51 protein-coding genes and 2 pseudogenes are annotated in these 56,850 nt (G+C 70.0%); 42 read left to right on the top strand and 11 right to left on the bottom strand.

Annotation, left to right across the window (positions count from 1 at the left end; genetic code table 11):
* Positions 1-129: 129 nt before the first annotated feature.
* Positions 130-927: pseudogene (locus tag PK606_RS15920) on the top strand (MBL fold metallo-hydrolase); the annotation flags it as partial.
* 15 nt (positions 928-942) lie between these two features.
* Complete coding sequence (locus tag PK606_RS06605; protein ID WP_324561992.1) at positions 943-1,344, top strand: rhodanese-like domain-containing protein; 402 nt, start codon at positions 943-945, stop codon at positions 1,342-1,344.
* Positions 1,345-1,591: 247 nt separating this feature from the next.
* Here the strand turns inward: PK606_RS06605 and murA are convergent, their stop codons facing one another.
* From murA to lysM, 3 genes are all read right to left on the bottom strand, one after another.
* On the bottom strand, positions 1,592-2,869 hold the full coding sequence (gene murA, locus PK606_RS06600) for a UDP-N-acetylglucosamine 1-carboxyvinyltransferase (RefSeq protein WP_324561963.1): 1,278 nt from the start codon (positions 2,867-2,869) through the stop codon (positions 1,592-1,594).
* 30 nt (positions 2,870-2,899) lie between these two features.
* On the bottom strand, positions 2,900-4,354 hold the full coding sequence (locus PK606_RS06595; protein WP_324561961.1) for an amidase: 1,455 nt from the start codon (positions 4,352-4,354) through the stop codon (positions 2,900-2,902).
* A 186-nt stretch (positions 4,355-4,540) separates the two neighbouring features.
* On the bottom strand, positions 4,541-5,023 hold the full coding sequence (gene lysM, locus PK606_RS06590) for a peptidoglycan-binding protein LysM (RefSeq protein ID WP_324561959.1): 483 nt from the start codon (positions 5,021-5,023) through the stop codon (positions 4,541-4,543).
* A gap of 118 nt (positions 5,024-5,141) precedes the next feature.
* On the opposite strand from lysM, the gene PK606_RS06585 reads away from it, so the two are divergent.
* Positions 5,142-5,921, top strand: a complete 780-nt coding sequence (locus PK606_RS06585; RefSeq protein ID WP_324561956.1) for a type III pantothenate kinase — start codon at positions 5,142-5,144, stop codon at positions 5,919-5,921.
* Between the two features lie 133 nt (positions 5,922-6,054).
* Here the strand turns inward: PK606_RS06585 and PK606_RS06580 are convergent, their stop codons facing one another.
* Both PK606_RS06580 and PK606_RS06575 read right to left on the bottom strand, forming a co-directional pair.
* The gene (locus PK606_RS06580; protein WP_324561954.1) at positions 6,055-7,158 is read right to left on the bottom strand and encodes a M14 family metallopeptidase; all 1,104 of its coding nucleotides are present in this window, start codon (positions 7,156-7,158) and stop codon (positions 6,055-6,057) included.
* Positions 7,159-7,195: 37 nt separating this feature from the next.
* Positions 7,196-8,440: a M20 aminoacylase family protein gene (locus PK606_RS06575; protein ID WP_324561952.1), complete on the bottom strand. Its 1,245-nt coding sequence runs from the start codon at positions 8,438-8,440 to the stop codon at positions 7,196-7,198.
* Positions 8,441-8,659: 219 nt separating this feature from the next.
* Here PK606_RS06575 and PK606_RS06570 point away from each other — a divergent pair, with 219 nt between their 5' ends.
* Complete coding sequence (locus tag PK606_RS06570) at positions 8,660-9,766, top strand: aminopeptidase (RefSeq protein WP_324561950.1); 1,107 nt, start codon at positions 8,660-8,662, stop codon at positions 9,764-9,766.
* Between the two features lie 56 nt (positions 9,767-9,822).
* Entirely contained in the window at positions 9,823-11,001 is a 1,179-nt protein-coding gene (locus PK606_RS06565; RefSeq protein ID WP_324561949.1) for an acyltransferase family protein, read from the top strand.
* Between the two features lie 274 nt (positions 11,002-11,275).
* Here the strand turns inward: PK606_RS06565 and PK606_RS06560 are convergent, their stop codons facing one another.
* The 4 genes from PK606_RS06560 to PK606_RS06545 all read right to left on the bottom strand — a co-directional run bounded on the left by PK606_RS06560 (position 11,276) and on the right by PK606_RS06545 (position 14,401).
* Entirely contained in the window at positions 11,276-11,536 is a 261-nt protein-coding gene (locus PK606_RS06560; protein WP_324561946.1) for an acyl-CoA-binding protein, read from the bottom strand.
* Positions 11,537-11,926: 390 nt separating this feature from the next.
* On the bottom strand, positions 11,927-12,592 hold the full coding sequence (locus PK606_RS06555; RefSeq protein ID WP_324561944.1) for a TetR/AcrR family transcriptional regulator: 666 nt from the start codon (positions 12,590-12,592) through the stop codon (positions 11,927-11,929).
* 17 nt (positions 12,593-12,609) lie between these two features.
* Complete coding sequence (locus tag PK606_RS06550; protein ID WP_324561942.1) at positions 12,610-13,824, bottom strand: DUF3108 domain-containing protein; 1,215 nt, start codon at positions 13,822-13,824, stop codon at positions 12,610-12,612.
* A gap of 76 nt (positions 13,825-13,900) precedes the next feature.
* Positions 13,901-14,401, bottom strand: a complete 501-nt coding sequence (locus tag PK606_RS06545; protein WP_324561940.1) for a phasin family protein — start codon at positions 14,399-14,401, stop codon at positions 13,901-13,903.
* Between the two features lie 169 nt (positions 14,402-14,570).
* On the opposite strand from PK606_RS06545, the gene rfbB reads away from it, so the two are divergent.
* The 29 genes from rfbB (at position 14,571) to PK606_RS06400 (ending at position 43,866) form a co-directional block, all read left to right on the top strand.
* A complete protein-coding gene (gene rfbB, locus PK606_RS06540) occupies positions 14,571-15,650 on the top strand; it encodes a dTDP-glucose 4,6-dehydratase (RefSeq protein WP_324561938.1) in 1,080 nt (359 codons plus the stop codon).
* Positions 15,647-16,540, top strand: a complete 894-nt coding sequence (gene rfbD, locus PK606_RS06535; RefSeq protein WP_324561936.1) for a dTDP-4-dehydrorhamnose reductase — start codon at positions 15,647-15,649, stop codon at positions 16,538-16,540. The genes rfbB and rfbD overlap by 4 nt, the downstream gene beginning before the upstream one ends.
* A gap of 23 nt (positions 16,541-16,563) precedes the next feature.
* Entirely contained in the window at positions 16,564-17,463 is a 900-nt protein-coding gene (gene rfbA / locus PK606_RS06530) for a glucose-1-phosphate thymidylyltransferase RfbA (RefSeq protein ID WP_324561933.1), read from the top strand.
* Complete coding sequence (locus PK606_RS06525) at positions 17,463-18,584, top strand: DegT/DnrJ/EryC1/StrS family aminotransferase (RefSeq protein ID WP_324561930.1); 1,122 nt, start codon at positions 17,463-17,465, stop codon at positions 18,582-18,584. The genes rfbA and PK606_RS06525 overlap by 1 nt, the downstream gene beginning before the upstream one ends.
* Positions 18,581-19,537, top strand: coding sequence for a glycosyltransferase family 2 protein (locus PK606_RS06520; protein WP_324561928.1), 957 nt, complete (start codon positions 18,581-18,583; stop codon positions 19,535-19,537). Before PK606_RS06525 ends, PK606_RS06520 begins: the two co-directional genes overlap by 4 nt.
* Positions 19,530-20,288, top strand: a complete 759-nt coding sequence (locus tag PK606_RS06515) for a WxcM-like domain-containing protein (protein WP_324561926.1) — start codon at positions 19,530-19,532, stop codon at positions 20,286-20,288. Before PK606_RS06520 ends, PK606_RS06515 begins: the two co-directional genes overlap by 8 nt.
* On the top strand, positions 20,285-20,671 hold the full coding sequence (locus tag PK606_RS06510) for a GtrA family protein (RefSeq protein WP_324561923.1): 387 nt from the start codon (positions 20,285-20,287) through the stop codon (positions 20,669-20,671). Before PK606_RS06515 ends, PK606_RS06510 begins: the two co-directional genes overlap by 4 nt.
* Entirely contained in the window at positions 20,668-22,524 is a 1,857-nt protein-coding gene (locus PK606_RS06505; RefSeq protein WP_324561920.1) for a hypothetical protein, read from the top strand. Before PK606_RS06510 ends, PK606_RS06505 begins: the two co-directional genes overlap by 4 nt.
* Before the next feature lie 29 nt (positions 22,525-22,553).
* Complete coding sequence (locus PK606_RS06500; RefSeq protein WP_324561917.1) at positions 22,554-23,564, top strand: N-acetyltransferase; 1,011 nt, start codon at positions 22,554-22,556, stop codon at positions 23,562-23,564.
* A gap of 56 nt (positions 23,565-23,620) precedes the next feature.
* The gene (gene rfbC, locus PK606_RS06495; protein ID WP_324561915.1) at positions 23,621-24,178 is read left to right on the top strand and encodes a dTDP-4-dehydrorhamnose 3,5-epimerase; all 558 of its coding nucleotides are present in this window, start codon (positions 23,621-23,623) and stop codon (positions 24,176-24,178) included.
* A 49-nt stretch (positions 24,179-24,227) separates the two neighbouring features.
* Positions 24,228-24,971 (top strand): glycosyltransferase family protein, encoded by a 744-nt coding sequence (locus tag PK606_RS06490; RefSeq protein WP_324561912.1) that lies wholly within the window; start codon positions 24,228-24,230, stop codon positions 24,969-24,971.
* Between the two features lie 10 nt (positions 24,972-24,981).
* On the top strand, positions 24,982-26,148 hold the full coding sequence (locus PK606_RS06485; protein WP_324561910.1) for an acyltransferase family protein: 1,167 nt from the start codon (positions 24,982-24,984) through the stop codon (positions 26,146-26,148).
* Positions 26,149-26,323: 175 nt separating this feature from the next.
* Positions 26,324-28,066, top strand: a complete 1,743-nt coding sequence (gene gspE, locus PK606_RS06480) for a type II secretion system ATPase GspE (RefSeq protein ID WP_324561908.1) — start codon at positions 26,324-26,326, stop codon at positions 28,064-28,066.
* A complete protein-coding gene (locus PK606_RS06475; protein WP_324561907.1) occupies positions 28,059-29,294 on the top strand; it encodes a type II secretion system F family protein in 1,236 nt (411 codons plus the stop codon). Before gspE ends, PK606_RS06475 begins: the two co-directional genes overlap by 8 nt.
* A gap of 12 nt (positions 29,295-29,306) precedes the next feature.
* The gene (gene gspG / locus PK606_RS06470; protein WP_324561905.1) at positions 29,307-29,768 is read left to right on the top strand and encodes a type II secretion system major pseudopilin GspG; all 462 of its coding nucleotides are present in this window, start codon (positions 29,307-29,309) and stop codon (positions 29,766-29,768) included.
* Between the two features lie 44 nt (positions 29,769-29,812).
* Entirely contained in the window at positions 29,813-30,268 is a 456-nt protein-coding gene (locus PK606_RS06465; protein ID WP_324561901.1) for a pilus assembly FimT family protein, read from the top strand.
* Complete coding sequence (locus tag PK606_RS06460) at positions 30,265-30,666, top strand: type IV pilus modification PilV family protein (protein ID WP_324561899.1); 402 nt, start codon at positions 30,265-30,267, stop codon at positions 30,664-30,666. The genes PK606_RS06465 and PK606_RS06460 overlap by 4 nt, the downstream gene beginning before the upstream one ends.
* Positions 30,663-31,340: a prepilin-type N-terminal cleavage/methylation domain-containing protein gene (locus PK606_RS06455; protein ID WP_324561896.1), complete on the top strand. Its 678-nt coding sequence runs from the start codon at positions 30,663-30,665 to the stop codon at positions 31,338-31,340. Before PK606_RS06460 ends, PK606_RS06455 begins: the two co-directional genes overlap by 4 nt.
* Positions 31,337-32,194 carry a type II secretion system protein GspK gene (locus PK606_RS06450; RefSeq protein ID WP_324561894.1) on the top strand — a complete coding sequence of 286 codons (858 nt, stop codon included), beginning with the start codon at positions 31,337-31,339 and terminating at the stop codon, positions 32,192-32,194. Before PK606_RS06455 ends, PK606_RS06450 begins: the two co-directional genes overlap by 4 nt.
* Before the next feature lie 26 nt (positions 32,195-32,220).
* The gene (locus PK606_RS06445) at positions 32,221-33,306 is read left to right on the top strand and encodes a PilN domain-containing protein (RefSeq protein WP_324561892.1); all 1,086 of its coding nucleotides are present in this window, start codon (positions 32,221-32,223) and stop codon (positions 33,304-33,306) included.
* Positions 33,303-33,863 carry a type II secretion system protein GspM gene (gene gspM / locus PK606_RS06440; RefSeq protein WP_324561889.1) on the top strand — a complete coding sequence of 187 codons (561 nt, stop codon included), beginning with the start codon at positions 33,303-33,305 and terminating at the stop codon, positions 33,861-33,863. Before PK606_RS06445 ends, gspM begins: the two co-directional genes overlap by 4 nt.
* Positions 33,860-34,474, top strand: coding sequence for a hypothetical protein (locus PK606_RS06435; protein WP_324561887.1), 615 nt, complete (start codon positions 33,860-33,862; stop codon positions 34,472-34,474). The genes gspM and PK606_RS06435 overlap by 4 nt, the downstream gene beginning before the upstream one ends.
* A 36-nt stretch (positions 34,475-34,510) precedes the next feature.
* Positions 34,511-36,934, top strand: coding sequence for a type II secretion system secretin GspD (gspD, locus tag PK606_RS06430; RefSeq protein ID WP_324561885.1), 2,424 nt, complete (start codon positions 34,511-34,513; stop codon positions 36,932-36,934).
* Between the two features lie 98 nt (positions 36,935-37,032).
* The gene (locus PK606_RS06425) at positions 37,033-37,440 is read left to right on the top strand and encodes a hypothetical protein (protein ID WP_324561883.1); all 408 of its coding nucleotides are present in this window, start codon (positions 37,033-37,035) and stop codon (positions 37,438-37,440) included.
* Between the two features lie 245 nt (positions 37,441-37,685).
* The gene (locus tag PK606_RS06420; RefSeq protein ID WP_324561881.1) at positions 37,686-39,551 is read left to right on the top strand and encodes a hypothetical protein; all 1,866 of its coding nucleotides are present in this window, start codon (positions 37,686-37,688) and stop codon (positions 39,549-39,551) included.
* Positions 39,552-39,831: 280 nt separating this feature from the next.
* Entirely contained in the window at positions 39,832-40,803 is a 972-nt protein-coding gene (locus PK606_RS06415) for a peptidylprolyl isomerase (RefSeq protein WP_324561879.1), read from the top strand.
* Positions 40,804-40,841: 38 nt separating this feature from the next.
* Positions 40,842-41,642, top strand: a complete 801-nt coding sequence (locus PK606_RS06410; RefSeq protein ID WP_502920793.1) for an ABC transporter permease — start codon at positions 40,842-40,844, stop codon at positions 41,640-41,642.
* Complete coding sequence (locus PK606_RS06405; protein ID WP_324561876.1) at positions 41,639-42,928, top strand: ABC transporter ATP-binding protein; 1,290 nt, start codon at positions 41,639-41,641, stop codon at positions 42,926-42,928. The genes PK606_RS06410 and PK606_RS06405 overlap by 4 nt, the downstream gene beginning before the upstream one ends.
* On the top strand, positions 42,925-43,866 hold the full coding sequence (locus tag PK606_RS06400) for a hypothetical protein (RefSeq protein WP_324561873.1): 942 nt from the start codon (positions 42,925-42,927) through the stop codon (positions 43,864-43,866). The genes PK606_RS06405 and PK606_RS06400 overlap by 4 nt, the downstream gene beginning before the upstream one ends.
* A 46-nt stretch (positions 43,867-43,912) precedes the next feature.
* Here the strand turns inward: PK606_RS06400 and PK606_RS06395 are convergent, their stop codons facing one another.
* Positions 43,913-45,277, bottom strand: coding sequence for a methyltransferase (locus tag PK606_RS06395; RefSeq protein WP_324561870.1), 1,365 nt, complete (start codon positions 45,275-45,277; stop codon positions 43,913-43,915).
* Positions 45,278-45,291: 14 nt separating this feature from the next.
* Positions 45,292-49,350, bottom strand: a complete 4,059-nt coding sequence (locus PK606_RS06390; protein WP_324561868.1) for a methyltransferase domain-containing protein — start codon at positions 49,348-49,350, stop codon at positions 45,292-45,294.
* Between the two features lie 203 nt (positions 49,351-49,553).
* Between PK606_RS06390 and PK606_RS06385 the strand changes: the two genes are divergently transcribed.
* From PK606_RS06385 to PK606_RS06350, 8 genes and pseudogenes are all read left to right on the top strand, one after another.
* Positions 49,554-50,666 carry a glycosyltransferase family 4 protein gene (locus PK606_RS06385; protein WP_324561867.1) on the top strand — a complete coding sequence of 371 codons (1,113 nt, stop codon included), beginning with the start codon at positions 49,554-49,556 and terminating at the stop codon, positions 50,664-50,666.
* Between the two features lie 43 nt (positions 50,667-50,709).
* Positions 50,710-51,603: an acetylglutamate kinase gene (gene argB / locus PK606_RS06380; RefSeq protein WP_324561865.1), complete on the top strand. Its 894-nt coding sequence runs from the start codon at positions 50,710-50,712 to the stop codon at positions 51,601-51,603.
* 241 nt (positions 51,604-51,844) lie between these two features.
* Positions 51,845-52,492: a nucleoid occlusion factor SlmA gene (slmA, locus tag PK606_RS06375; RefSeq protein WP_324561863.1), complete on the top strand. Its 648-nt coding sequence runs from the start codon at positions 51,845-51,847 to the stop codon at positions 52,490-52,492.
* Positions 52,493-52,588: 96 nt separating this feature from the next.
* Complete coding sequence (locus tag PK606_RS06370) at positions 52,589-53,464, top strand: fumarylacetoacetate hydrolase family protein (RefSeq protein WP_324561861.1); 876 nt, start codon at positions 52,589-52,591, stop codon at positions 53,462-53,464.
* Between the two features lie 115 nt (positions 53,465-53,579).
* Positions 53,580-54,230: a TetR/AcrR family transcriptional regulator gene (locus tag PK606_RS06365; RefSeq protein WP_324561859.1), complete on the top strand. Its 651-nt coding sequence runs from the start codon at positions 53,580-53,582 to the stop codon at positions 54,228-54,230.
* Positions 54,231-54,283: 53 nt separating this feature from the next.
* The gene (locus tag PK606_RS06360; RefSeq protein WP_324561857.1) at positions 54,284-56,080 is read left to right on the top strand and encodes an acyl-CoA dehydrogenase C-terminal domain-containing protein; all 1,797 of its coding nucleotides are present in this window, start codon (positions 54,284-54,286) and stop codon (positions 56,078-56,080) included.
* Positions 56,077-56,523, top strand: a complete 447-nt coding sequence (locus PK606_RS06355; RefSeq protein ID WP_324561855.1) for a DUF2147 domain-containing protein — start codon at positions 56,077-56,079, stop codon at positions 56,521-56,523. Before PK606_RS06360 ends, PK606_RS06355 begins: the two co-directional genes overlap by 4 nt.
* 11 nt (positions 56,524-56,534) lie before the next feature.
* Positions 56,535-56,850 (top strand): annotated as a pseudogene (locus PK606_RS06350) (3-hydroxyacyl-CoA dehydrogenase NAD-binding domain-containing protein); the annotation flags it as partial.

The following is a 56,850-nucleotide window of genomic DNA, read 5'->3' as shown; positions in this document are numbered from 1 at the left end:
TACCAGTCTGGACGATACGGCGGCACCAACTGTCCGGTGCGCGACGCTGCCGGCGTCCTGGCGCCGATCCTTATGCAGTCCGATGCAGGCACACGGACGCAGATGCCGGGCCAGTAATAAACTGCGCCCATGAACCCGACGCAGCTCTTCGATCCCGCTTCCTGCACCTACACCTACATCGTGTACGACGAGCAGTCGCTCGAGGCGGTCATCATCGATCCGGTCGACGTGCAGCTCGAGCGCGACCTGGCCGCCCTGCAGCGCCTGGGCGTGACGCTGAAGTGGACCGTGGAGACCCACGCGCACGCCGACCACATCACCAGCGCGGCGCGCCTGGCCGAGTTGACCGGCGCCCACATGGCGGTGCCGGCCGGCTGCGAGATCGGTACCGCCGCGGTGCAGCTCGCCGACGGCGATGTGATCCGCTTCGGTCGCGAGCAGATCGTGGTGCTGCACACGCCCGGCCACACGGTAGGCAGCGCCTGCTTCTACTGGCAGCGCGCACCGCACGAGCACGAGGACCCGCCCACCGAGGCCACGCAGGCGCCACTCGGCCACCAGATGCGTCCCGACCAGCGCCACGACGAGCGCCACGTGTTCACCGGCGACACCTTGCTGATCCAGGGCTGCGGGCGCACCGACTTCCAGTCTGGCGACGCCGGCGCGCTGTACGACAGCATCACGCAGAAGCTGTTTACGTTGCCGGACACCGCCATCGTCTGGCCGGCGCACGACTACCACGAGCGCACCCAGTCCACCATCGGCGTCGAGAAGGCGACCAACCCGCGCCTGGCAGGCAAGTCGCGCGACGAGTTCATCGCGCTGATGAAGGCGCTCAACCTGCCCAAGCCGCGCCGCATCGACGAGGCGGTGCCGGCGAACCGGCGCTCCGGCCTGCGCCAGGATGCCGGTGCGCCGCCCGATGCGGGCGGCGCTGACGGCGTGCATGCCGCCGAAGGCTACGCCGGCGAACTGCCGCCCCAGACCGCGCACGAGTGGATGCAGAGCGGCGAGGCGGTGCTGGTCGACGTGCGCACCGACGCCGAGCGCGAATGGGTCGGTTTCGTGCCGGGCGCGCAGGTGGTGGCGTGGAAGCAGTGGCCCGGCATGGCGCTCAACCCCGATTTCGATGCCCGCATCCGCGCGCTGGCGCAGCAGCGCAAGCCGCTGATGCTACTGTGCCGCAGCGGCGTGCGTTCGATGGCCGCCGCCAGGCGTGCCACCGAGCTGGGTGTGACGGCCTACAACGTCATGGGCGGTTTCGAGGGCGATCTCGATGCGCAGGCCCAGCGCGGCCACAAGAACGGCTGGCGGAACGCCGGCCTGCCGTGGCGGCAAAATTAGCTCCCCCCTGAGTCGCCTGCGGCGCCTTCCCCCCTGAGGGGGACGCACCCGATGGACGGGGGAACCCCGTCCATGGGTGCACTGGCTTGGCCTGCTCCGCGGCCTTCCGGGGCCTGCTGCGCGGCCGGATCTGGAGTGCGCGCGTTCGTGCACACTGGGGTTTCAGGCTAGGGCTGCCGCGCAAGGGCCGCGCCGCCGCGCTGGCAGCGAGCACGTAGCGCCGTCAGGCGCTCAGGGGGATGCCCTCTTATTCCTCGCGCCGGATGCGCGCGCCGAGCGCGAGCAGCTTCTGCTCCACCTGCTCGTAGCCGCGCTCGATCATGTTGGCGTTCTGCACCCGCGACGTGCCGTGCGCGCACAGGGCTGCGCCGAGCAGGGCCATGCCGGCGCGGATGTCGGGCGAGGGCAGGGTGGTGCCGCGCAGGCGCGTCGGGCCGCTGATGACGACGCGGTGCGGATCGCACACCACCGCGTTGGCGCCCATGCCGATCAGGCGGTCGACGAAGTACAGGCGCGACTCGAACATCTTCTCGAAGAACAGCACGCTGCCCTCGACCTGCGTGGCCAGCGTGATCATGCAGCTCATCTGGTCGGAGGCGAACTGTGGCCACGGGCCGTCGGCGATCACCGGCAGCGCGTCGCCGAAGTCGCGCCGGACGCGGCGCTGCTGATCGGCCGCCAGGTGGATGCTGTCGTGGCGCAGTTCGATGCGGATGCCCAGCGTCTCGAACACGCGGTGGCACATCCACCAGGCCGACACGTCGGTGTGGGTGACGGTGATCTCGCCGCCGGTGGCCGCCGCCAGCGCCAGGTACGACGCCGCCTCCACGTGGTCGTGGCACACGGTGTGGGTGGCGCCGCGCAGCCGGGCCACGCCCTGCACCTGCAGCTGGTTGGTGCCGATGCCGCTGATGCGCGCGCCCATGGCGTTGAGCAGGTGCGCCAGGTCCTGCACGTGGGGCTCGCAGGCGGCGTTGCGGATCAGCGTCTCGCCCTCGGCCACGGCGGCGGCCATCAGGATGTGCTCGGTGGCGGTGACCGAGGGTTCATCGAAGAACATCTCGCAGCCGGTCAGCCGGCCCGGCAGCCGGAACGCGAAATGGCCGTTGGCCTCGATCTGGGCGCCGAGCTTGCGCAGGCCGTAGAAATGCGTATCGAGCCGGCGCCGGCCGATCACGTCGCCGCCCGGCGGGTACAGCGTGGCTTCCTTGATGCGGTAGAGCAGCGGCGCCACGCACAGGATCGAGGTGCGCACCTTGTTGCACAGCAGTTGGCTGATGGCGCCGGTGTTGACGCTGGCCACCTGCAGGCGCAGGCTGTCGCCGTCGCGCTCGGCGGTGCCGCCGATGTGCCGGATCACCTCCAGCATGTGGTGCACGTCGCGGATGTCGGGCACGTTGTGCAGCACCACCACCTCGTCGGTCAGGATGGCGGCGGCGATCATCGGCAGGATGGCGTTCTTGTTGCCCGAGGCGCGCACGCTGCCGCGCAGCGGCACGCCCCCCTCGATCACGAAAGTGCTCATGGTTGCTTCAGTTGAATTGGCTTGTTTGGTTCAGATGTCGGGCCGCCGTGCCAGCCAGTCGCCGATGGCGCCTTCGTAGGCCGCCGCCAGCCGCAGCAGGCCGGCATCGCCGCGTGGCCGGCCGATCAGCTGCATGCCCATCGGCAGGCCTTCGTCGTTGAAGCCCACCGGCACGCTGATGCAGGGCAGGCCGGCGAAGGTGGCGTAGATCACCACCTCCATCCAGCGGTGGTAGGTATCCATGGTGCGGTCGGCGATCTCGCGCGGCCAGCGCTCGCTGGCGTCGAAGGGCCAGACCTGCGTGGTCGGCAAGGCCAGGAAATCATGCTGCTGGAACAGCTCGAGCATCTTTTGGTGGAAGCTGGTGCGCGTGACGCTGGCGGCCAGGAACTGGTTGGCCGTGCAGCCCTGCGCCTGGTCGATCTCCCACAGCGCCTCGGGCTTGATGTGGGAGCGGTTGGCTTCCTTCAGCGTGAACGGCGCCAGGCGCGAGGCCACCAGCACCCGGCGCCAGATCAGCCAGGCGTCCCAGACACGCTCGGGCGCCATGCCCAGGCGTGCTGCCGGCTCGACGATGCAGCCCAGCTTTTCGAGGCGGCGCAGGCCGTGCTCGCAGGCGTCCAGGATGCCCGGCTCCATCGGCAGGTAGGCGTCCAGGTCGCCGAGCCAGCCGATGCGTTGCTGCCTTGGATCGAAAGCGGCGCCGATCTCCAGCGCACCGGCTTCATCGGCGATCGACAGTGGCGAGTCGGCGCTCCAGCCGGCCTGCGTCTGCAGCAGTCGCGCGACGTCGCGCACGCTGCGTCCCATCGGCCCTTCGGTGACCAGCTGGTTGATCCACACGTCCTGCGCCGGCCACAGCGGCACCCGGCCCTGGCTGGGCCGGAGGCCGAAGCAGTTGGCCCAGGCGGCCGGGTTGCGCAGGCTGCCCATGAAGTCCGAGCCATCGGCCACCGGCAGCAGGCGCAGCGCCAGCGCCACGGTGGCGCCGCCGCTGGAGCCGCCGGCGGACCTGCCCGGGTCGTAGGCGTTGCCGGTGGTGCCGAACACCTCGTTGAAGGTGTGCGAGCCGAGGCCGAACTCGGGTACGTTGGTCTTGCCGATGACGATGCAGCCGGCCGCCTTCATGCGCGCCGTCATCAGCCCGTCCTCGTCGGCGATGAAGTCGTGCATCAAGGGCGAGCCCAGCGTGGTCGGCAGGCCGGCGGCGTTGGCCAGATCCTTGATCGCCTGCGGCATGCCGTGCATCCAGCCGCGCGATTCGCCGCGCGCCAGCTCGGCGTCACAGGCTTCGGCCTCGGCCAGCAGTTCGTCGTCTGGCCGCAGCGACACCAGCGCATTGAAGGTCGGGTTGAGCCGCTGGCTGCGCGCCAGGTAGGCTTCCATCACCTCGCGGCAGGAAAACCGGCGCGCGTGGATGGCTTCCGAGAGCGCACTGGCGTCCAGGTCAGTGATCTCGTCATCCGTCGAGAGGGGCGTTGTCATGCGCGAACTGTACGACGTCACCGCCGCGGCCACGAAAAAGGCACCCAAAGGTGCCCTTGTGAAACGAATGGCCGCGGAGCAGGCCATCCCAGCGAACGCCGTGGAGCGGGCTTGGCCCGGCCACTGGCGTTGTCCCCCTCGCTTAGCAGAGGGGGAAGCCGCGTGAGCGGCTCTGGGGGTGGTGCCTTAGATCGCCGGAATGCGCAGTTTCTGCCCCGGATAGATCTTGTCCGGGTGGCTCAGCATCGGCTTGTTGGCCTCGAAGATCACCATGTACTTGTTGGCGTCGCCGTAGTACTTCTTGGCGATGGCGCTCAGCGTGTCGCCGCGCACCACGTCGTGGTACTGCGAAGCAGTGCCGGCCGGGTACTGCAGGTTGTTGTCGACATCGCTCACGCTGGCCACGTTGCCGGCTGCGAGACCCGCCTTCTCGGCGGCTTCCTGGCTCGGCGCGGAACCGCTCAGCGTCACCTTGCCGCTGGCGCCGTCGAAGCTCACGCCCAGGCCCGACAGGCCGAGGTTCTGCTGCTCGATGTAGGTCTTGATGGCGTCGCCGGCCTTCTGGTTCAACTCGGCCACGTTGGGCGCATTGGACGCCGCAGCCTGCTCGACTTCCTTGCCGCCGAACAGCTTTTCACCGGCTTCCTTGATGAAACTGAACAATCCCATGTGTTTTCTCCTTGGCTAGGGTGGAATGAGGAACCGCCACTCTACTGCCACTGCATGACGTTTTCGCGCCGGTCCGCCTGCATTCAATGTAGGATAAAAGCGCTTATATTGCGACTCCATGACTTTTTTGGCACTCGACGTCGGTAACACGCGGCTGAAGTGGACGCTGTACGACGGCCCCGAACCCGGTGCGCGCGTGTTGGCGCAGGGGGCCGAGTTCCTGGAGCAGATCGACAGCCTGGCCGAGAACGCCTGGGCCCGGCTGCCGGAACCGACGCGCATGCTGGGCTGCATCGTCGCCGGCCAGGCGGTCAAGCACCGGGTGCAGGAACAGATGGAGATCTGGGACGTCGAGCCGCGCTGGGTTGTGGCGTCCGAGGCCGAGGCCGGTCTCAGCAACGGCTACGACTTCCCGCCACGCCTGGGTGCCGACCGCTGGGTCGCGATGATCGGCGCGCGCCACCACATGCTGCGGCGCGGCCGCGAGCGCCCCTTGCTGCTGGTGATGGTCGGCACTGCGGTGACGGTGGAGGCGATCGACCACCACGGGCGCTTTCTCGGCGGCCTGATCCTGCCCGGTCACGGCATCATGCTGCGCGCGCTGGAGTCGGGCACCGCCGGCCTGCACGTGCCGACCGGCGACGTGGTGGAGTTTCCGACCAACACCAGCGATGCGCTGACCAGCGGCGGCACCTTCGCCATCGCAGGCGCCTGCGAGCGCATGTACCAGAACCTGTTCCGGCATTGCAACGCCCAGCCGCTGTGCCTGATGACCGGCGGCGCCGGCTGGAAGATGCTGCCGTCGATGACGCGGCCCTACGAGCTGATCGACAGCCTGATCTTCGACGGGCTGCTGGTGATTGCGCGCGAGCGGGAACTGTTGAACGGCACGGCTTGAGTGCGGCGCGCTCGCCGGCCGATCGCGTGTCGGGATGCGGCGCTTGCGCCGCCGGCCGCGACGTGCGCCCGGCGTGCCGGCTGCGCGGCTGGAGGGCGATGCCGTGCCGTACCCACCGTGAGGCGCGGCGCTTTCAGTCTGGCCGCGGCGCGCTGCCGAGCAGGCCGTCAATGGCCTGGAACTGCGCCTGCCGCGCCTGGCTGACGATCTGCCCCTTCCAGGCATCGGTGTCGGTATAGAAGGCCTTGAGCATGCGCGCCTGGATCTGCGCCGCCAGTTCGGGCGGTGCCATCGGGTGCTGCGCCAGCCAATGGTCGCCGCGCAGCGCGTCGAGCACTTCGGTGATCGGCTCGGTGCCGTATTCGAGCGCGATGCCGGTGTACTCGGCCTGCGGTGCGGCGTCGTGGATGGCACCCCACATCAGGCCGGTGAGCAGGGCGCTGCTCGATGAGCCGTCGTAGATCGAGGTCACCTGCTCGCCCCACCAGCGGCGCGCCCGTGCGATGGCGGCGGCGTCGTTGCCGCCGGCCCAGATGCGTTCGCCGACGCCGTTCGGCCCGAGGCCGGTGTGCAGGTCGATCCAGGCCACCTGGCTGGCCTGTGCCGCAAACTTGGCAAGCACGGTGCGCAGCGTCTGGTTGCTCCAGGTTGGCACGCGGCCGCCGTAGAACAGGCCGTCAGCGAATTCGTACTGGCCGCCCGAGATGGCGGCCTGCCAGGTGGCCAGGCCTTCGCGTTCGACGAAGCCCTGGACCGCGGCCTGGTTGGCGGCGTCCGGTGGCCATTGCTCGGGCAGCAGCAGGGGATGCACGCGTCGATAGCCTTCGTTGACGGGCAATGGGCGGCTGAAATCCTGGAAGTTGCGGTTCAGGTCGACGTTTTCCTGCGTCACGCGCCGCCCGTGCGAGAAGCCGTAGGGATTCAGCGCATGGATGTAGAGCACCGCCACGCCGGCCTCGCGCGCCCTGGCGCGCCACTCGGCGTCGTGCAGCGCGAACACCTGCACGCCGCTGCCGCAGAAGCCCTCGACGCCGTGGCAGGCGCTGCTCAGGATCAGCAGCCGCGGGCTGCGCTCGTCGCCGTCGAGTGCGGTGTCCATGGCGAGCTGCTCGCCGTCGCGGCCGGGCAGCGGGTGCCGGTGCGACTCGATGCGCGCCGAGGCGCTGGCCGCGGCTTCGAGGAACTTGATGCGTGCCTCGGCGTAGCTGGCCGAGAAGGCCTGGGGGATGGGGATCATCGGGGCGGCTGGTGCTGGATGGCGGGCGGCAAGCTGCTCAAGTCCTGACCGGCAGCGGCCGATCGGCCGGCGGCTGGTGGCCCAGCCAGGCTTCGGCCAGGCGCACCCAGTAGGTGGCGCCGAGCGGGATCAGCTCGTCGTTGAAATCGTAGTGCGGGTTGTGCAGGGTGCAGGGGCCGGCGTCGTGGCCGCCACCTGCGTAGCTGGCGCGGTGCGCGCCGTCGCCGTTGTCGATGAAGCAGTAGGCGCCGGGTTTTTCAAGCAGCATGTAGGAGAAATCCTCGGCGCCCAGCGTCGGCTCCTGCGCCACCGCGTTGCCTTCGCCGACGATGCCGGCCATCACCTGGCGGCAGAACTCGGCCTCGTAGGCGGTGTTGATGGTCGGCGGGTAGTTGCGCACGAACTCGAACGCGCACTGGGCGCCGAAGGCGGCGCTGACGCCTGCGGCGATTTCCCGCATGCGCTGCTCGACCAGGTCCAGCGTCTCGAAGCTGAAGCAGCGCACCGTGCCCTGGATCTCGCAGGCATCGGGGATCACGTTGGTCGCCTCGCCGGCGTGGATCATGGTGGCCGAGATCACCGCCGATTCGATCGGTTTCTTGTTGCGCGTCAGGATGGTCTGGAAACCCAGCACCACCTGGCAGGCGATCGGCACCGGATCGACGCCCATGTGCGGCAGCGCGGCGTGGCCGCCCTTGCCGGTGATGACGATCCGGAACTCGTTGCTCGAGGCCATCACCGGCCCGGCCGAGACGGCGAACTTGCCGACCGCCATGCCGGGCCAGTTGTGCATGCCGAACACCGCCTCCATCGGGAACTGCTCGAACAGCCCGTCCTTGATCATCTCGCGCGCGCCGCCGCCGCCCTCCTCGGCCGGCTGGAAGATCAGGTAGACGGTGCCGTCGAAGTCGCGGCTGGCGGCCAGGTGCTGCGCCGCCGCCAGCAGCATCGCGGTGTGGCCGTCGTGGCCGCAGGCGTGCATCTTGCCGTGGTACTTGCTGGCGTGCCTGAAGGTGTTGAACTCGGTCATCGGCAGCGCGTCCATGTCGGCGCGCAGGCCGATGGCCCGGCCCGACTTGCCACCATCGCGCCCCTGCACGATGCCGACCACGCCGGTGGTGCCCAGGCCGCGGTGCACCGGGATGCCCCATTCAGCCAGCCTGGCCGCCACCAGGTCGGCGGTGCGCACTTCCTCGAAGCACAGCTCGGGGTGCGCATGGATGTCGCGCCGCAGCGCGGTGATGGCGGCGGCCTGCGCCAGGATGGGTTCGATCAGGTTCATGTGCGCAGTCTAGCGCCAGCGGCACGGATTCGAGGCGGCTGCGGTCACCGGGATCCGCGTGCGTTTGCCAGCGTGGCGTGCGGTGGCGGGGCGGCTTGACCGCCGTGCAGCCGGTGCGTGCCCGCACCGTCGCTGTGGCGCTCGGGAGCGCCGGTATGCTGTGGTCCGCAGCGCACCATGGAACTGGCGCTGCACCCGCGTGATCGCACTGCACAACCCATGCCCGGATCGATCTGCCGACGTTTTCCTGCACGCGCGATGCGGCTGCTGGCCGCCGTTGTCGGCCTGACGGCGCTGGCCTCATGCAGCTCGGCCGGCTATTACTGGCAGTCGGTGCACGGCCACCTGGCGCTGATGAACGCGGCGCGGCCGATCGAGGAATTGCTGGCCGATCCGGCGCTGGCCGCCGACCTCAGGCCCAAGCTGGAGCAGGCGCGGCGCATCCGCGCCTTCGCGGTCAGCGAGCTGGCGCTGCCCGACAACGCCAGCTACCACCGCTACAGCGACCTGAAGCGCCGCGCGGCGGTGTGGAACGTGGCGGCGGCGCCGCCGGATTCGCTGACGCTCAGGCGCTGGTGCTTCCCGGTGGTGGGCTGTGTCGGCTACCGCGGCTACTACGACGAGGCCGAGGCGCGCGCACTGGCCGCGCAACTGGAGCGTGAGGAAGGCCTGGAGGTGCGCGTCTACGGCATACCGGCGTACTCGACCCTGGGCTGGCTCAACTGGGCCGGCGGCGACCCGCTGCTGTCGACCTTCATCCGCTACCCGGAAGGCGAACTGGCGCGCATGATCTTCCACGAGCTGTCGCACCAGGTGGTGTACGTGGGTGACGACACCATGTTCAACGAGTCCTACGCCGTGGCGGTGGAGCGGCTGGGCGTGCAGCGCTGGCTGGCGACGCAGGCTGATGCGCAGGCGCGGCGCGAGTACGAAGCCTTCGATGGCCGGCGCCGTGCCTTCCGCCGGCTCAGCCGCGACACGCGCCGCGAGCTGACCGAGCTGTACGCGCGCAAGGCCGAGCTGGCGCAGGATCCGGCGGCGCTGCCGGCGCAGAAGGCGGCCGTGATGGCGCGCTTTCGTGATCGCTATGCCGAGCTGAAGTCCGGGTGGGCGGCCGCCGGCACGCCATTCGACGGCTTCGACCGCTGGGTGGACGAGGCCAACAACGCGTTCTTCGGCATCCAGGCGGCCTACGACGAACTGGTGCCGGGCTTCGAGGCGCTGTTCGCGCAGCTCGGCGGCGACTGGCCGCGCTTTCATGCCGCGGTGCGCGAGCTGGCGCGGGCGCCCAGGGATGAACGTCGTGCGAGATTGAAGCAGCGGTAGCGATGGACGCGCCCGACGCGCCACCGACTTGACGTTTGGCATCATCGCGGCCTGTGGTGACCAAGAAAAACCTGGATCTCGAACTGCTGCGAGCGGTCGCAATCCTCATGACCGTGATCCAGCATGCCGAGGTTCTGGTGTTCTGGCCCGACAGCATGCACGAACGGGTCCGGCAATCACTGGGCTTGTGGACAGGAGTGGATCTGTTTTTCTGCATTTCGGGCTTCATCATCACCCGCACCTTGCTGCGGAGTCTTGAAAAGCAGCCTGATGGTTCGCGGAAACGGGTGGCCGTGGCGTTCTGGATCAAGCGCATGTGGCGACTATGGCCGATCGCCTGGGTGTGGTTGCTGATCTCTGTCGTCTGTGCTTACGTCTTCAACGCGTCAGGCATTTTCGGTGATCCTCGGCGTATGGTCAGTGACGCCTTGGCGGGTTTCCTGCATGTGGCCAACATTCGATGGGCCGGCTGCTACTCGGGGTGGCTGGAAACCTGCAATCTCGTCGACAGCGCCAGAATTGATCTTCTGTTCCCCACAGGATGGTCGCTGGTTGTGTACTGGTCGCTCTCTCTGGAGGAGCAGTTTTATCTGGTGGCGCCGTTGTTGATGCTGTTCCTGCCCCGGCGTGTGTTGCTGCCTTCGCTGCTTGTCCTTTGGTTTTGCATGGTGCCGCTGAGCCGCTCTCCCTTGAGCGTGCTATGGTTTTTCCGGCTGGATGCCCTGATCGTCGGGGTGCTGATTGCGTATTCGCAGACCGGTACTTCCTGGGTGCGGGTCGGCGACGATCGCCGTCGCCATGGTCGAGCAGCGCGTCGGATGATTTTTGGTGTGTTGTGCGGCGCTGCCTTGGTCAGCATGGCATGGGTGGGGGCGCCGGGACGTGCCGACATCGCCGGAGCGATCAGCCTGATCTCGCTTTTTGGGGGTGTCATGGTCTGGATTGCCGGCAAGGACGAGCGCTTGCTTATGCCAGACGGCTTAGTGGGGCGGGCCTTGACTTGGCTCGGTGCGCGTTCCTACAGCATGTACTTGGTTCACATGCCAGTGTATTTTGCGATTCGGGAAGTCTGGTTTCGACAGCAATGGCCAGTCGTCGATCACCTTGTCCTGTATTTCACATCTGCATCGTTCGCCGTGGTGCTTTTCAGTGAGCTGAGTTATCGACTGGTTGAACAGCCTGCGCGACGTCACGGATACAGACTTGCACGCAAGTACGCCGGATCAGAGAGATGAGATTCCCGACCGGGCTAAGCGAATTCGACGTCCTGAGCCAGCGGCAAGCGGGAACCGCCAATCGATGGACCCTCGCCCCCGGTCTGGCGCATTCCCGGAGCACGCCCGAAAGGCGGCGCACGCATGCTGGCGCAGCCGTCGTGGCCAGGGCAAGCTTGGCGCCGTCAGGGTGGCAGGCGCAGATGTGCCGCGCGGCGGCAGGCGCGGGCGTGGACGCTGGTGCCGCGCTTGCGGGCGCCGGCGGTTGATGTGCCTGCGCGGGGCGCGCAAGCGCTCAGGCCTGGCGCAGCTCCTCGATCAGGTCGATGTACTGCTGCATGGCCTCGTCGGCCGAGGTGCCTTCGAGCTTTTTCCAGGCGTCCCACTTGGCGCGTGCCACGATGTCGGCGAAACCCGGCTTGGCCTCCTCGTTGTCGCCTTCGGTGGCCTGCTTGTAGAGCGAGTAGATCTTCAGCAGCGTCATGTTGTCGGGGCGCTCGCTGAGCGTCTTGGAGTTGGCGACGGCTTGCTCGAAACGGGCTTTGAGGTCGGACATGGCTGCTCCCTGGTAGGGTGGTGAGGCTGAAGCACTGGCGCGGATGGCCGGGCCGGCGCGGGCTGAACGGCAATGGTACCGGAGCGGGTCGCACGGATTTAGGCGAATCCTTCCAGAGTGGTGCACCATGCCGGTGGCAGCGTTCACTGGCACGGAGCAGCGCCCGGTCCGGCGCTGTGCCGGCAGGGCAGCCGGCGACTCATGGCGAAAGCGTGCGCGCGTCGATCTCATTCCATTGCCACTTCGAAACGTCAACTACCGTCATCCCGGCGAGGGTCTGCCCCGTACCGCGATACGGGGCCGGGATCCATGTCTGCTCGGCGCACGTCGTCTGGATTCCGGCTTTCGCCGGAATGACGAATTTGTTGTTGTGTTGATCTGGAAATGGAATCAGAGTGCGGCCGGCTGGTAGGCCTCGATCAGCGCCAGCAGGTGTTCGCGCGGCCCCTGGTCCAGGTGCGGCGCCAGCAGCCCGAGCACGTGGTAGGCGCCGCGCAGCAGCGCGTCCTCGGCGTTGTCGGGCTCCAGCGCGCGGCGCGGCTGCAGCACGTATTCGTAGCTGAGCCAGTAGGTCAGCAGTACCACCATGCAGGCGGCCACGGCGTCGCGCGCGCGCTCGTCCTCGGCCGAGGCCGGCTGGTCGGCGCGCAGCTTGTCGAGCAGCTGGCGCAGCGCAGCGCGCTTGCGCATCAGGATGGCGGGGAAATGCGTTTCCAGCCGCCGGTTGCGCGACAGCAGGTGGTTCAGGTCACGGTACAGGAAGCGGTACTGCCAGATCAGCTCGAACAGCGTGTGCAGGAAGAACCAGGCGTCCTCGACGTCGTGCACATCCTCGCTGGCGCCCAGCAGCTCGTAGAGGCTGCCCTCGTACTGGTCGAACAGCGTGTTGACCAGCTCGTCCTTGGACGGGTAGTGGTAGTACAGATTGCCCGGGCTGATGTTGAGGTCGGACGAGATCAGCGTGGTCGAGACGTTTGGCTCACCAAAGCGGTTGAACAGCTCGAGCGTGGTGACCAGAATGCGCTCGGCGGTGCGGCGGGGTGCTTTCTTGGTCATGGGGTTGATGCCGGCGCTCAGCGCGCCTCGTCTGGCTGGTTGTTCTGCATTTCAATGGCCTTGCGCGCCACCTGGTCCTGCATGTCGCCATTGGCATCCAGAGTGCGCCAGCGGGCCGGCATGTAGTCCAGCGACGGTGCCAGCCAGGCCTCGATGCTGGGTGGTGCGTCATCCGATGTCTGGTGCGCCAGATGGACTGCTTTCACAGATTTGCCTTCCAGTGCAGTCAGCGTTTCCTCGCCCAGTACTTTGAACGTCAGTTCGCGGATGCCGCCGGGCTCCAGCACAGGTACAGTGAGCACCATGCCCGTTGCCAGATCCTTCCCATGGGCGGCCGCCAGTGCCGCCAATTGCACCATCAGGCTGAGGCTGTCCTGCGTGCCGGGCTTGAACTCCATCGGCAGGGCGTCGGCGGCGCCAGCGATTTGCCGGCTGGCATAGTCGAAGCGGAAGCTGTGACGCTCGTGATCCAGAATATCCGTGCTGACCACCGGCGCCATCCCGTGAGCGGTGACGATGCCATGACTGAAGCGGCGGCGATTGCCGGCCATCGTGCTCAGAAAGTCGGAATTCAGGCTGTAATGCCTGCCGTCATGATGCCAGTCGAGCGTGACGGGGATTTCGTTGTAAGGCGTGCCGTTGGCGCTGCCGGAAGTCGCGTAGCTGATGCGCACCGAGCGTGGTGGCAGTACGTGCTGGCCGGCATCGTGTTCCATCGCAGTGGCGACCACCGCATCCTCCGCCTCCGTGGTGTGCGTTTGCACGGATACTCGATAGCCCACCGGACCCGCCACGAACCCTTGGTGTATCTCGAACAGGGATGATTCGCCGCTGCCCTGGGGGCCATTGACGACTTGGGTGCTCGGCAGCTCGGGTGTCGGCGGCTCAACCTGCGCAGGCGCCTTCGGGCGCGGCTTCGGCTTGCGTCTAGGCTTGGGCTTGGGCTTGGGCGGGGGCAGCGTCTTGGGAGCTTCGGCGACCAGCGTGGGCACCGCCTCGGTCGGGCTGGGTTCAGCTTCCGCCGCGGGCTCGGTCGCCGGCGCGGCGGCAGGCGTGGACAGCGGGACGGCCCGCGTCATCATCACCGGCCCCTTGTTGCCGGTGGGCTGAACGAGCTTCCACTGCGGCAAGCCGATCAGCAGGACGAGGTGCAACCCCGTCACTGCCAGCGAGGTCCAGATCAGCGATCGTTGCTCTGCCCGCATCATGCGAAAGCGAAGGACGGCGCCCATCGGGCGTGGTGGACGAGAGGGTTCATGACCAGCGGGACAAGCCGCACAGCCGGATCGACCCGGGACGGCGGGGTGTTCACGGTGCCGGGCGTTTGCGCTGGGTGCGCCGGGCAGCGGGTGCGCCGGTATTCGATTCGGTCTTTGGCGTGGCCGACCCGTCCAGCGCTTGCTCCAGCCGCTCCACCCGGGCCATCAGATCGGCCCAGGCCTGTGGCGTTGGCATGCCCAGTGCGCCGAGCGCCTGTGCGACACGGCTCTCGAAGATGTGTTCCAGTCCGGGCCAGCGGCCAGCCGCGCGCGTCACGCCCTGGTTGAGCGTCTCCATGCGCTCGGTGAAGGCGTCCATGCGCTGCTGCGCCATGTCCTGGGCTGCGCGCTGCGCGGCAATGCCCTCCTTGACCAGGGCCTCGAAGGCCTTGCTGCCTTCCGCCTGTGCCTTGGCCAGCGCCCCCAGGCCGGCCAGCCAGATGTTGTTGGCGGCGGCCGGATCGGGCGCCGGATGCTCGGCTGGCGCGGACGGTTGCGGCTTGGACGCGGGCGCGGCCGTGGTGCGGGAAGGGCGGGGTTTGGTGGCCAAGATAAGCTCCGTTGGAATGCAGGGACGGCGCCATGAAGACGTGCCCAAACCGGTATTTTCGCTCGGACGCGCGGGCTGGGTGCCCGGATGTCGCAAAATCAACAGCTTTGTTCGAACGGGCCGGGGGACTTTTGTTCCCGCCCTTATCCGGCCTCGGAGGCGACCCAAGATGATTCTGATCACCGGCGGAGCCGGCTTCATCGGCAGCAATTTCGTGCTCGACTGGCTGGCGGCGGGTACCGAGCCTGTTGTCAACCTCGACAAGCTCACCTACGCCGGCAACCTGGCCAACCTGGCCTCGCTGCAAGGCGATGCGCGCCACACTTTCGTGCAGGGCGACATCGGCGACCGGGCGCTGATCGAGCGCCTGCTGGCCGAGCACCGCCCGCGCGCCATCGTCAACTTCGCCGCCGAAAGCCACGTCGACCGCTCCATCCACGGCGCCGAGGACTTCATCGCCACCAACATCGTCGGCACCTTCCGCCTGCTCGAAGCCGCGCGCGGCCACTGGAGCCAGCTGCCTTCTGATGAGAAGACCGCCTTCCGCTTCCTGCACGTCTCCACCGACGAGGTCTATGGCAGCCTGGCCCCGGATGCCCCGGCCTTCACCGAAGAGCACGTCTACGAGCCCAACAGCCCGTATTCGGCCAGCAAGGCCGCCAGCGACCACCTGGTGCGCGCCTGGCACCATACCCACGGCCTGCCGGTGCTCACCACCAACTGCTCCAACAATTACGGCCCGTATCACTTCCCCGAGAAGCTGATCCCGCTAATGATCGTCAACGCCCTGGCCGGCAAAGCCTTGCCCATCTACGGCGACGGCCGGCAGGTGCGCGACTGGCTCTACGTCAGCGACCACTGCAGCGCCATCCGCCGCGTGCTCGAAGCCGGCCGGCCGGGCGAGGTCTACAACATCGGCGGCTGGAACGAGAAGACCAACCTCGAGATCGTCCACACCCTGTGCGAGCTGCTCGACGAACTCCAGCCCTGTGCCAACGGCCAGAGCTACCGCAGCCAGATCACCCACGTCACCGACCGTCCCGGCCACGACCGGCGCTACGCCATCGACGCGCGCAAGATCGAGCGCGAACTCGGCTGGCGCCCGGCCGAGACCTTCGACACCGGCATCCGCAAGACCATCGAGTGGTACCTGGCCCATCCCGACTGGGTCGCCAGCGTGCAAAGCGGCGCCTACCGCGACTGGGTCGCTGCGCAATACGGCGCGGGCGCAGCGGAGCGGGGCGCGTGAGGATCCTGCTGCTGGGCAAGAACGGCCAGCTCGGCTGGGAGCTGCAGCGCAGCCTGGCGCCGCTGGGCGAGCTCGTTGCGCTCGATCGCCAGGGTGCGGACGGCCTGTGCGGCGACCTGGCCGATCTGCAAGGCCTCACCGCCACCGTGCGCCAGCTTCAACCCCAGCTCATCGTCAACGCCGCCGCCTACACCGCCGTCGACCAGGCCGAGCGCGAGCCCGAGCTGGCCCGTCGCATCAATGCCGAAGCCCCCGCCGGGCTGGCGCGCGAAGCCGCGGCCAGCGGCGCGCTCTTGGTGCACTACAGCACCGACTACGTGTTCGACGGCAGCGGCAGCACGCCCTGGCAGGAGGACGACGCCACCGGCCCCTTGAGCGTCTACGGCGCCACCAAGCTCGAAGGCGAGCAGGCCATCGTCCAGTCGGGCTGCAAGCATCTCATCCTGCGCACCAGCTGGGTCTACGCCGCGCGCGGCGGCAACTTCGCTCGCACCATGCTGCGCTTAGGCCAAGAGCGCGAGCGCCTCACGGTCATTGACGACCAGTGGGGCGCGCCCACCGGTGCCGAACTGATCGCCGACGTCACCGCGCACGCCATCGTGCAGACGCGTGCGCAGCCGGCCAAGGCCGGCACCTACCACCTGGCGCCGGCGGGCGAGACCAGCTGGTTCGGCTATGCCAGCCACGTGATCGCCCAGGCCCGCCAGGTGCTGCCCGCGGGCCGCATCAAGGCCACCGAGATCGCCCCCATCCCCAGCAGCGACTACCCCACGCCGGCGCGCCGGCCGCACAATTCGCGCCTGGACACCCGCAGATTGCAGGCCACCTTCGGCCTGCGCCTGCCACCCTGGCCGCAGGGCGTCGAGCGCATGCTGGCCGAAATCCTGTAGAACTGACCCAGACAACCCGATCCATGACCCCCCGCAAAGGCCTCATCCTCGCCGGCGGCTCCGGCACCCGGCTGCACCCGGCCACGCTGGCCATGAGCAAGCAGCTGCTGCCGGTCTACGACAAGCCCATGATCTACTACCCGCTGGCCACCCTGATGCTGGCCGGCATCCGCGACATCCTGGTCATCAGCACGCCGCAGGACACGCCGCGCTTCGAGCAGCTGCTGGGCGACGGCAGCCAGTGGGGCATCAGCCTGAGCTACGCCGTGCAGCCCAGCCCCGACGGCCTGGCGCAGGCCTTCATCATCGGCGAGCGGTTCATCAATGGCGCCCCCAGCGCCCTGGTGCTGGGCGACAACATCTTCTACGGCCACGACTTCGAAGTGCTGCTGTCCAATGCCGACGCCCGCAGCCAAGGCGCCACCGTGTTCGCCTACCACGTGCAGGATCCCGAGCGCTACGGCGTGGTCGCCTTCGACCAGGCCGGCAAGGCCGTCAGCATCGAGGAGAAGCCGACCAACCCCAAGAGCAGCTACGCCGTCACCGGCCTGTACTTCTACGACCGCCAGGTGGTCGAGATCGCCAAGGCGGTCAAGCCCAGCGCCCGCGGCGAGCTGGAGATCACCGCGGTCAACGACGCCTACCTGCAGCAAGGCCAGCTCAACGTGCAGATCATGCAGCGCGGCTACGCTTGGCTCGACACCGGCACCCACGACAGCCTGCTGGACGCCGGCCAGTTCATCGCCACGCTGGAGCGCAGGCAGGGGCTGAAGATCGCCTGCCCGGAGGAAGTGGCCTGGCGCAAGGGCTTCATCGACAGCGCGCAGCTGGAACAGCTGGCGCAGCCGCTGGCCAAGAGCGGCTATGGGGATTACCTGATGCGGCTGCTGATCCAGCAGGCGCCGCGGCGGGGCCGCATGTGATGGCGCCACCGCCCCTTGCCAACGTCCCGCTGTTCTCGGCCGAGGCGGCCGCGTTCGGGCTCGACCTGGGCCAGGTGCTGCACGAGGTGCTGGACAGCCAGCGCTACATCCTCGGCCCGCAGGTGCAGGCCTTCGAGCGTGCGTTTGCAGCCTACGTCGGCGTGGCGCATGCGGTGGGCGTGGCCAACGGCACCGATGCGCTGGAGCTGGCCTTGCGGGCGCTGGGCGTCGGGCCCGGCCAGCGCGTGGTGACGGTGGCCAATGCCGGCTTCTACGGTTCGACGGCGGTCCGGGCGGTCGGTGCCACGCCGCTGTACGTGGACGTGGACGAGGCCACGCTGACGCTGTCGCCCGCCGCGCTGCGGCAGGTGCTGGCCACGCAGGCGGTGGGCGCGGTCATCGTCACCCATTTGTATGGCCAGCTGGCCGACATGGCGGCCATCGCGGCGCTGTGCCAGCAGGCGGGCGTGGCGTTGATCGAGGATTGCGCGCAGGCGCACGGTGCCCGGCGCGATGGCCGCTGCGCCGGCGCCTGGGGTGAGATCGGCTGCTTCAGCTTCTACCCGACCAAGAATCTCGGCGCCCTGGGCGATGGCGGCGCCCTGGTGACCGACGATGCGGCGCTGGCCGAGCGCCTGCGCAGCCTGCGCCAGTACGGCTGGCGTGCCAAGTACGAGGTGGTGCTGCCGGACGGCTGCAACAGCCGGCTTGACGAGCTGCAGGCGGCGGTGCTGGGCGCCAAGCTGCCGCGTCTCGATGCCGCCAATGCCGAGCGCCGGGCCATTGCCGTGCGCTACCAGCGGGCCTTCGCCGATCTGCCGCTGCGCCTGCCGGCTTCGACCGGCGAAGACCACGTCATGCACCTCTATGTCGTGCGCACGGCGCGCCGCGCCGCCCTGCGGGCACACCTCGCGGCCGCCGGCGTGGCCACCGACATCCACTACCCGATCGCCGATCACCTGCAGCCGCTGCTGGTCGCTGAAGCTGAGCCACCCGCCTTGCCGGCGAGCGAGGCCGCCTGCGCCGAGGTGCTGACGCTGCCCTGCTTTCCCGGCCTGCGAGATGAACAGGTCCAACGCGTGATCGACGCCGTGCGCGGCTTCCACGAGGGCGGTGCATGAGGGACCTCAGCCTCGTCATCCCGGTCTACCGCAACGAGGCCTCGCTGCCCGACCTGCTGGCTGCGCTGCACGGCCTGAACCGGCAGCTCGATGACCGGCTGGAAGTGGTGTTCGTGGTCGATGGCAGCCCCGATCGCTGTTTCGAGGTCCTGCGCGAGCGACTGCCGGTGCAGCCGTTTGCCGCCACGCTGGTGCTGCTGTCGCGCAACTTCGGCTCGTTTGCCGCCGTGCGCACCGGGCTGGCGCAGGCCACCGGGCGCTTCTTTGCCGTCATGGCGGCAGATCTGCAGGAGCCCCCCGAACTGGCCGCGCAGATGTTCGAGATGCTGCAGTCGCACCCGGTCGACGTCGTGGTCGGCGTGCGCACGGCGCGCGAGGACCCGGCGCTGCAGCGCTGGCAGGCCAACCTGTTCTGGGCCGCCTACCGGCGCTGGGTGGTGCCCGAGATGCCGCCCGGCGGGGTCGACGTGTTCGCCTGCAACCAGGCCTTCCGCGATGCGCTGCTGGCGCTGGAGGAGCGCCGCAGCTCGCTGATCGCCCAGATCTTCTGGCTCGGCTTCCGGCGTGCCGAGCTGCCCTACGCGCGGCGCGCACGCCAGCACGGCGAATCGGCCTGGACCTGGCGCAAGAAGCTGTCCTACCTGGCCGACAGCGTGTTCGCCTTCACCGACCTGCCGATCCGCGCCCTGCTGCTGGCCGGCAGCGTCGGCGTGCTGGCGGCCAGCGTGGTCGGCCTGCTGGCCGTGCTGGGCCGGCTGATGGGCTGGATCGCCGTGCCCGGCTACGCCATGACCATGGTGGCGATCCTGTTCTTCGGTGCGCTCAACCTGCTCAGCCTGGGGATCGTCGGCTCCTACGCCTGGCGCGCCTACGAGAACACCAAGCAGCGCCCGCAGGCGCTGATGCTGTCGGTGCAGCGTTTCGCCGATCGGGGAGCGCGGGGTGATGGCTGAGGTGCGGATCCATCCCTCGGCAGTGGTGCAGGGCCAGCTGCTGGGCAGCGACGTGCGGGTCGGCGCGCTGGCCTGCGTGGCTGCGGGCGCGGTCATCGAGGCGGGCGTGCAGGTGGGCGAGGGCGCGCTGGTGGGCGCCGGCGTGCGTGTCGGCGCACGGGCCCGGGTCGAGCCCGGCGCGGTGGTCACGCGCGACGTGCCGCCCAATGCGGTGGTGCAGGGCCACCCGGCGGTCATCGTCGGCTACGTCGATGCCCCTGCGCCCCTGCCGCAGCAGCGTGCCGCGGCTGCGCTTGAGCCGGGCGTGCAGGCCAGCCGCGTGCGCGGCGTACAACTGCACACGCTGCGCGAGGTGCAGGACATGCGCGGCTTCCTGTGCGCCACCGAAGTCGGGCAGGGCCTGCCCTTCGTGCCGCAGCGCTGCTTCTGGGTCTACGCCGTGCCCAACCAGCAGATCCGCGGCGAGCACGCGCACCGCCAGTGCGGGCAGTTCCTGTTGGCGGTGAAGGGCCAGCTGCGCGTGGTGGCCGACGACGGCGCGCAGCGCGAGGAGTTCTGGCTCGACCGCCCGCACCTTGGTCTCTACCTGCCGCCCATGACCTGGGGCATTCAGTACGGCTATTCCGAGGACGCAGTGCTGATGGTGCTGGCCTCCGATCCCTACGATCCGCAGGACTACATCCGCGACTACGAGGAGTTCATGCGTCACGTGCGGAGCGCCCATCAGCCGGCCAGGGAGCCCTCGGCGTGAGCCCGCAGTCGGTTCTGCCGCGCTACCTGATCGCCGGGGCGCTCAACACCTTGCTGAGCTATCTGCTCTATCTCGCCTTGCTGCCGGCCGCCGGTTACCGGGTTTCCTATGTGGTGTCTTTCCTGGCCGGCATTGCCGGATCCTTCGTGCTGTTGCGCTTCGCCGTGTTCAAGGCGCCGGGGCGGCGGCTGTCGGGCATCTACGTGACGGCCAGCCACCTGATCCAGCTGGGCCTGGGCCTGGCGATCGTGGAAGCCTGGGTGTCGCTCCTGCACGGGCCACCGGCACTGGCGGCGCTGGTGGCGATCGCGATCTGCGTCCCGCTGATGTTTCTCGCGCAGCGCTGGATCTTCATGTCCGGTCGCCAAAGGGGCAAGCCTTGAGCCGGCCGCCGGGACACGCGAGCTGGCAACGCCTGGTCCTGGCGCTGCCCGTGCTGATGCTGGCAGCCAACGCGCTGGCCTGGTTGCGCTTCGGCACCGATCTGCCCTTCTACGACGACTGGACCGCGTACGCGCGCGGCAACATCGAATCGCTGGAGTGGCGCCGGCTGTTCCGGGCCGAGAACAACACCATGGCGCCGCTCGGGCTGGCGCTCGATGCGCTGGCCCAGCGCTGGCTCGACGGCAATACCATCGCCTATCAGCTGCTTTCCATGCTCGTGGTGCTGGGCTCCTTGCTGTGGCTTCAATGGCGGCTGCTGAGCTGGGCGGTGAGCGACCCGTCGGTGCGCAGCGTGGCGTTCGCGTTCACCCTGCCGATGCTGCAGACGCACACCTACTGGGGCGCGCAGAACCTGGCCTATCACCAGGCGCTGCCGCTGGTGTTCCTGCTCACCGCCCTGCACATCATCCTGCTGGGCCGCTGGCGCGGGCTGATCGCCGGCACGCTGAGCTTCGTGCTCGCCCTGCTGGCCGGGCTCTCGTACATCTCGGGAGCGTTTGCAGGCCTGGCTGCCGGCGTCGGCCTGCTGCTGATGGCAGCGCGAGCTTCGCTGGATCCGCCATTGCGCCCGCGGCTGCGGCAGGGCGGTACCGGCCTGCTGATGGGCGGCCTGCTGACGGCTGCATTGCAGTTCTACGCGACCCGGGTGGCGCCGGACACCGATGGTTCGCGCCGCATTCCCCTGGCTTGGCCGCATGAATCTGATTTCTGGATCTACCTGATCGGCAAGGTGGGGCGCAGCTTCGGTCGTGGCTACGAGGCGGTCGGCGTCGAAATGGCCTTCGCATTCGCGCTCGGCACCCTGCTGCTGGCAATCGCCGTGGTGCTCGCGTTCGGCTGCTGGCGGCGTCGCGACCTGGCCACCGAGCGGATGACGGCGGTGTACCTGCCGCTGTTCCTGATCGTCACCACCTACCTGTCGCTGGTGTCGCTGGGCCGCGCCGGCTACCGCGATCCCGAGGTCCAGGGCATGGTGGCCGTTTTCCTGCATGCCTATCAGCGTTTCCATTTCTTCTGGGTGACCTTGCTGCTGCCGTGGCTGGTGGCGGGCCTGCCCTGGCTCTGGCACCGGTTTTCCCGCCCGTCCCGGTCGGCGCCGGGCAGCCGCGGCCCCTGGCTGCTCGGCGTCGCCGTCGCCGGCCTGCTGTTGGGCTTCACGCGCGAGCTGTTCGACGTGACCAGCTATTACCGCGACACCGGCCAGGCGCGCGCCGCCGATATCCGCTGCTTCAGCCGCCAGCTCGGAACCGGGGCGCCGATCCAGTGCCCGGGGTCCTCGACGATGGCCGACTGGACGCCCGCCTACCGCCATGCGCGCCAGCTCGGGGCGTCCTTCGTGCGCTACCTGCCGATCGTCGAGCACGAGCCACCCCGCCAATGGCTGCTCGACTGGCCGCAGGCGCCGGTCCGTGGCCAGCTCGATTGGCACCAGCTGGAACCGGTCGCCGGTGGCCCCGAGTATGCGGCGGGCGTGGATCCGCAGGTGGTGTTCACCAGCAGTGACCGCCAGGCGTTCGATCGCTGCCTGATCCTGGAAGTGCAGGTTCGGCTGCGCCCATCCGCGGCATCCGGGGTGCAGGTGTTCGTCCAGCCCCGGGGCAGTGCCGGGTTTACCGAGATCGACTCGCAGCTCAAGCATGTGACGACGACCGACCAGGCCGTGGAGCGGCATTTCTTGTTCGAGCGCACCCAAGGGTTCGAGCCGGTGCTGCGCATCGACCCGGTCGATGGCGTCAGCGGCGTGCAGCTGCATGCCCTGCGGGCCGCCTGCCGCCTGTCGGCGGCGGATTGAATGTTCGTGATCGAAAGCAGGAGACCCACATGGCGACACACACCACAGCCACAGCGTCAGGATCGGATGGCGCGCAGGCCGACCAGCTGCGGCAGGCGCGCGATCCGGCCACGCCACCCGAAGCCCTTGCGCGGCTGGCGCAGGCCGAGGACGAGGTGGTGCGCGCCGCGGTGGCGCTGCACCGGTCCACGCCGGCGCCGGTTCTGGCCAGGCTGCTGGCTGATCCCAGCCCCTGGGTGGCCGATTGCGCCCGCCAGCGCAACGAGCGCGATGGGGGGGCGCCCGCGATCCATCCCACCGCCATCGTCCACCCGCGCGCGCGCCTCGGCGCCGACGTGGTGATCGGGCCGTTCACCGTGGTGCACGACCGCGTGCAACTGGCCGAGGGCGTCATCGTCGGATCGCACTGCGAACTCGGGCATCCGGCCCATGATCCCGAGCAGGGCGGCACGCTGCGCATCGGCCGGCAGTCGCTGATCCGCTCGCACAGCGTGTTCTACGAGGGCTCGAGCTTCGGCGACCACCTGGTCACCGGCCACCGGGTCAGCGTGCGCGAGCGGACGCAGGCCGGACCGGGGTTGCAGATCGGCACGCTGAGCGACATCCAGGGCCATTGCCAGTTCGGCGACTACGTGCGGCTGCACAGCAACGTGCACATCGGCCAAGGCTCGGTCATCGGCAACTACGTCTGGATCTTTCCCTACGTGGTCCTCACCAACGATCCGCATCCCCCCAGCGAAGTGCGCATGGGCGTAGTGGTCGAGGACTACGTCGCCATCGCGACCATGTCCGTCGTCCTGCCGGGCATCACGATCGGGCAGGGGGCGCTGGTCGGTGCCCACAGCTCGGTGGCGCGCCAGGTGCCGGCCGACACGGTGGTGGTCGGCGTGCCGACCCGCATCGTCGGCAGCACGCACGACATCAAGCTCCGGGATGGCTCCGGCGCCAGCGCCTATCCGTGGCGCCGGCATTTCCACCGCGGCTACCTGCCGGAAACGGTGGCGCGCTGGATCGCCGAGTTCACGCCGAACCAGAATTGAGCAGCGCGCAACGGTGCCGCGATTGCGGCATGCAAGCACTATAGACTCGAGCCATCATGCATGTGACGCCCACCGCCATCGCCGGAGTGCTGATCCTCGAGCCGCGCGTATTCGGCGACGACCGCGGTTTCTTCATGGAAAGCTACAACCGCCGGGGATTTGCCGCCGCGACCGGCAGCGACATCGATTTCGTCCAGGACAACCACAGCCGCAGCCGCAAAGGCGTGCTGCGCGGCCTGCATTACCAGTTGAAGCAGCCGCAGGGCAAGTTGGTGCGGGTCGTCAACGGCGCGGTCTTCGATGTCGCGGTGGACATCCGCCGGGGCTCCTCCACCTTCGGTCGCTGGGTTGGCGTCGAGCTGAGCACCGACAACCACCGGCAACTCTGGGTGCCGGCTGGCATGGCCCACGGTTTCTTGGTCCTGAGCGATACCGCAGACGTCCTCTACAAGACCACCGAATACTACGCGCTCGAGCATGAGCGCTGCATCGTCTGGAACGATCCCGCCATCGGCATCGACTGGCCGCTGGTCGCCCACGGCATCGAGTCGCCACTGCTGTCCGAAAAGGACCGCCTGGGTTCTTGCCTGGCACAGGCCGAGCTGCTGGCCTGATCCTGGCCTCCTGTTTCCCGGAACAAGTGTGCAGATCACTGCCTCGCTCGTGAGTCACGGTCACGCTGACGAAGTGGCGGCGCTGCTGGCGCAGATGGCGGCGCTCGGCGGCTTGCGCCCGCGCCGTGTCATCCTGACGCTCAACCTGCCCGCGCCCGCGCTGGCCTCGGCAGTGCGGGCGCGCGACTGGCCGTTCGCGCTCGAGCTGGTGGTCAACGATGTGCCGGTCGGTTTCGGCACCAACCACAACCGCGCCTTTGCCCGGGACCGTGTGCTCGGGGGCAGCGACGCGTTTGCCGTCATCAATCCGGACATCCGGTTGCTGGGCAATCCCTTCATCCCGATGGTCGAGGTGTTCCGCTCCCGACCCGCAGCGGGCTGCGTGTACCCGCGCCAGATCGACCGCCATGGCCGGCAGCAGGACAGCGAGCGGCTGCTCCCGACGCTGCGCCGGCTCCTGCGTCGCCATGTCGGCGGACGTCGGCACGAGGTCGCCGACGGCGCCCGGCCGGACTGGGTCAATGCCGCGTTCCTGCTGCTCAGAAGGCAGGCCTACGCCGAGGTGCAGGGGTTCGACGAGCGCTACCACATGTATTGCGAGGACGTGGATCTGTGCTTGCGGCTGCAGCTGCGGGGCTGGCAGCTGCTGCGGGCGGATGCCGCCGTGGTCGAGCACCGTGCCGAGCGCGCCAGCCACCGCCTGCTGTCGCATCTGGGCTGGCATCTGCGAAGCCTGGCGCGCCTGTGGCGCTCCAGTGCCTACAGAGACTATCGCGCGCTTCACCGACCCTGACACTGGCGCCGTGGCGAAGAACAAACCTGCCCTCAAGCGCAATTTCGGACTGGATTTGCTGCGCTCCGTGGCCATCAGCATCGTGCTGATCAACCATGCCTTCATCGGGTTTTTCCTGGCCAATGGGGCCGCGCGATGGGAGGGCTGGAAAACCGCCTGGAGTGCCTCTGCCGTCTTCTCCATCGAGTGGCTGTTCATCCTGAGCGGTTTCCTGATCGGCTCGATGATGATTCGCAGCTTCGAAACCCGCAGCACCTGGTGGGGGCGTGCCAGGGACTTCTGGCTGCGGCGATGGTTTCGCACTCTGCCGAACTACTACCTGTTCCTGCTGGTCAACGTGCTGCTGGTCGCCTGGGGCATCGCGGAGGGGCGTTTCAGCTTCAAGTTCGTGGTGTTCTCGCAGAACCTGGCCTGGGCCGAAGATCAGCCGCTGTTCTTCGCCGAGGCCTGGTCGCTGGCGCTCGACGAGTGGTTTTACTTCGTCATGCCGCTGCTGCTGGGCATCGCCGGGCTGCTCATCGGCTCCTGGGGGCAGCGCGCGTTCTTCATCGTCGCCTTGCTGCTGATCGCCGTGCCGACGGTCTTGCGCTTCACGGTGGCCCCTGCGGCGGGGTTCTTCGAATGGGACGCACACATCCGGCGCGTCACCGTTATGCACCTCGATGCGACCGGGTGGGGCGTGTTGGCGGCAATCCTCAGCAAGTGGCAGCCTCAATGGTGGGCGCGGCGCGCCGGTACCAAGGCTGTGCTGGGAGCCCTGCTCACCCTGGGTGCGGTGGTCGCCATGTTCTCCTTCATGCTGCACGACTGGCGCTGGCTGGCCGGTGGCTGGCTGAACGACACGCTGCTCATCGCCATGCCCGCCATCGGCGTGGTGCTGCTGCTGCCGTGGCTGACCAGCCTGCAGGTCAGGGCGCGCTGGGCCCTCTGGCTGGCGGCCAGGGTCGGCGACTATTCCTACTCGGTTTACCTGAGCCACTTTCCGCTGGTCTGGGTCTTCAACTGGGGCATGAGGCAGGCCGGGCTGGACTTCGCCGCCTGGTCCTGGGTCATCGTGGCGCTCTGGGTGCTCACGGTGTTCGCCGTTTCGGCGCTGGTGTTCCACTCCTTCGAGAAGCCCTTGTCCGACCTGCGCGAACGCTTCACCCGACGCGTACAGGCCGGCCCGTTCGGCTGAATTCCCCGCAGTCCGCGGGGCCGGCGCTGCAGTCCACGCCCCAAGGCTGACCGGCCTGCCGGGCTGCCACTGGTGAAAGGGGCGAGGATGCTAGCATTGCCTACTCGCCTCGCGCCGGCATGGCAATCTGTCGCCGGCCCTGATCCATGGCTTCTCCCTGCAATCCCATCGCCTCATGTCTGACGCTTCGCCGTTGACGGAACCCACGCCGGACCACCCATCCGACGGCGCGGATCCCTGGCAGCACTTCGGTGACATCCTGGTTCGCGCCGGCAAGCTCGGCTCGCGCGACCTCGAGCGTGCCATGGCGGCGCAGCGCGAGATCGGCGGCTCGCTCGATCGCGTGCTGGTCAGTCTCGGCCTGGTGTCCGAGACCGATGCAGCGCGCGCGCTGGCAGAGCACCTGGGCCTGCCGTTCGTCGCTGCCGAGGCCTTCCCCGACCTCCTGCCCGAGCCCGAAGGCCTGCTGCCCGAGTTCCTGAAAGCCCATCACGTGCTCCCCCTGGGGGCAGAGGACGGGCGTCTGGACGTGGTGATGGCGGCGCCGCAGGACGCCTTCGTGCTCAAGGCACTGGGCCTGACCACCGGGCTTGCCGTGCGACCCGGCGTCGGCGTGCCCAGCGACATCGACAAAGCCCTGACGCGCCTGCTCGACGAGCAGCCGGAGATCGAGCAGGGCGGCGAGGGTATCGACATCGAGGGCGAGGCGGGCGATTTCGTCGAGCACCTGCGCGACCTGGCCAGCGAGGCGCCGGTCATCCGCCTGGTCAATTCGCTGATCGGCCGCGTGATCGAGATGCGCGCCTCCGACATCCACCTGGAACCCTTCGACGACGGCCTGCACGTGCGCTACCGCGTCGATGGCGTGTTGCACCCGGAGGAGGTAGTCCCCACGCGCCTGGGCGCCGCCGTATCCTCGCGCGTCAAGCTGCTGGCGCACCTGGACATTGCCGAGCGCCGGCTGCCGCAGGACGGTCGCATCAAGACCCGGGTCAAGGGCCGCGAGCTCGACCTGCGCGTCTCCACCGTGCCCACCGTGCACGGCGAGAGCGTGGTCATGCGCGTGCTCGACCGCGCCAGCGTGCGCTTCAGCCTGGAGGACATGGGCTTCGAACAGGACACCCTGGCGCGCTTCAACCAGCTCATCGCCCGCCCGCACGGCATCCTGCTGGTCACCGGCCCCACCGGCTCCGGCAAGACCACCACGCTGTACGCCGCGCTGGCCAAGCTCGACTCGAGCACGCAGAAGATCATCACCGTCGAGGATCCGGTCGAGTACCAGCTCGAGGGCATCAACCAGATCCAGGTCCACACCCAGATCAACCTGACCTTCGCCAACGCGCTGCGCTCGATCCTGCGCCAGGACCCCGACATCATCATGATCGGCGAGATGCGCGACGGCGAGACGGCGCAGATCGCGGTGCAATCGTCGCTGACCGGCCACCTGGTGCTGTCCACCCTGCACACCAACACCGCCGCCAGCGCCGTGGTGCGCATGCAGGACATGGGGGTGGAGGGCTACCTGATCACCTCCACCGTCAACGGCGTGCTGTCGCAGCGCCTGGTGCGGCGCCTGTGCCAGCACTGCAAGGCGCCGGTCCAGCCGACCCCCGAACTGCTGCAGAGCTCGGGCCTGGGCCGCTTCGTCGCGCCCGGCAAGCCGATCCACGAGGCGCGCGGCTGCCAGCACTGCCGCGGTACCGGCTACCAGGGCCGCACCGGCATCCACGAGCTGCTGGTGGTCGATGAGGCCCTGCGCAGCGCCATCCTGCAGGGTCACGACGCCAGCGCGCTGCAGCAGCTGGCGATCAAGGCCGGCATGCACACGCTGTACGAGGACGGGCTGCGCAAGGTGGCGGCCGGCGTCACCAGCCTCGACGAGCTGCTGCGCGTGACGCAGGACCAGAGCGATGCCTGAATTCGCCTGGCGCGCCGCCCAGGCCGATGGGCATCTGGTCGAGGGCCGGACCGAAGCCGCCGCCGCCGATGCCGTGCTGCGCCAGCTGCGCGAACGTGGCCTGACCCCGATCCGCGTCGAATCGACGGCGGCGGCGGAGCAGGCCGGCGCGGCGGGCGCGCCCGGCAGGGCGCGGCGCCGCGTCGACCGCGGACCGGTCAACCGCGCCGACGTGCTGGCTTTCACCAGCGAACTGTCGATCATGCTGCGCGCCGGCCTGGCGCTCGACAATGCCCTGCGCGTGCTGATCGAGATGGCCCACAAGCCCAGCGTCAGGACGCTGCTGGAAGGCATTCTGGAAGACGTCAAGGGCGGCGCGCCCTTCAGCCGCGCGCTGTCCGGCCATCGCGAGCTGTTCGGCGACTTCTACATCAACATGGTGCGCTCGGGCGAGGTCAGCGGCCAGATGTCGCTGGTGCTCGAGCGCCTGGTCGAGCACCTGGAGCGGCTGCGCGCGTTGCGCGAAAGCGTGGTCTCGGCCACCATCTACCCAACCATCCTGCTGGCCGTGGCGGTGCTGTCGCTGGTGGTCATGCTCGGCTTCGTGGTGCCGCAGTTCAAGACCCTGTTCTCCGACCTGGGCGACGGCCTGCCGCTGCCCACGCGCATCGTCATGGGGCTGGGCGACGCGTTCCGGCAGTACGGCTGGGGCATCGCCATCGGCTTCGCGCTGCTGCTGCTGCTGGCCCGGCGCTGGCTGCGCACCGCGGCGGGGCGCCAGTGGTGGCAGAACCTGGCGCTGCGCATGCCGATCATCGGCACCTTGCTCTACAAGTACGACCTGACCCTGTTCTCGCGCTCGCTCGGCACCCTGCTGGGCAACGGCGTGCCGCTGCTCACCGCGCTGCAGATCGCCACCGACACCGTCGGCAACGCCAACCTGCGCGACCGGTTGGCGAAAATGGCGCCCATGGTCAAGGGTGGCGGCCGCATGGTCGCGGCCATGACCGCCACCCGCAGCTTTGAACCTTTGGCCATCAACCTGATCCGAGTGGGGGAGGAAACCGGCCGCATCGGTCCCATGATGCTCGAGTTGGCCAACCTGCTGAGCCGCGACGTCGAAACCGGCATCAAGCGTGCCCTGACCCTGCTCGAACCCATTCTCATCCTGGTGCTGGGGGTGCTGGTGGCTGCCATCATCGTCTCCATCCTGATGGGTATCCTGTCCGTCAACGAACTCGCCGTCTAGAAGATTCCAACCATGATCCTGTCCGCCATCCGACTATCCCATCTGCTCCCGCAGCGTGCGCAGCGCCGCCGCGCACGGGGCTTCACCCTGATCGAACTGCTGGTCGTGATGGCCATCCTGGCGCTGCTGATCGGCCTGGTCGGGCCCAACGTGATGAAGCAGTTCGGCAGCGCCAAGTCCAAGACCGCTGCCACTCAGATCTCCGAGATCGACAAGGCGCTGGAGATCTTCCGCCTCGACACCGGCCGCTACCCCAGCACCGCCGAGGGCCTGCAGGCGCTGGTCACCCAGCCCGGCTCGGTCAGCGGCTGGAACGGTCCCTACCTCAAGGGCGGCCTGCCCAACGATCCCTGGGGCAACCCCTATCGCTATGCCAACCCCGGTCCCAACGGCGGCATCGAGATCCTCTCGCTCGGCGGTGACAACGCGCCCGGTGGCGACGGCGAGAACGCCGACCAGCGCAACCGCCAGTGAACGCCGCGGCCGCTTGCGCGCGCCGTGAATCCCCGATGTCTGCCTTGCCGCTGCGCCCCGCCCGCGGCTTCACCCTGGTGGAGTTGCTGGTGGTGTTCGCCGTGCTGGCCTTGCTGCTGGGCCTGACGCCGATCGCCTTCGAGCGCCTGCAGATGGCCGCGCGCTACCGCGAGACCGTGCGCAACATCAGCACCGACATGCGCTCGGCCCGTCACCTGGCGCAAAGCTCGGGCGCCGATGCGCGCTTCGTCGTCGACCTGAGCCAGCGCAGCTACGGGGTCGAGGGCCAGCCGCCGCACCGCATGCCCGAGGGGCTGGAGATACGTGCCGTGATGGCCGACCAGGAGACCTCGGCCGACGGCCGGATGGGCATCCGCTTCCTGCCGCGCGGTGGCGCCAGCGGCGGCAGCGTCGACGTGCTGCGGCCTTCGGGCAGCGGCGTGCGCCTGCGCGTCGACTGGTTCTCTGGCCGCGTCGAGCAGGAGCCGGTCAAGCGATGAAGCCACGCGCACGCGGATTCTCGCTGCTCGAGGTGCTGGTCGCCTTCAGCATCATGGCGCTGTCGCTGGGCGTGCTGTATCGCGCACTCGGCGGCTCTGCCAGCCAGACCGGCGCGCTCACTCGCTACGAGGGCGCCACGCTGCTCAGCCAGTCGCTGCTCGACGCCTACGACAGCCTGCCGCCCGGCGGCGTCAGCGCCGCCGGCGAATCGGCCGGCTATGGCTGGCAGGCCCAGTCGCAGCCGATCGCCACGCCCGCCAACGCCAATCCGCAGGCGGTGCGCTTGCACGAGTTGCGCCTGACGGTGCACTGGGTCGAGGGCGCGCGCGAGCGTGCGCTGGAATTGCTCACCCTGCGGCCGGAGCGCAAGCCCGAGCCCGGAGGCCGCCTCCCATGACGTCGTCGCCGCAGCGCCGCTCGCAGGCCGGCTTCACGCTGGTCGAGGTCCTGATCGCGCTCAGCCTGCTGGCGGTGCTGATGCTGCTGCTGACCGGCGCTCTGCGCTCCGCCGGCCAGACCGAAACCCGGGTCGATCAGCGGCTCCAGCAGGCCGACGAATTGCGCGTGGCGCAGTATTTCCTGCGCGATGTGCTGCGCCGTGCCTCGGTCCGGCCGGCCGCCGTCGGGGGCGCCGGCGCCGGCACCCAGCCGCTGTTTGCCGCCGGCCCGACCGAGCTGGCCTGGGTCGGCGTGCTGCCGGGCGGCTACGGCATCGGCGGCCGCCACTTCCTGCGCCTGGCCATCGAACCCGCCGGCGGCGCCAGCGCGCTGGTGCTGCGCTACCTGCCCTGGTCCGACCTGCAGTCCTTCCCCGACTGGTCGCAGGCGCAGGCCCAGGTGGTCGTGCCGCAGGCCGACGGCCTGGGCCTGCGCTACCTGGACGACCGCAGCGGCCAGTGGAACGATGCGTGGCCAGCCAGGACGGGCAACGCCGAATGGAACCTGCCCGGTGCGATCGAACTGCAGCTGGCCACTGCTGCCACCGCCTGGCCGGTGCTGGTGGTGCGCCTGGCGGCGCTGCCGGCGTCCGACCCGACTGCCAGCGGCTTCGTGATGGCGGGCGGCCGATGAGCGAGCGTATCCCGGCATTGGTGCGCCGTCCGGCGCGCCGTCGCCCGCGCGGCATGGCGCTGATTGCCGTGCTGTGGGTGCTGGCCGCCTTCGGTGTGCTGGTGGCCAGCCTGGGCTACACAGTGCGCCAGCAGGCCCGGCTGGTGAGCGGCGAACGCGATGCCGTGGTGGCCCAGGCGTTGGCCGACGGCGCCATCCAGCTCGCCCTGCAGCAGCTGCAGCTCTCGCAGCAGCTGCCCGAGCAGCTGCTGCGCAGCAGCATCGACTTCGCCGGCCACAGCATCGCCGTCACCGTCCAGCCCTTGTCCGGCCTGATCGACCTCAACGCCGCCCCGCCTCCGCTGCTGTCGCAGCTGCTGCGGGTGGCTGGCGGCTTGCCGCCTGGCGCCGCCGACGAGCTGGCGCAGCGACTGGTCGAGTGGCGTGGCGGCCGACCCGGCGGTGGCGAGCCCTGGCGCTTCGAAGCCGTCGAGGACCTGCTGCTGGTGCCCGGCGTCGACTACCCGCTGTACCAGCGCCTGCGCCTCCTGGTCAGCGCCGATGCCAGGGGCGGCGACACCGTCGCACCGCTGGCGGCCCTGCCCGACGTGCTCGCCGTGCTGGCCGACGGCGACGCCGGGCGGGCGGCGCAGATCGCCGCCGCCCGCGACAGCGGCCAGCCGGGCATCGACCTCAGCACCCTCGATCCGCGCCTCGCCGGCGGCGGCTCGGCCGACCGTTTCCGCATCCAGGCCGAGGTCCCGCTCGATACAGGCAAAATAGCGACCTTTGTCCGCACCGTCCTGATGCGGCAGGGCGTGGCCGGCATTCCCTGGCGCACCCTGCATGCGGAACGCGGCATCATTGCGCCCTGACGGTCCGCAGCTTGCTCTCCTCGTTCATGTCGTCCTCCAACCCCTCCACCGCAGGCCGCCCGCTCGACGTCGAGTTCCGGCGCCTGCGGCTGCACTGGCGCCAGGGCGTCGATGCGCTGCTGCACTCGCGCGCGCTGGCCTGGCTCAACCCGGTCCAGCACGTGCTGCTGCGCCGCGCCGACGGCCGCCGCCAGCTCTGGCTCGTGCGCGGCAGCAGCGCCAGCCCGGCCCCGGCGGCTGCCGCCGGGCCGCTGCCGGCGGCGCCGTTCGCTGCCATCGAGCTGCCGGCCGAGCGCTACCTGCGCCGCGCCACCGTGCTGCCGGCGCTGCCGCCCGACGAACTGGCCGCGGCCGTCGAGCTCGACATCGTCTCCGCCAGCCCGTTCGCCACCGACCAGCTGCAGTGGGCCTACCGCGTCCGCCCAGGCGAGGGCGCCACCACCCAGGTCGAGGCCGTGCTCACCTCGCGCCAGCAGATCGAGCCCTGGCTGGCCGCCGAAACCGCCGGCGCCGCCGGGCCGGCACCCGAGATCTGGGCCGTCGATGGCCTGGCCGAGCCGATCGTGCTGCGCGGCCACGGCGAAGCCCTGCGCGAGCGTGCCGCCGCCCGTGCCCGCGCGCTGCACACCGGCCTGCTGGCCCTGGCCGCCGTCCTGCTGCTGGCGCTGGCGCTGAGCCCCACGCTGCAGCTGCGCGCGCGCGCCCTGGCCGCCGGCAGCGCCTATGAAAGCCTCAACGCCCGCGCCGCGCCGGTGCTGGCGCAGCGCGAGCAGCTCGGCGCCCAGGCCGAGCGACTCGCCACCGTGCGCCAGTTCGCCGGCGCCCAGGCCTCGCCCTCGCGCGTCATCGAAGTGCTCAGCGCCTCCATCCCCGACCACGCCTGGCTCACCTCGCTGGTCCTCAACGGCCTGCGCGTCGTCATCACCGGCCAGGCCGACAACGCCGCCGACCTGATGCGCACCCTCGAGGGCATCCCCGGCGTGCACGACGTCAAGGCCACCGCCCCCGCCACCCGCCAGCCCGGCAGCGGCCAGGAGAGTTTCTCCATCGGCTTCGAGCTCGATGCGCGCCAGTTCGGCGCCCTCGCGCCCGAGGAGCCCAGACCATCATGAGCGCCCGGTCCCTCCAGCGACCCGGGCTGCTCCTCGTCGCCCTCGTCGCTGCGCTGCTGGGCCTGCTGCTGCTCGCCGGCGGCGCCTACGTCTATGACAAGCACCGCCAGGCGCGCGAGCGCCTGGAGCAGCTCGAGCCGCGCCATGCCCGCCTGCTCGGCCTGCTGCAGAGCCAGGAGCAGCTCGCCGCCGCCGCCCGGCGCCAGGCCGCGCTCGTCGGTGCCTACACCCACGGGCCCGAACAGGACGCCTCCCAGGTCGGCAACGGCGCCCTGCAGCAACTGCGCAACCTGCTCACCCAGGCCGGCTGCCAGGTGCTCAGCAGCCAGGTGCTGCCGGCGCGCGATGACCTGCCCGAATTCGACCGCATCCCCATTACCCTCAGCATCGAGGCCGATCCGCAGGCCCTGCACAACGCCCTGGCCGCCATCGAAAGCAGCCAGCCCGCCATGCTCGTGACCAGCCTCAATCTGCAGGTCAACACCCTCCGGCGCGCCGGCGAGGTGCCGCCGCTCAGCGCCGCGCTGTCGGTCAGCGTGCTGCGGAGGCGCTCATGAGCCGCCCCGGCCTGACGCGCCTGCTGCTGGCCGGCATGGCCGGCCTGCTGCTGGCCTTGCTGCTGCTGTGGCTGCTGCCCGACCGCCAGGGCCTGCGCCGCCACCAGTGGGCGCCGCCCGCCGCCATGCCGCCCGACCTGTCGGCCTTCGCCGGCGCCATGCAGCGGCGCCCGCCCACGCCCGCCGCCGAGGCCGTCGGCCGACCCCTGTTCACGCCGACCCGGCGGCCGCCGCCGCCGCCGGCGCCCGCCGCCAGCGCGCCGCCGGCCGCCGCGCCGCCGCCGCCGCCCGACCAGCTCGACAAGACCAGGCTGCTCGGCGTCATCAGCGGCCGCGGCCTGGCCGGCGTCATCGCCAGCGTCGACGGCGAGACCCGCACCGTGCACCGGGGCGAAGCCATCGGCGGCTGGCGCCTCGACGGCATCGACGACCGCCAGGTCAGCTTCGTCCGCGACGGCGAGCGCCGCACCCTGCTGCTCGAGAACACGCTGCTCTCGCCCGACGCCGGCACCCCGCCCGCCGCCGCCGCGGCGCCGGCCGCGCCCGGTGCCCGGCCGGCGCTCCCGCCGGGGGCCGCGCCGCCGCCCGGCGCCCGGCGTCCGGCCCGTTGATCCTTCCGCCCGAATCACCCTATGCAGACCTCCACCATGTCCCCGTTCGGAACCCCGCGCCAGCGCCGCCCCGGCGCCGGCCTGCTGGTCGCCCTGACCGTGCTGCTGCTGGCCGCCTGCGCCACCCCGCCCGAGGCGCCGCCGCCCGCCACCGAGTCCGTGGCCAGTCCGCTGCCGCCCTATGTCGAGACCGCGCCGCGCGCCCGCGCGCCGGCCCCGGCGCCCGCGGCCGACGACAGCCGCCAGCTCGAACCCACCATCCTGCATGGCAACGACGTGCTGTACGGCCGCGGCCAGCCCGGCAAGGCGGTCAGCGGCGCCGCCAGCTCGTTCAAGTTCGAGCAGGCGCCCGCCGCCGAGGTGGTGCACGTCATCCTGCGCGACATCCTCAAGGTCGACTACGTCGTCTATCCGCCGCTGGCCGGCACCATCACCCTGGCCACGCGCGGCAACATCAGCGCCGACAAGGCCCTGCTGCTGCTCGAAAGCGCGCTGCAGGTCAATGGCATCGTCATGGTGCGCGACACCCGCGGCACCTACCACGTCGGCCGCCCCGAGGCCCTGCGCGGCATCGTCAGCGTGCCGCGCGTGGCCGGCAAGGGCCCGCTGGCGCCCGGCTACGGCGCCATCGTGTTCCCGCTCGAATACCTGGGTGCCGCCGAGATGGCCGCCATCCTGCAGTCCATCGCGCCCGCCGACGCCGTCCTGCGCGTCGACACCGTGCGCAACATCCTGGTCATGCAGGGCACCCGCGCCCAGGCTGAGGGCTGGAGCGAGATCATCGACATGTTCGACGTCAACATGCTGCGCGGCATGTCGGTCGGCGTGTTCCCGCTCAAGTACACCAGCGCGCAGGAGGTCGATGCCACCCTGCGCATGATGACTGGCAGCGCACCCGCCGCCGGCGCGCCGGCCACCGCACCCGGCGCCGCGCCCGCCCCCGGCGCCGCGCCGCGCACCGGCCTCGCGGCGCCGGCCGCGCGTCCCGGCGCCGCCGCGCCGGCCGCCGCTGCGCTTGACAAGAGCAGCCCGCTCTATGGCGCACTGCGCATCATGCCGCTCGAGCGCATCAACGCCATCCTGGTCGTCACCCCGCGCCGCGCCTACCTGGAGGAAGTGCGCTACTGGATCGAGCAGCTCGACCGCCCCGGCAACGACGGCGCCCAGTCCCAGCTGTTCGTCTACAAGGTGCGCAACGGCTCGGCCGACCACCTGGCCGAGCTGCTCAACGGCATCTTCGGCGGCAGCGCCACCGCCGGCACCGGCGCCACCGGCGTCGCGCCCGGGCTGGCGGCGCGCACCGGCGTCAGTGGCAGCTTCGGCACCGGCGGCGGCTTCGGCGCGCAGAACCGGCCCTTCGGCCAGGCCGGCGGCTTCGGCAGCCAGGGCCGGGTGTTCGGCCAGGGCCTGGGCGGCGGCCTCGGTGGCGGCGGCTTCGGCGTCGGCGGTGCGGGTGGTATCGCCGGCATGGGTGGCATTGGCGGCGTCGGCGGCATCGGTCAGCCCGGCGTCGCCGGCGGCCCCGGCGTCAGCTCGGTCACCCTCGACGGCGGCGTGCGCGTCATGGCCGACCGCATCAACAATGCCCTGCTGGTGCACGCCACCCCGGCCGAATACGAGCACATCGAGAAGACCCTGCTGCGCCTCGACGTGCAGCGCGCCCAGGTGCTGATCGAGGCCAGCATCGTCGAGATCACCCTCGGCGACGACCTCAAGTACGGCCTGCAGTGGGCCTTTCGCGGCGGCCTCGGCGACGGCCGCAGCGGCCGCGGCGTGGTCAGCAGCGTCGACGGCGGCGCGCTCGGCGGCGCCCTGGCCGGCTTCAGCTACAGCATCAGCAACGCCGCCGGCAACCTCACGGCGGTGCTCAACGCGCTGGCCGCCAAGTCCAAGCTCAAGGTCATCTCCAGCCCCTCGCTGATGGTGCTCGACAACCACACCGCCTCCATCGCGGTCGGCGACCAGCAGCCCGTCAACACCGGCACCGTGGTCACCGGCAACAGCGTGGTGGTCGGCAACAACATCCAGTACAAGGACACCGGCGTCATGCTCAGCGTCACGCCCTCGGTCAACGCCGGCGACCTGGTCACGCTCGACATCCAGCAGGCCATCACCGACGTCGGCGCCACGATCGACGACGCCACCGGCCAGCGCCCCTTCCTGCAGCGCCAGATCAATTCGCGCGTGGCGGTGCGCTCGGGCGAGACCCTGGTGCTCGGCGGCCTGATCAAGGAGAGCGCCACCAGCGGGCGTTCCGGCGTGCCGGTGCTGTCCTCGATCCCGGTGCTGGGCGCGCTGTTCGGCTCGCACAACGAGTCGGCCAACCGCACCGAGCTGCTGGTGGTGTTCACCCCGCGCGTGCTGCGCGACGACGACGACGCGCGCGCCATCAGCCGCGAGCTGCGCGACCGCATGCGCGGCCTCACCGCCGAGAGCCTGCCCGGCGCGCCGGCGCGCTGAGCCAGCGCCGTGTTCGCCGGTCTGTGCCTTGCCGGCGGCCCGCGCCCATGCGCGGGCAGCCGTTTTTTCGTCTCACCCGTTTGCAAAGGAACTTCGCCATGATCCCTTCCCGCCTATCCCTGCTGGCCGCCACCGGCGCCCTGGCGCTGCTGGCCGGCTGCGCCGCCCTCCAGCCCAAGACGCCCGAGCAAATCGTCGCCGAACGCTCGCTGGCGCGCTGGAACGCCCTCATCAAGCGCGATTTCGCCGCCGGCCACGCCTATTACCAGCCCGCCTTCCGCGCCGCCTTCAAGCCCGCCGACGTCGAGCAGGTCGACGGCCCGCCGCGCGCCCACCATGCCCGCGTGCAGCAGGTCAGCTGCGAGGCCGAGCGCTGCACCGCGCGCGTGGTGTTCAAGCTCAACACGCGCAGCGCCCGTCGCGGCACCTGGGAGATCGAAACCGTGCGCGACGAAACCTGGGTGCGCCAGGACGGCCAGTGGTGGTACGAGCGCGCCGGCCTGTGACGCGCGGGTCGCGCCGCGCCGCCGCACAGTGCGCCGCGCGCATAGCTGCATCGGCGCGGCTTGTCATCCCGGCGACGTACCGGCCCAGGCCGATTCAGGCAGCAGTGTCGCTGTAACGCAACGAAATCGTTCATGCATCACACGCGGAATCGTTGCGACGGGTGTCTGCTCGTGCTAGCATCGGTCCAGCGAAGTCAACAAGTCGTGGTGACTCGCTCATCCACTTTTCACGAATGGAGTCTTGTATGAAGAGAAACGCATTGGCACTGGGAGTCGCCGCAGCGCTTGGTCTCGTCGGCGTGGCACACGCGAGTCCGATCTACCTCGGTCAGGCGACCGAATTCAAGTTCAACCCCGACGCCGTCGGCAACACGCTGATCCAGCATTACGGCAGCGCCGCCAACGGCAACGCCACCAACTTCAGCATCACCAACACCGACCACTCGAACGGCAAGGCGGTCAAGGTGCGCGTGCGCAGCGCCGTCAACTCCGACGACCTGTTCGACTTCACCCTGCTGATGTCGCCCAGCGACATGTGGACCGGCGTGATCACCACCAACCCGGCCACCGGCCTGGCTTCGCTGGTCACGCGTGACAAGAGCTGCACCCTGCCCGACATCGGTGGCGGCAAGTACAACGACTTCAGCACCCACCGTCTGCCGAGCGAGATGTCGGCCGCCGAGTTGAGCGACTGGACGCGCGAGTTCTACATCGAGATCCTGACCATGGCCGACATCCCCGGCCCGAAGGCGGATGCAAATCCGTTCAAATCCAAGACTTGGGGTGCCTACGAGTGGGATACCGGCTCGCAGGATCCGGCCAACATCGAGAACAACTGGGGTCGCCTGTTCAAGGCCGTCAAGCACGTCAACGGCGTTGCGCCCTGCACGCCCTCGGTGCTGAACACCGCCAACTACGGCCAGTTCTTCTCCAGCATGGCCGCTGCCAACAAGCGCGGCCTGGACCACCCGACCGGCTCGCTGTTCGGCAACACCACCATCATGAACGGCAGCACCAACATGGTGTTCTCCGACGAGATGTCGGCCATCCTGGCCACCGGCGAGGGCGGCAAGAAGGCGCCGGCGAACTTCGTGTTCGCGCCGCAGGACCGCGTTGCCATCGCCGGCGGTGCCGACCTCTGGACCTCCGACCCGCTGTTCCGCCAGAAGCATGTCTCGGGTGCCACCCGCGTGCTGCCGGCCATCAACCTCGGTGGCCTCCAGATCGACATCACGCTGCCGCGCGTGCAGGCCTTTGCCAACGACATGCCCGACCTGTCGACCCCGTACGTCCAGGGTCCCAACATCAACACCCCGGATGGCCCGCTCAGCAGCGTCGGCAAGCTGATGGGCCAGCTCGCGGTGACCAGCATCGCCAACGAGTTCTTCACCGGCGAGGCCTACGGTGGCGGCACCGACTGGACCCTGTCCAACCCGCTGCGCCGCTACCAGGTGGCCATGGACTACACCGCCGACGCGCTGCGCGAGGATCTGGTGCAGGCCTATGACGGTCGCGTGTACACGCTGCCCGGCACCATCACCGGCGCGCTGGGCTACTGGCCGGATTACTGGGTGCAGTACTACGATCCGTGGAACACGCAGCTCGACAAGCGCCGCGGCAAGCGCATCTGCTGGGGTGCGCAGGGCGTGGCCCAGTGGGACCGCGAGGAGACCACCATCATCAACGGCTTCGACCTGTCGCCGTCGATCCCGGGCGGCCTGCACTTCTGCGGCGAGGCCACGGTGCTGAGCATCGGCTCGGCCGCCGTGCCGACCGAGGTGCTGGGTGCCAAGGTCACGGTCTCGTCCATGTCCTCGCCGTTCAGCGAGGGCTGGGCCAAGATCAGCACCGCCAACCCCGCCACCGACGGCTACTTCGTGCCTTTCTTCGGCCAGCTGCCGAGCAATCCGGAGTGGAACGCGATCGACACGCGTGGCCTGCCGATTCTGGGCGCCGCCTTCATGAAGTCCAGGGGCGTGCCTGCACCGGGCGTGAGCACCAACTACGGCATGTCCTTCAAGCACCGCGTCGAGCGCGAGGCCAAGCTGGTGCCGACTGCTGGCGTCCTCAGAGGTTTTAAAGCTGGCAGCAGCTCGCCGGCGGGGGAGTAATCCAGAGGCCGACACGGAAGCTGGCCGGCCGGCTGCACCTCCTGCCTTCGGTACAAGCGAGGCAGTACGGTAAGGCCTTGTGGCCAGCCAGCGTTCGGTGTCTCCTGTGGAGGCGCCGGACAATCAAAACGGGGGTTCGCCCCCGTTTTTTTTTGCCTGCCTGCCGACCCGGGTCCGGCACGGCGCACGGGCGCACTGCGGATCGCTGTGCAGGCGGCGTAGAATCACGGGTTCGCGCCGCCGGGCGCGCCGTTCATTGACTTTCAAGGAAATCATGGTCTTGTCGAATACGAAGCTTTCAAAGCTGTTCATCGCCGCCGCGCTGGCGCTGGGCGCCGCCGGGCTGCAGGCGCAGCCGGCGCCCCAGCCGCCCGACGACACGGTGCTGATGGAAGGCGCCGGCCAGCGGCTGACGCTGACCGACGTGCGCGGCGCGCTGCTGCGCATGCCGGCCGAGCAGCGCCAGCAGGTGCTGGGCAGCAAGGGCCAGCTGGCGCAGCTGGTCAACGACCTGTTCTCGCGCCGCGTGCTGGCCGCCCATGCGCGCAGCCGCGGCCTGGACAAGGGCGTGCAGGCCGAGGCGCTGCGCCGCATCGCCGAGGACGCGGCGCTGTCCGACCTGGCGGTGCTGGCGGTCGATGCCGGCGTGGCCGCCAGCGACAAGCAGATCGCCGAGCGCGCCCGCGCGATCTACAACAAGGACCCCAAGGCCTTCAAGCGCAGCGCCGCCACCCACGCCAGCCACATCCTGTTCAAGTACGGCGACGACAAGGAGGCGGCGCGCAAGCAGGCCGAGGAAGTGCTGGCCAAGCTGCGCGCCGGCGGCGATTTCGCGGCCCTGGCGACCGAGCATTCGGACGATCCGGGCTCGGCGGCGCGCGGCGGCGACCTGGGTTTCTACCCGAGCGAGCGCGTGGTCAAGCCCTTCGGCGACGCGGTCGCTAAGCTCAAGCCGGGCGAGACCTCGGGCCTGGTCGAGACCGAGTACGGCTACCACATCATCCGCCTGCACGAGCGCCGCGCCGCCGGTGTGGCGCCGTTCGAGGAAGTGCGCCCGGCGCTGGAGGCCCGGGCGCGCGGCGAGGCGGTGCATGAAGCGCGCAGCAAGGAGCTGGAGCGCATGATGAAGGGCGCGACGATCAAGGGCGATGCGCTGGATCTGGTGGTCAAGGCCAACCTGCCGGCCGCGCCCGCAGCGGCCCCGGCCGCCGCCGCTGCCGCCCCCGCGGCCAAGGCGAGCGCCACGAAATGACGGCGCGGCCGGTGGCCGGGACCGCCCCGGCCTGGCCGCTGTCGGAGCTGGCGCGCCAGCTGCGCGAGCTGTGGCGCACGCGCCGCCTGCTCGCCACGCTGACGCGGCGCGAGGTGGCGGCGCGCCACGCCGGCACCGCCTTCGGCGTGCTGTGGGCCTACGCCCAGCCGCTGCTGACGCTGGCGGCCTATTTCCTGGTGTTCGACATCGTGTTCGCGATGCGCCTGGGCGCCGACGCGCCGACCACGCGCGTCGGCCTGTTCCTGGTGGTGGGCGCGCTACCCTGGATGGCGTTCGGCGATGCGCTCAACCGCGGCATGATGAGCCTGGTCGACGCCGGCGGCCTGCTGCAGAAGAACGCGCTGCCGCCGGGCTTGTTCCCGCTGCGCTCGGTGCTGGGCAGCGCGGTGGTGTTCATGCCGCTGATGGGGCTGCTGGTGCTGGCCTACATCCCGCACCACGGCATGGCGCCGGCGGTGCTGGCGGTGCTGCCGCTGCTGCTGCTGCAGTGGCTGCTGTGCGCGTTGCTGGCCTGGGCGCTGGCGATCTGCGCCGCGGCGCTGCGCGACACCGCGCAGGTGGTGGGCTTCATGCTGTCGCTGGGCATCTTCCTGTCGCCGGTGCTGTTTCCGGTGACGCTGTTTCCGGCCGCCGCGCGCTGGGCGCTGTGGCTGAACCCGATGACGGCGCCGGTGCTGGGCTTCCAGCAGGTGCTGCTGCGCGGGCAGTGGCCCGACCCGCTGGTGTGGGCTGTGCTGGCGCTGTGGCTGCTGGCGACGGCGCTGTTCCTGGATCTGCTGCTGCGCCGCAGCCGCGACCAGCTGGTGGACTGGCTATGAGCGCGCTCGACGCGGTGCTGGCGCCGCTGGCCCAGGCGCCGGCCGAGCCGCAGCGGGTGCTGTCGCTGGGCGGGGTGGGCAAGGCCTACCGGATCTACACGTCGCCGCGCGAGCGGCTGAAGGCGCTGCTGCTGGGTCGCGGCGGGCGCGACCAGTGGGTGCTGCGCGACGTCACGCTGACGCTGGACCAGGGCCAGTGCATCGGCGTGGTGGGCGACAACGGGGCCGGCAAGAGCACGCTGCTGAAGCTGATCGCCGGCACGCTGCAGCCGACCGAGGGCGTGCTGCGGCGCCATGGCCGGGTGACGGCGATCCTGGAGCTGGGTGCCGGCTTCCACCCCGAGTTCACCGGGCGCGAGAACCTGTTCTACGGTGGCCAGCTGATCGGGCTGTCGGAGGCCGAGATCGCCGAGCTGGCCGACAGCATCATCGCCTTCTCGGAGCTGGGCGAGGCGATCGACCGGCCGGTGAAGTCGTATTCCTCGGGCATGGTGGTGCGGCTGGCGTTCGCGCTGGTGACGGCGGTGCCGCCGCGGGTGCTGATCATCGACGAGGCGCTGGCGGTGGGCGACCAGCATTTCCAGAAGAAATGCATCGAGCGCATCGAGTCGTTCCGCCAGGCCGGCTGCGCGATCCTGTTTTGCTCGCACAGCCTCTACCATATCCGCCGCCTGTGCGACCGCGCCGTCTGGCTGGACCAGGGCCAGGTGCGGGCGATCGGCGAGACCGAGCCGGTGGTGTGCGCCTACGAGGCCCATTCGCGCGCCCAGGAAGCGCGCAGCGCGCCGCCGCCTGTTCCGGTGGTGACGCCGGAGGCGGCCGAAGAGACGCTGACGCAGCTCGGCGGGCAGGCCCCGGTGCTGGCGCCGCCGCCGGGGCTGCGTGCCGAGCTGGTGTCCTTCGAGGTGGCCAACCTGAACGACGACGAGGTGCCGCTGCTGCTGTCGCCGGACCTGGTGGTGACCATGCGGGCGCGGGTGGCGGGCGAGGAGTGCCCCAACTTCGGGCTGATGATCGAGCAGCTGCGCGGCGTCGGCATCACCTCGATGGCCACGCACGTCGAGGGCGTGCGCCCGGTGCGCGAGGCCGACGGGCTGTGGCGCATCACCGTGACCTTTCCCGATCTGCCGCTGCACTCGGGCGAGTACGTGCTGAGCCCCTACCTGTTCGACTCGGCCGGGCTGGTGGTGTACGAGGAGCGCATCGGCTATTTCCCGTTCCGGGTCGAGTACCCGACGCCGATGCCGGGGCTGGTGCGGCTGGCGCACCACTGGAGCTGGCGATGAGCGCGGTGTCCGGCTGGCGGCAGCGCGGCGACGCCGCGCGCCACGCCCTGCGGGTGCAGGCGCGCGATCTGCTGGAGCTGTGGCTGCTGCCGGGCCTGGCGGCGCTGCTGCCCTGGCGCTGGTGCTTCGCGCTCTATCGTCGGCTGGCGCGCTGGCCCTGGCTGTACCGCGCCAAGCTGGAGCTGGCGCTGCCGCAGGCGCGCGCGCGCCTGCAGCTGAGCGAGCCGCAGTGGCGCGAATGGGCGCAGCAGCACCGGCTGGTGACGCTGGTGGACCACGCGGACTGCTTTCTGTCGCGCACGCGCGGGGCCGGCTGGCTGCGCCGCCACGTCGAGGTGCGCGGGGCCTGGCCGGCGCCGGGCGAGTCGGCCGTGCTGTGCACCTTCCACTGGGGTGCCGGCACCTGGGCGCTGCGCCACGCGCGGCAGGCCGGCATGCAGGCGCACAAGCTGGTGGCGGGGCTGGACACCCCGGCCTACCGGGGCCGGCCGGTGATGCTGCGCTACGCCCGCACGCGGCTGGCGATGGTCCGGCACGCGCTCGGGCAGCCGACGCTGGACACCTCGGCGCCGCTGCGCGCGCTGCTGCAATGCCTGCAGCAGCGCCATCAGGTGCTGGCGGTGATGGACGTGCCGGCCGACGAGGTGAGCGCCAGCTGCGAGGTCGAGCTGCTGGGCGAGACGGCGCTGATGCCGCGCGGCCTGCTGCGGCTGGCGGTGCAGCGGCGGCTGCCGGTGGTGATGTTCCTGTGCGGCATCGACCTGGCGAGCGGGCGGCGCTGGATCGAGATCGAGACCGTGCCGCCGCACGACGAGGTGCCGGCGCTGGCGGCGGCGCTGTTCGCGCACCTGGACGCGGCGATCCGGGCGCAGCCGGCGCAGTGGCATTTCTGGGCCCAGGCGCCGCGCTTCTGGCAGCGCGCCGGGCCGATGGCCTGAGCGCCGGCAAGCAAGACGGCGGCCCGCGGCCGGTCTGACCGGCCGATCAGGCGGCCAGGGGCGTCGGTTGGGCGGGCTTGCGGGCGACGACCAGGTAGCCCGGCAGCGGCTGGCCGCCTTCCAGCCGCAGCTGCTCGAGCTGCTCGACCTCGATGTCCTCGAAGCCGGCCTCGCGGCACAAGCGCTCGACGTGCGAGCGCTTGTGGGCGTAGCGGCCCGAGCTGCCGCGCAGCACCAGGTCGGCCTCGTCCTCGCCGGCGCTCTCGCAGCTGAAGATGAAGTGGCCGCCCGGCTTGAGGACGCGCCAGGCGTTCGGGATGACCTGGGTCAGCTCGCCGACGTAGACCAGCACGTCGTTGCAGGCGATGACCTCGTACAGGTCGGCAGGAGTCTCGCGCAGTGCATCCAGGATGTTGACCTGGTGCAGGCGCGAATACAGCCGGGTGCGGGCGGCCTGCTCGAGCATCTTCTCCGACAGGTCGACACCGATGATGTGGCCTTCGATCGGTCCCAGGAACACCGCCAGCAGGCCGGTGCCGCAGCCGAGGTCGAGCAGGTTGAAGCGGCGGTCGGGGTGCAGCTCGAGCAGCCGCTGGGCCACCAGCTCGGGCAGACGGTACTTCAGGCCGCGCACCAGAAGCATGTCGAAATCCTTGGCGTGCTGGTCGAACAGTTCGGCGACCACGCTGTCCGGCTGGGTTTGCGGGGTCTCGTCATAGGCGACGGCATGCTGGTACTGGTAGTGCGGGTGATCGGGCGCGAGCGCCAGCAACGCGTCGGCATGGCGGCGCTCCAGCTCGGCGTCGCCGAGAGCCCGGGCGCATTCGAGCGCACCCTGGCGGGCCGCCGGACTGTCGGGGATTTCCTCCAGCAGCGCGGTGAACAGCGGCAGCGCCTGCTCGTGCTGCTCGAGTCGGGTCAGCTGGTGGGCCTGCTCGTAGCGCAGGATCTGCGCCCCGGGCAGGCCGAGCCGATCCGGTGGCACCAGCGCCAGCGCGGCGCGGACCCACTCGAGCGCCTGTTCGTGCTCGGCGGCGTCGTTGGCGATGCCGACCGCTCGGCTGACGACTTCCACCTCCTGCGGCGCCAGCGAAACCGCCTTGCGGGCCTGCTCCATGGCCTCGGCATGCTGGCCCTGGCGCGACAGCGCGAAGCCCAGTTCCGTGACCGAAACCGGCCACTGGGGGCTGAGCGCGACGGCGCGCCGCGCGGCCTGCAGCTCGCCCGCGGGGTTGTTGGCGGCGCGCGCCAGCCGCATGCCGACCAGCAGCGGCCGCGGGTCGCCCGGGTCGCTGCGCTGGACTGCGTTGAGGGCCTCGGCGGCCGCCTGGAGCTGACCTTCGGCGATCAGCCGGTCGATGCGAACCAGCTCATTGACGAAGGCTTCGGGGGAAAGGGGACGGGAACTCATGGTGATCGAGGATGCTAATGGGTGAGCCAGTTCTTGACCCGGCGCTGCCAGCCGGGCGGGATGCGGCGCGCCAGCGGCGCCAGCAGCGGGTGCGCGCGCAGGCGCACCAGCAGCGACAGCGTGGCGCTGCGACCGGCGGCGCTGGCCCCGGCGGGCGCGGCGGGCCGCAGGTGGCGGGCGATCAGGCCGGGATCGAGGCCGGCGGTTTCGCCGGCGGTGGGGATGCCCAGCAGGTAGTCCCGACGGTACCAGGACGCGCTGGCTTGCGCTGGAGCGGGCGCGCCGTCCGGGCCGGCCGGGTTGCGCGCGCGCGGCGCGGCCTGGATGGCCGGCGGCAGGGCGGTGAGGAAATGCCGCTGCCGCAGCTGCAGGAAGAAGTCGAGCCAGTCGGCGGTGCAGCGGTCCCAGGGCTCGATCCAGCTCCAGGCCCGGCCGGCCAGGCGTTCGGGGAAGGCGCCGAGGTCGGGCCCGACCACCGGCAGGCCGGCGCGCAGGGCGGCGCTCAGGGTGTAGGAGAAGGTCTCGGGCACGCGCGCCGGGAACCAGACCAGGTCGGGAGCGAGCTGCTCGAGCAGCGCCGGCAGCTCGTCCTCGCGGTAGGCGCCGTGCACCGTGAGGGCGCTGCCGGGTGCGGCGCGCAGCGCCCGGTAGGCGTAGCCCAGCAGGTGGAACTGCAGCGGCGCGCCGGCGCGCCGCGCCGCCACGGCCAGCTCTTCCAGCGTGTCGGCGCCCTTGATGACGCTGAGCGCGCCGAGCACGACGATCTTCAGCGGCGCGTCGGCGGCGAGGGCGCGCGGCGCCGGCGGGCGCCCGGTCTCGATGCCGTTCTCCAGGTGCGGCACCAGCACGTGGTGGGCCTGCGGCGCGTAGTGGCGCAGGCGCTCGAGCGCGTCGCGCGAGGGCGCGATGACGTGGCGCGCGCCGTTGACCACGGCCAGGTGGTCTTCGCGCCAGGCCTCGATGCCGACCTGGCCGGGTGCCGGGTTCCTGCCCAGGCAGTCGTGGCACTGCGCCAGCCCGAGTTCGCCGCAGTAGGCGCCTTCGACGCCGATCATCGAGATCTGCGGGCAGGCGGTGTAGAAGTCGTGCACGCTGAAGTCGTGCGTGACGCCCAGCCGCGCCGCCAGCTGCTGGCGGATCAGCGGATGGTGGCCGAGCAGGTGGTGGAAATGGAGGTGCCGCACGCCGAGCAGGCGCAGGGTGTCGAGCAGGGCCTCGAACTCGTCGGGCAGCGCAAAGCGCAGCTCGGCGCCGGAGGCGTCGGGCCCCACCAGGCCGAGCACGACCTGCTGCCCGGGCGCCGGCCGCAGCATCAGCATGCCGGCCTGCTCGGCCAGCGTGCGCGCCAGCTGCTGCACGTGCAGCAGCGTGCCGCCGTCGCGGTCGTGCATGACGGCCAGGATCAGCGGCAGCCCGCGCCGGGCCACGCGCGCCAGGTCGAGTGCAGCGCGCGCCGGGGCCGCCGGGTCGCACTGGATGAAGCGCATCACGTCCAGCTCGTAGTTCGGATGCAGGCGGCGCATGGTTTCCATGGCGGCGCGCTCGCGTGGCGACTTGCCGGCGCCGAAGCTGACGCCGCCGGAGTGGAACACGAAGCTGTCGAGCGCATGCAGGTGGCGCCAGCCGGCCTCGCTGGCGCGCACGCAGAAGTCGTTCTCCTCGCCGTAGCCCTTGCCGAAGTTGTCGACGTCGAACAGGCCCACGGTGTCGAGCGCGGCGCGCCGGATGTACATGCAGAAGCCGACGGCGGTGGGGATGTCGACCGCCTGGCCGGCCAGGGTGCGCGCGCACAGCGCGTCCAGCTCGGCGGTGCTCCAGCCGGGCGGCAGGCTGTTGTCCTGGCAGAAGCGCGGGTAGCTGCAGATGGTGGCGTTGTTGGAGAACGGCGTGACCGAGGCGATGCGCGGCTCGCGGTAGGCGGCGGCGCGGATGCGGTCGAGCCAGTCGCCGGCGACCTCGGTGTCGCTGTTGAGCAGCAGCACGTCGTGTTCGCCGGACAGCGCCATGCCGCGGTTGACGGTGCCGACGAAGCCCAGGTTGTGCTCGTTTTCGAGTAGGGTGATGCGCGGGTCGCCGGCGCTCTGCTGGCGCAACCAGTCGCTCAGCTCGGGCTCGGGGCTGGCGTCGTTGATGACGATCAGCCGCCAGGGCGTGCGGCAGCGGCTGGCGAGCACCGAGCGCAGGCACAGCTGGGTGTCGGCCAGGCCACGGTAGACCGGCAGGATGATGTCGACGGTGTCGCTGGCGGGCGTGACGGGCTGGGGCATGGCTTGGACGCTGCGGGCAGAACCGATGCCGAGCTGGCGATCCAGCCACATCTTGGCGTGCACGGCGGGGCGGGTGACGCGGAACACGGTCGAGTTCTCGATCGAGCGGATCAGGGCGAAGGCCTCGTCACGCTCGGCGCCCAGCTGCTGCAGGCGCGCCAGCAGCTCGCGCGTGCGCTGCCGCAGGGTTTCGTTGTGCTGCTCGGCGCCGTGCAGTCGAGCGAGCGCCGACTGGTGCGTGTCCTCCAGGGCCTGGTGTGTTGCCTGAGCCTGGTCGAACTGGTCCTGCAGCTGTTCGCGCTGCGCCTGGGCCTCGTCGAGCCGGCCCTGCAGCCGGTCGCGCTCGGTCTGGGCGGCGTCGAGCTGCTCGAGCGGCATCTCGCCGTAGGCTTGGGCCTCGTCGAGCCAGTCCTGCAGGTCTTCCTGCTCGGAGCGCGCCTCGATGAGCTGCTCGGGCAGCTGCTGGTGGTGCGACAAGGCCTCCTCCAAGCGCTGCTGCAGCGCCCGGGACCGGGTTTGCGCCTGCTCGAGCTGGGCGCTCAGGGCCGCCCGCTGCCGGTCGGCGTGCTCGCGGCTGAACTGCAGCCGCTGGACCGTGCCGGCCAGGGCCAGGAAGTCGGCCGACATGGGCCAGCCGAGCTCGACCTCGAGCGCGCCGCCGGCGGCGTTGGCGGCGAGCTCGGGCGTCAGCGGCAGCTCGATCCAGGGGTCGTCGCCGTGCAGCAGCAGCAGGAAGGGGCCGCCGGTTGCCACCGGCGGCTGCGCCACGATGCCCTGCTGATGCGCGTGCAGCAGGGTGCCGGCGTCGGCGCTGTCCCACTGCCACAGCAACTCGCCGGTGGCCGAGCGCAGGCGCAGTGCGTGCAGGTGCAGAAAGCCCGGGCGGTCGGCCGGATCGAGCCGCAGCCGGGTCATGGGCTGCAGCGGCAGCGCGAAGCGCAGGGTCTGGCGCTCCTGGCCGATGATGCCGAGGGCGCCCAGCTTGCGCTGCTCGGCGTAGGGCTCGTCGGTGCTGAAGAACAGCTGCGCGGTGAACAAGGCCTGCACCGGCAGCAGCTGCTCCGGCGCTGGCGGTGCGGAGGTGCCGGCGACGTCGCCTTCCGGCAGCGGACGGGCGACGACGATGAACTGGTAGGTCAGGGCGTCGGGCAGCGCCAGCAGGTAGTTCGCCACCGCCGGCGGCAGGGCGTCGAAGGCGAGGTGGAACTCGGACGCCGGCAGCTCGCGCGTCACCGTGTCCCAGTCGTCGGCCGCGTAGCCGGCCTCGACCAGGAAGCGGTGCAGGGTGCGCCGGGTGAAGAAGCGCACATGGGTCTCGTCCAGCAGGCCTTCCTTGCGGTAGCGGAACTCGCCGGCCATCAGCTCGGCCAGCAGGCCGCAGTAGCCGGCGTTGGGGATCGACAGCAGCACGCGGCCGCCGGGCGCCAGCAGCTCGCGGCACTCGGCCAGCACGCGCTCGCTCTCGCGCACATGCTCGAGCACGTCGGCGCAGACGATGACGTCGTAGCTGGCGGCCTCGAACAGCTCCGGCAGCCGGCATTGGTCGAGGTTGGCCAGCTCGACGCGGCGGTAGTGAGCCTGGGCCAGCTGCGCTTCCTCGGCGCTGATGGTCAGGCCGTCGATCGGGCCGGCGGCGGCGCCGTCGCGCGCGGCCAGGAAGCGGCCCACGGCACCGCTGCCGCAGCCGAGGTCGAGCACCCGCGCGCCGGCCGCGATGTGGCCCGCCAGCACGGACAGGGAAGTGCGTTCGCCGGCCTGGATGTCCCGGTCGTAGATATGCAGTTGCGCAGCGGGATGTGACGGCATGAAACAGTGGATAGCAGAAGCCCGAAGGCCCTGCGCGGACCCGGAAACGGGCGGCCCGTATGCTACCATGGGCGGCTTTTGCGCCTGCGCCGCGGATGGCGCGTTGGCCGGGCGCTGCGGAGGCACCGAGAATGCGCTGGAGGCTGGCATTTTGTCCACTTTGTCCCGGTCAGGCCACCGCTTCCTTCGTTGACCGCTGCTGAATGATCTCCTTGGCGCTGCTCGCCTTTGCCCTGTCCCTGGTCTTCACGCTGATGGTGCGGCGCGCCTTCGTGCGCCAGGGCATCCGCTATGGGCAGGACGTGCCGCAGCGCTTTCACTTCGGCGAGGTGCCGCGCATGGGCGGGCTGGGCCTGCTGGCCGGCTGGGCACTGGCGCTGGCGGCGATGCCGCTGCTGCAGACGGCCGACATGGCGGGCAACATCGACAGCACGCAGCTGCAGCTGCCGTCGTGGCTGCTGACGCTGCTGCCGGCTTTCATCGGCGGCGTGCTGGAGGACATGACGCAGCGCCTGACGGTGCGCTGGCGGCTGCTGCTGACGCTGCTCTCGGGGTTGCTGGGCTGGTGGCTGCTGGGGCTGGCGGTGCCGCGCCTGGGCTTCGGCTGGACCGACCCGATCTGGACCTCGATGCCGTGGCTGGGCGTCGGGCTGGCGCTGCTGGCGGTGACGGGCCTGCCGCACGCCTTCAACATCATCGACGGCTACAACGGCCTGGCCGGCGTGGTGGCGCTGGTGGTCTGCCTGGCGCTGGCGCACGTGGCGCTGCAGGTCGGTGACCGCGAGCTGGCGGCGATGGCGATCGCGCTGGCGGGCGCGACCGGCGGCTTCCTGGTCTGGAACTACCCGCGCGGCATGATCTTCGCCGGCGATGCCGGCGCCTACCTGTGGGGCCTGCTGATCGCCATCATCAGCGTGCTGCTGGTGCAGCGGCACGCGGCGGTGTCGCCCTGGTTTCCGGTGCTGCTGCTGATCTACCCGGTGTGGGAGACGCTGTTCTCGATCTACCGCAAGCTGTGGCGCGGCGATTCGCCCGGCATGGCCGATGCGCTGCACCTGCACCAGCTGGTGTACCGGCGCCTGGTGCGCAGCGTGCTGCACGAGGACGAAGCCAAGAACATGCTGGCGCGCAACAACCGCACCTCGCCCTACCTGTGGAGCTTCATCGCGCTGACCGTGGTGCCGGCGCTGCTGTTCTGGCGCTACAGCACGGTGCTGCTGGCGTTTTGCGTGCTGTTCGCGGTCAGCTACGTGGTCGCCTACGTCAGCCTGGTGCGCTTCAAGGTGCCGCGCGTGCTGCGGCGCGGCCGCCGCTGAGGCCTATCATGGCGGCCTGTTTGGCCTCTCCACGAGCGACACGATGACCACCGAGCCCTCCAAGCTGGCGCCGCGCGACAAGGCGCAGATCCTGGCGCAGGCGCTGCCCTACATCCGCAAGTACCACGGCAAGACCATGGTGATCAAGTATGGCGGCAACGCCATGACCGAGCCGGCGCTGCAGGCGGCGTTTGCCGAGGACGTGGTGCTGCTCAAGCTGGTCGGCATCAACCCGGTGGTGGTGCACGGCGGCGGGCCGCAGATCGAGACCGCGCTCAAGCGCCTGGGCAAGCAGGGCCAGTTCATCCAGGGCATGCGCGTGACCGACGCCGAGACCATGGAGGTGGTCGAGTGGGTGCTGGGCGGCGAGGTGCAGCAGGACATCGTCGGCCTGATCAACCAGGCCGGCGGCAAGGCGGTCGGTCTCACCGGGCGCGACGGCGGACTGATCCGGGCGCGCAAGCTGAAGATGCTGGACCAGAAGGACCCGAGCGTGGAGCACGACGTCGGCCAGGTCGGCGACATCGACCAGATCGACCCGGCGGTGGTGAAGGCGCTGCAGGACGACCAGTTCATCCCGGTGGTCAGCCCGATCGGCTTCGGCGAGCGCAACGAGAGCTACAACATCAACGCCGACGTGGTGGCGGCCAAGCTGGCCACGGTGCTGCAGGCCGAGAAGCTGCTGATGCTGACCAACATCCCCGGCGTGCTCGACAAGAACGGCCAGCTGCTGCCCGAGCTGACGCCGCGCCGCATCGACGAGCTGGTGCAGGATGGCACCATCTCGGGCGGCATGCTGCCGAAGATCGCCGGCGCGCTGGATTCGGCCAAGAGCGGCGTCAACGCGGTGCACATCATCGACGGCCGGGTGCCGCATGCGCTGCTGCTGGAAGTGCTGGGCGACGTGCCGTTCGGCACCATGATCAAGAGTCACTGACGCCCGCTGCCGCGCACGCGGCTTTTTCCCTGTGGATGGGGTGGCGCTGCATGCCCCCATCCCAGCCTTGCCCCAGTGGGGGAAGGAGTCGCACAACCCGATCCCTGGATTTCCGTCTGCGCGGCAATGACGTGTGTTTCTCCCTCCCCCGCTGGGGGAGGGCTGGGGTGGGGGCCTGCAGCGCGCCCGTCGCGCCCGCGAACGCCTGTGCGAGAATCATTTCGCAACACTTGAACGCGCCATGCTGCCTGATCAACCCCATGCCACCGACGCTGCCACGGCCGGGCAGGAGCCGGCAGCCGCATCGCGCAAGCGCCCCCGGCCGGGAGAGCGGCGCGTGCAGATCATGCAGGCGCTGGCGCAGATGCTCGAGCAACCCGGCGGCGAGCGCGTGACCACCGCCGCGCTGGCGGCGCGCCTGCAGGTGAGCGAGGCGGCGCTGTACCGCCACTTCGCCAGCAAGGCGCAGATGTTCGAGGGGCTGATCGACTTCATCGAGTCCAGCGTGTTCGGCCTGGTCAACCAGATCAACGAAGGCGAGCAGGACGGTCGTGCCCGTGCGGCGCGCATCGTCGCCATGGTGCTGCAGTTCGGCGAGCGCAACCCCGGCATGGCGCGGGTGATGGTGGGCGATGCGCTGGTGCACGAGCACGAACGCCTGCAGCAGCGCATGAACCAGTTGTTCGACAAGCTGGAGGCAGCGCTGCGCCAGGGCCTGCGCGAGGGCGCTGCGCAGGACGGCGGCGCGCTGACGCCGGACGCCGATGCGCAGGTGACGGCCGCGGTGCTGACGGCCTTCGTCGCCGGGCGCCTGCAGCGCTTCGCGCGCTCGGGTTTCCGGCGCCTGCCATCGGATAAGCTCGAAGCCTGCATCGCGCGCATGCTGTGACGCGGCCGCCGCGCCAGTGCGGGCATGATGAGATGAGGAGGGCGGGCAGACCCTTCCAGCCACTCTGGCGCACCGACAAGCAAAAGGAGCGAGACCATGAAGCTGCTGCGTTACGGCCCTGCCGGCAAGGAGAAGCCCGGCCTGCTGGACGATGCCGGCGTGCTGCGCGACCTCTCGGGCGTGCTGCCCGACATCGGGCCGGCGCAGCTCGGCGATGCCGCGCTGGCGCGCCTGCGCCGGCTGAAGACCGCAGCGCTGCCGGCGGTGCGCGGCAGGCCGCGCATCGGCTGCCCGGTGGCCGGCATCGGCAAGTTCATCGCCATCGGCCTCAACTACGCCGACCACGCGGCCGAGTCGGGGCTGCCGGTGCCCAGCGAGCCGGTGATCTTCAGCAAGGCGATCTCCTGCATCCAGGGCCCGGACGACGACGTCATGCTGCCCAAGGGATCGAAGAAGAGCGACTGGGAGGTCGAGCTCGGCGTGGTGATCGGCCGCACCGCGCGCTACGTGGCGCAGAAGGATGCGCTCGCGCACGTGGCGGGCTACTGCGTGGTCAACGACGTCAGCGAGCGCGCGTTCCAGATCGAGCGCGGCGGCACCTGGGACAAGGGCAAGGGCTGCGACACCTTCGGCCCGATCGGGCCCTGGCTGGTGACGCGCGACGAGCTGCCGAATCCGCAGCGCCTGGGCCTGTGGCTGGACCTGAACGGCGAGCGCATGCAGACCGGCAACACCCGCACCATGGTGTTCGGCGTGGCGCGGCTGATCAGCTACGTCAGCCGCTTCATGACGCTGCACCCGGGCGACGTGCTGACCACCGGCACGCCGCCGGGTGTCGGCATGGGCCGGCGCGATGCCGATGGCCAGCCGGCGCCGCGCTACCTGAAGCCCGGCGATGTGATGACGCTGGGCATCGACGGCCTGGGGCAGCAGACGCAGCGCGTGGTGGCGTTCCGATTGCCGGATCGCTGATGGCCACAAAGGCCAAGAAGCGAAACTAGGGTAAACACCTAGAAGTAATTCGATAGGCTTTGCTTGGCACGACCGGCACGATCGGTCAAAATAGCACGATCGTTCGATTTTGATCATGCTGCGCCAACCCACCCGTTCACGCCCATCGGTCGCCAAGGCCGAGCGCTCGGTGCGCGCGCTGGTCAAGGGCCAGCAGACCAAGGCCTCGATCGTCGACGCGGCGCTGCGCATCGCCACGCAGGTGGGGCTGGAAGGCCTGTCGATCGGCGCCGTGGCCGAGGCCATGGGCATGAGCAAGTCGGGCGTGTTCGCCCACTTCGGCTCGCGCGACGAACTGCAGATCTCGGTGGTGCGCGAGTATTCTGCGCGCTTCCAGAGCCAGGTGTTCGAGCCGGCCATGGTGCCGCCGCGCGGCCTGCCGCGGGTGCGCGCGCTGTTCGACCACTGGATGCGCTTCACCAGCGCCGAGCTGGATTCGGGCTGCATCTTCATCAGCGGCGCGGTCGAGTTCGACGACCGACCCGGGCCGGTGCGCGACGCGCTGGTCGCCGCCGTCGGCGACTGGGTCGAGGCCATGATGCGGGCGGTGGCGCAGGCGCGGCACGAAGGCCATCTGGTCGCGGACGCCGACGAGCAGCAGATCGGTTTCGAGATCCACGGCCTGATCCTGGCCCTGCACTACGAAGCGCGCTTCCTGCAGCGCCCTGGCGCCGTCGAACGCGCGCTGCGGGGTTTCAACAACATCCTGGCGCGCTACAGCGCCTGATTCGCCTCTTCTGTTTTTTTTATCTCCCGCCTTTCCCAAGGAGTCGATACGCCATGCCCATCTATTCGCCCCCGCTGCGCGACATGCAGTTCGTGATGCACGAAGTCCTGAACGTGGTCGACGAACTCAAGCCCATCCCGCGCCACGCCGAGCTTGACACCGATACCCTGAACGCCGTGCTGGAAGAAGCCGGCAAGTTTGCCGCCGAGGTGCTGCAGCCGCTGAACCTGAGCGGCGACAGCGAAGGCTGCACGCTCGACAAGGCCACGCACGAGGTGAAGACGCCGGCGGGCTTCAAGGAGGCCTACGCGCAGTACGTCGAAGGCGGCTGGGCAGCGCTGTCCTGCGACCCCGAGCATGGTGGCCAGGGCCTGCCCTTCGTCGCCAACCAGTGCCTGTACGAGATGATGAACGGCGCCAACCAGGCCTGGACCATGTACCCCGGCCTGTCGCACGGCGCGTATGAAGCCCTGCACGCGCACGGCACGGATGACCAGAAGAAGACCTACCTGCCCAAGCTGACCAGCGGCGAGTGGACCGGCACCATGTGCCTGACCGAGCCGCACTGCGGCACCGACCTGGGCCTGCTCACCACGCGCGCCGAGCCACAGGCCGATGGCACCTACCAGCTCACCGGCAACAAGATCTTCATCTCGGCCGGCGAGCACGATATGGCCGAGAACATCCTGCACCTGGTGCTGGCGCGCCTGCCGGACGCGCCCAAGGGCAGCAAGGGCATCAGCCTGTTCCTGGTGCCCAAGTTCCTGGTCAAGGCCGATGGTTCGCTGGGTGCGCGCAACCCGATCGTCTGCACTGGCCTGGAGCACAAGATGGGCATCCACGGCAACGCCACCGCCCAGCTCAGCCTCGACGGCGCCGTCGGCACCCTGGTCGGCGAGCCCAACAAGGGCCTGCCGGCGATGTTCGTGATGATGAACGCGGCGCGCCTGGGTGTGGGCAACCAGTCGCTTGGCCTGACCGAGGTGGCCTACCAGAACGCGCTGGTCTACGCCAAGGAGCGCCTGCAGATGCGCAGCCTGTCGGGCACCAAGGCCAAGGACAAACCGGCCGATCCGATCATCGTGCACCCCGACGTGCGCAAGATGCTGCTGACCGCCAAGGCCTACGCCGAGGGCGGCCGCGCGATGGCGATCTACTGCGCCATGCTGCTCGACAAGGCGCTGTATCACCCCGACGAGAAGGTGCGCAAGGACTCGGACGAGATCGTCGCGCTGCTGACGCCGATCGTGAAGGCCTTCCTGACCGACAACGGCTTTGCCGCCACCAACCACTGCATGCAGGTGTTCGGCGGCCACGGCTACATCCACGAAACCGGCGCCGAGCAGTTCGTGCGCGACGCGCGCATCAACATGATCTACGAAGGCACCAACACGGTGCAGTCGCTGGATCTGCTGGGCCGCAAGGTGCTGGGCAACCAGGGCGCGACGCTGAAGAAGTTCGGCCGCCAGATCGAGGCGCTGATCGCCGAGGAGGGCGTGAACGAGAAGATGGCCGAGTTCATCAACCCGCTGGCCTGGCTGGCGGATCAGATGACGAAGTTCACCACCGAGATCGGCTTCAAGGGCTTCGTCAACGCCGACGAGGTGGGCGGCGCCAGCGTCGACTACCTGCGCGTGGCCGGCCACCTGGTGTTCGGCTACTTCTTCGCCCGCATGGCCAGCGTGGCGTTGCAGAAGATCGCGGATGGCAGCACCGACCCGTTCTACCAGGCCAAGCTGCAGACCGCGCGCTTCTACTTCGCGCGCCTGTTCCCCGAGACCGCCAGCCTGATGCGCACCGCGCGCTCGGGCGTGGCCAACCTGCTGGACACCGAGGAGGCGCTGGCATGAGCAAGCGAGCCGTGCTCCTGACCGGTGCAGCCGCGCTGCTGCTGACCGGCACCGCCGCCCTGGCGCAGATGACGCCAGTCGGCACCTGGCGCAGCATCGACGACGAGACCAAGCAACCCAAGGCGCAGATCGTCGTCAGCGACAACGGCGGCGTGCTCACCGGCCGCATCGAGAAACTGCTGCGTCCGGGCGCCGATCCCAACGCCGTCTGCGACCGCTGCACCGACGATCGCAAGGACAAGCCGATGGTCGGCCTGGAGATCATCCGCGGCGCCAAGAAGGCCGAAGGCAAGGATGTGTGGGAGGGCGGCCGCATTCTCGACCCCGAGAAAGGCAGCACCTACAGCCTGCGCCTGACGCCGATCGAAGGCGGCAGCAAGCTCGAGGTGCGCGGCTCGATCGGCCCGTTCGGCCGCACGCAGACCTGGGTCCGCGCCCAGTGAAGGAAATCCCGATGTCCCGATTCAACGTCAAGAAAGTCGCCGTGCTCGGCGCTGGCGTGATGGGTGCGCAGATCGCCGCCCATCTCGTCAACTGCAAAGTGCCCGTCATCCTGTTCGACCTGCCTGCAAAAACGGATGCCCCCACGCTCCCCGCTGCGCGAGGTTCGCTGCCCCCCGAGGGGGCCGGCACCGCCTTGGGGCGGCCCGACGGCGGTGCAGGCTCCAAGAACGGCATCGCGCTCAAGGCAATCGAGAACCTCAAGAAGCTCAAGCCCGCGCCGCTCGGCGTGAACGAGGATGCCGAGCTGATCGAGGTCGCCAACTACG

The sequence above is a fragment of the Ottowia sp. genome (assembly GCF_035444425.1).
Lineage (GTDB): Bacteria > Pseudomonadota > Gammaproteobacteria > Burkholderiales > Burkholderiaceae_C > Ottowia.
This window is presented reverse-complemented; position numbering and strand designations above follow the sequence as displayed.

Excerpts from the sequence above, each read along its gene's own strand:
- PK606_RS06575 (WP_324561952.1), bottom strand. The coding sequence starts at position 8,440 with ATGAACCTGATCGAACCCATCCTGGCGCAGGCCGCCGCCATCACCGCG.
- PK606_RS06595 (WP_324561961.1), bottom strand. The coding sequence starts at position 4,354 with ATGACAACGCCCCTCTCGACGGATGACGAGATCACTGACCTGGACGCC.
- PK606_RS06400 (WP_324561873.1), top strand. The coding sequence starts at position 42,925 with ATGAGCGCGGTGTCCGGCTGGCGGCAGCGCGGCGACGCCGCGCGCCAC.
- gspE (WP_324561908.1), top strand. The coding sequence starts at position 26,324 with ATGTCTGACGCTTCGCCGTTGACGGAACCCACGCCGGACCACCCATCC.
- PK606_RS06520 (WP_324561928.1), top strand. The coding sequence starts at position 18,581 with ATGAGGGACCTCAGCCTCGTCATCCCGGTCTACCGCAACGAGGCCTCG.
- PK606_RS06365 (WP_324561859.1), top strand. The coding sequence starts at position 53,580 with ATGCTGCGCCAACCCACCCGTTCACGCCCATCGGTCGCCAAGGCCGAG.
- rfbC (WP_324561915.1), top strand. The coding sequence starts at position 23,621 with ATGCATGTGACGCCCACCGCCATCGCCGGAGTGCTGATCCTCGAGCCG.
- gspD (WP_324561885.1), top strand. The coding sequence starts at position 34,511 with ATGTCCCCGTTCGGAACCCCGCGCCAGCGCCGCCCCGGCGCCGGCCTG.
- argB (WP_324561865.1), top strand. The coding sequence starts at position 50,710 with ATGACCACCGAGCCCTCCAAGCTGGCGCCGCGCGACAAGGCGCAGATC.
- PK606_RS06460 (WP_324561899.1), top strand. The coding sequence starts at position 30,265 with ATGAAGCCACGCGCACGCGGATTCTCGCTGCTCGAGGTGCTGGTCGCC.
- PK606_RS06355 (WP_324561855.1), top strand. The coding sequence starts at position 56,077 with ATGAGCAAGCGAGCCGTGCTCCTGACCGGTGCAGCCGCGCTGCTGCTG.
- rfbB (WP_324561938.1), top strand. The coding sequence starts at position 14,571 with ATGATTCTGATCACCGGCGGAGCCGGCTTCATCGGCAGCAATTTCGTG.
- rfbA (WP_324561933.1), top strand. The coding sequence starts at position 16,564 with ATGACCCCCCGCAAAGGCCTCATCCTCGCCGGCGGCTCCGGCACCCGG.
- PK606_RS06515 (WP_324561926.1), top strand. The coding sequence starts at position 19,530 with ATGGCTGAGGTGCGGATCCATCCCTCGGCAGTGGTGCAGGGCCAGCTG.
- PK606_RS06580 (WP_324561954.1), bottom strand. The coding sequence starts at position 7,158 with ATGATCCCCATCCCCCAGGCCTTCTCGGCCAGCTACGCCGAGGCACGC.
- PK606_RS06395 (WP_324561870.1), bottom strand. The coding sequence starts at position 45,277 with ATGAGTTCCCGTCCCCTTTCCCCCGAAGCCTTCGTCAATGAGCTGGTT.
- PK606_RS06555 (WP_324561944.1), bottom strand. The coding sequence starts at position 12,592 with ATGACCAAGAAAGCACCCCGCCGCACCGCCGAGCGCATTCTGGTCACC.
- PK606_RS06570 (WP_324561950.1), top strand. The coding sequence starts at position 8,660 with ATGCCCGGATCGATCTGCCGACGTTTTCCTGCACGCGCGATGCGGCTG.
- PK606_RS06475 (WP_324561907.1), top strand. The coding sequence starts at position 28,059 with ATGCCTGAATTCGCCTGGCGCGCCGCCCAGGCCGATGGGCATCTGGTC.
- PK606_RS06360 (WP_324561857.1), top strand. The coding sequence starts at position 54,284 with ATGCCCATCTATTCGCCCCCGCTGCGCGACATGCAGTTCGTGATGCAC.
- slmA (WP_324561863.1), top strand. The coding sequence starts at position 51,845 with ATGCTGCCTGATCAACCCCATGCCACCGACGCTGCCACGGCCGGGCAG.
- PK606_RS06435 (WP_324561887.1), top strand. The coding sequence starts at position 33,860 with ATGAGCCGCCCCGGCCTGACGCGCCTGCTGCTGGCCGGCATGGCCGGC.
- PK606_RS06455 (WP_324561896.1), top strand. The coding sequence starts at position 30,663 with ATGACGTCGTCGCCGCAGCGCCGCTCGCAGGCCGGCTTCACGCTGGTC.
- PK606_RS06445 (WP_324561892.1), top strand. The coding sequence starts at position 32,221 with ATGTCGTCCTCCAACCCCTCCACCGCAGGCCGCCCGCTCGACGTCGAG.
- gspM (WP_324561889.1), top strand. The coding sequence starts at position 33,303 with ATGAGCGCCCGGTCCCTCCAGCGACCCGGGCTGCTCCTCGTCGCCCTC.
- PK606_RS06500 (WP_324561917.1), top strand. The coding sequence starts at position 22,554 with ATGGCGACACACACCACAGCCACAGCGTCAGGATCGGATGGCGCGCAG.
- PK606_RS06560 (WP_324561946.1), bottom strand. The coding sequence starts at position 11,536 with ATGTCCGACCTCAAAGCCCGTTTCGAGCAAGCCGTCGCCAACTCCAAG.
- gspG (WP_324561905.1), top strand. The coding sequence starts at position 29,307 with ATGATCCTGTCCGCCATCCGACTATCCCATCTGCTCCCGCAGCGTGCG.
- PK606_RS06405 (WP_324561876.1), top strand. The coding sequence starts at position 41,639 with ATGAGCGCGCTCGACGCGGTGCTGGCGCCGCTGGCCCAGGCGCCGGCC.
- murA (WP_324561963.1), bottom strand. The coding sequence starts at position 2,869 with ATGAGCACTTTCGTGATCGAGGGGGGCGTGCCGCTGCGCGGCAGCGTG.
- PK606_RS06425 (WP_324561883.1), top strand. The coding sequence starts at position 37,033 with ATGATCCCTTCCCGCCTATCCCTGCTGGCCGCCACCGGCGCCCTGGCG.
- PK606_RS06585 (WP_324561956.1), top strand. The coding sequence starts at position 5,142 with ATGACTTTTTTGGCACTCGACGTCGGTAACACGCGGCTGAAGTGGACG.
- PK606_RS06370 (WP_324561861.1), top strand. The coding sequence starts at position 52,589 with ATGAAGCTGCTGCGTTACGGCCCTGCCGGCAAGGAGAAGCCCGGCCTG.
- lysM (WP_324561959.1), bottom strand. The coding sequence starts at position 5,023 with ATGGGATTGTTCAGTTTCATCAAGGAAGCCGGTGAAAAGCTGTTCGGC.
- PK606_RS06390 (WP_324561868.1), bottom strand. The coding sequence starts at position 49,350 with ATGCCGTCACATCCCGCTGCGCAACTGCATATCTACGACCGGGACATC.
- PK606_RS06420 (WP_324561881.1), top strand. The coding sequence starts at position 37,686 with ATGAAGAGAAACGCATTGGCACTGGGAGTCGCCGCAGCGCTTGGTCTC.
- PK606_RS06385 (WP_324561867.1), top strand. The coding sequence starts at position 49,554 with ATGATCTCCTTGGCGCTGCTCGCCTTTGCCCTGTCCCTGGTCTTCACG.
- PK606_RS06525 (WP_324561930.1), top strand. The coding sequence starts at position 17,463 with ATGGCGCCACCGCCCCTTGCCAACGTCCCGCTGTTCTCGGCCGAGGCG.
- PK606_RS06450 (WP_324561894.1), top strand. The coding sequence starts at position 31,337 with ATGAGCGAGCGTATCCCGGCATTGGTGCGCCGTCCGGCGCGCCGTCGC.
- PK606_RS06550 (WP_324561942.1), bottom strand. The coding sequence starts at position 13,824 with ATGGGCGCCGTCCTTCGCTTTCGCATGATGCGGGCAGAGCAACGATCG.